Raw genomic sequence first — 50783 nt, 5'->3', positions numbered from 1 at the left:
CATAGAATATGCCGAAAAACTGCATAAAGGCATTGAAGTTTTGGGAGTTATAGAACACAATACATCACAAGAACAAAATCATACCGATAATATAAAACCATTGGTCGAAAAATGGTCCAAAAGTTTCGATTGGGAATATGGAGGTTATGCTCGTGCGCCAAAATTTATGATGCCCAATAATTATTTGTTTTTGCAACGATACGGTTTTCAAACCAAATCCAAAGACTTGCTAGATTTTGTCGATTTGACCTTGACAAAAATGGCACACGGCGGACTTTTCGATACCATCGATGGTGGTTTTTCACGCTATTCTGTCGATATGCGTTGGCACGTGCCACACTTTGAAAAAATGTTGTATGACAATGGACAACTTATTTCATTATATTCCGAAGCATACAAACGAACTAAAAATTTATTGTACAAAGAAGTAATTGAAAAAACCTTAACTTTCGTAGAAAGAGAATTTCTAAATCCTGAAAACGGTTTTTTTTCTGCATTGGATGCCGATAGTTTGAACAAAGAAAGCAAACTCGAAGAAGGTGCTTTTTATGTTTGGACACAAGCAGAATTACAAGAAATTTTAGGAGTAGATTTTGAAGTTTTTAGTCATTTATATAATGTAAATGAATTTGGTTTTTGGGGACACGACAATTATGTTTTAATACAAAGTCAAACTACAGAAAGTGTGGCTTCCCAATTCGGCTTGACCGAAAATGAATTGCAAATTAAAAAGAAAAATTGGGAACAATTGCTTTTCTTAGCTAGGGAAAAACGACCAAAACCAAGGCTAGATGACAAATCGCTTACTTCCTGGAATGCCATTATGCTCAAAGGCTATGTCGACGCTTACAATGCTTTAGGAAATACACAATATTTGGCTTTAGCCGAAAAAAATGCTGCTTTTATTGTCCAACAACAATCGTCGCTAGAAGGATTTTTATATCATTCGTACAAAAACGGGAAAAGCACTATTGAAGGTTTTCTAGAAGATTACGCTTTTACTATTCAAGCATTTATCAGTTTATATCAAGCCACATTAAATGAAAATTATTTGCAACAAGCCAAGCAATGGACAGATTATTGTCTGGATTATTTTTACGATGAAAAGCAACAATTTTTCATGTTCAATTCCAGAAATGCTTCGCCATTAATTGCTACACATTTTGAAACCGAAGACAACGTGATGCCTGCTTCCAACTCAGTTATGGCGAGTAATTTATATGTTTTGAGTATTTTGTTTCACAACAAGTATTACGAAAAAATTGCCTTGAAAATGTTGCATCACATGATTCCCAATATGGATTATGCATCGGCATATTCCAACTGGTTGAACCTATGGATAAATTTATCCGAAGACAATAAAGAATTGGCAGTTTGTGGCAAAAATGCGGTAGAAGAAATTCAAAAAATAAACAAAGAATATTTGCCCAATATTATTGTGGCTGGAAGTATAAAAAGTTCAACGCTACCTTTCTTAAAAGATCGTTTTTTAGAAAACGAAACTTTATTTTATGTATGCCAAAACAAGGCTTGTTTGTTGCCAAAACAAGGCTTTGTTGAAGTTTTGGAAGATTTGAAAATCTAAGTATTTTGTGCCAATTCCAGCTTTCCGCTTTAGCCCTCATTTAAAAAGCTTTTTTTCTATGCTCGCAACAGGAGCTTCCTTTGGTCGCTCTGTTACTCCAAGAAAAAATAGCTTTTAAAATTTCGGGGCTGCCGCTTCAATCTGGGGCATAGTGGTAGTTTTTAACTACCAAACTACCGCAACTTCTCCATCTCGTTTTTTAGGTTTTGGTTTTCTTCTTCGAGTTTCTGTATATATTTTTTCTGATTATCTAAAAAATATTCAGGTATTGAATAAATATGATTATTTCCTTGATAATTTCCTGTTGCATTGTCTTTGCATATAAAGACCATGCTATCTTCTTGCTCATAAATTTCCTCTATTGGAGTTTCTAAAATTTTGGATAATTTTTCCCATTCTGTATTAGAAATTTTTATTTGCCCTTTTTCCCTCCTGTTATAATTGGAAACATCTACACACAAAGCTTCTGCAAGTTGTTGTTGCGTGAAACATCTTTTTATTCTCGCTTGTATTAATTTAGTTTTTTCCATTTTATAATACGATTTTATTTATTGCGAAAATATGCAAAAAATATGCAAACTTAAAATTAGTTTACACAAAAACATAATAAGATATTTGAATTATTAAAATTATTCCTTGTTGTTTTTTTATATCCCAAGTGCACATGGTGATTTAAAATGATTTTGAGGGGGTTTTATATTTATTAACAAATTAAAAATTTAAAAAATGAAAAAACTCAGTTTGAAAGATTTTAAAAAAGTACTTAAAAGAGAAGAAATGCGAGAAATGTCTGGTGGAAGATACGCAACTTATTTTGCATGTCACTCTGCTAGTTACTCGGAGGGTCCAGGATATCAGTGCTACTGGAATGGTGGCGGATGGATTCTTTCACATCCATAAATTAATTTTGGCTAAAACTTTGTTTTGGCCAAAATTTTAAACTTATGCTTTATAAAATTATATTTGTAAAACTAAATTAATATACTTAATGAAAATAAATAAATATAATTGTTTCATTTTTTTTATGATTCTTATCCAAGGTTGCAAAGAAAACCATCGAAGTGATAAAAAGACTGATAAAGATATTGGATTTGCTATTTTAAATACTTATTCTCATGATATAAACTCTTTTACAGAAGGCTTGTTTTTTTATGATAATAAAATATATGAAAGCACAGGTTCTCCTAATGATATGCCAAACGCAAAATCTGTGATTGGAATTTTAGATTTAAGATCTGGACTTTTGAATGTCAAAGTGGAGTTGGATAAAGACTTTTATTTTGGTGAAGGCATTGCAAAATGTAAGGATAAAATATATCAATTAACATACAAAAACAGGAAAGGATTTATATACGATTTTAATACATTTGAGAAAAAAGGCAATTTTACTTTTGAAAGTAAGGAAGGTTGGGGTTTAACATCAATTAATGATACTTTATTAATAATGAGTGATGGCACTAACCAGCTAACTTTTTTAGATCCAAAAAATTTAAAAGTAGAAAAAAAAATAGAAGTTTTTGAAAATGATGTTGCGGTTGTAAATCTCAATGAATTAGAATTTGTTAATGGTTTTATTTATGCTAATATTTATACAACCTGTAGAGTTGTAAAAATTGATGTAAAAAGTGGTTTAGTTGTAGGATCAATAGATTTTAATTCATTATGCTATGAAGCTTTAACTAAATTTTCGGGAGCTCAAGAATTAAATGGTATTGCTTATAATAAAGATAAAGACACATTTTTTATCACAGGAAAAATGTGGCCAAGCATATATGAAGTTAAACTTAATTAATCTACTAACAGGACTTGTAGAATAAGGATATTTGGCAGTAAAGCTTAATAGTTTACACCCATTAAAGTATTTTCACCTCGTTTGTTATGAATAAACTTAATTGTCTTTTTCAATATTTGAAAAAAGAAAAAATAATTATTGATCAAAATGAATTCGATTATCAACTTCAATCACATTCAGACTATCCTTCTTTATTATCCATAAGCGATACTTTAAGTTTTTTTAAAATTAACAATCTTGCAACAAGAATAGAAAACGAAGATTTGGAATATTTGCCTAATAATTTTATGGGGTTGATTAAAGAAGGAAATCAAGATACTTTTTTAGCATTTTTGGAACGCAAAGAAAATGGTTTTCAATATTTTAAAGATGGGAAATCAAATTTAGTTTCAAACAAAATGTTTGAAAAAATGTTTCAAAACATTGTTTTACTTGCTGAGAATGAAGAAAACGAAACGCCAACAAAAAAATCCAATAATTTCGTCATTTATACTTTAATATTTCTAGGAATAATTTATTTGTTTTCAATTTTTGCGAATGGTTTTTCATTGTTAGCATTTATTTTTGTTTGTTTTGCAACAATTGGTTTTTACTTATCGCTTGAAGCTATTTATTATGAATTGGGAATTCAAACAAAATTTTCGGAGGCAGTTTGTACCATAACTACAAATTCTGATTGTGATGCGGTAATTAATGCTAAAAAATCACGATTCTTAGAAAAATTTAGTTTTAGTGGGGCGAGTATTACTTTTTTTACATCTCAAATACTGGCTCTATTGTTATTTTCAATTTCAAAACAGTTGACTGATTTTTATAACATTACAACTATTATATTGTTTTTTTCAATTCCTGTAACTTTTTTTTCTTTTTACCAACAAATTATCGTTGCAAAAAAATGGTGTCCTATTTGTTTGGCAATTATTTGCATAATCTATGCTGAAATAGTAAGTCTTTTAGTTTATAATAACTTCAGTTTTGCAATAAACACCATTTCGATTGCTTACTTTTTATTGGTATTAGTTGGTTCTCATATAGCATCAGTTTTTGTAAAAAGTATAATCAAACAGAATCTTGATTTTAAGTCTACAATAAGTGAGAATAATCGTTTCAAAAGAAAATATTCTTTGTTCAAAATGGTTTTGTTATCTTCTGATAAAGTAAATGAGAAGATAATTATTTCAAGCAATATTTTACTTGGCAATCCAGAAGCCAAACTAAAAATTACAGTAGTGTCTAGTCCTTTTTGTGGTCATTGTAAAGAAATGCACAAAATTATCGATGAAATATTAGAATTACACAAAGATAAAATTTGTTTCGATTTGCATTTTAATTTTGATGGTTCAAAAAGTGATGAAAAATCAAAAAGAGTACATCAAAAATTAGTTCAAATCTATTTTAGTGAAGGTCAAGATGTTTTTATGAAAGGACTTCACGATTGGTTTGAAAATAAAGAAGAAGACAAATTATTATCAAACTCAACTTCTCAAATTAATGATTTAAAAATTAACGAAGTACTTTATGAGCAATATACTTGGAATCAAGAAAATAAAATAACTTATACACCAGCAATAATTATAAATAACTATTCATTTCCAAAGGAATATGATAGAAATGATTTAATCCATTTTATAAATGATTTGGAAGATGATGCAGACTTTAGTTAAATATTTTATGTGTTGAAAACCTTCCCCAATTACATACAAGCAGATTCAAAAGATTGCGGTCCCACGTGCATCAAAATAATTGCGAAACATTGTGGTCAGATTTTAAACATTCAAACTTTAAGAGAGTTTAGTGAGACCACACGAGAAGGTAGCAATTTGTTAACCTTGTCTGATGCTGCTGAAAAAATTGGCTTTAGAACACTTGGCGCAAAACTCAGTTTAAAAAAACTAGAAGAAGTTCCTTTGCCATGTATTTTACATTGGAACAAAGAACACTATGTCATTCTTTATAAAATCAAAAAAAATAGGTACTATATATCTGATCCTGCTTTTGGACTTATAGAATACAACCAACAAGAATTCTTAAAACTCTGGATTGGCAACAACGCCAACGAAACCACAGAAGAAGGCATAGCACTTTTACTAGAACCTACTCCAAAATTTTATCAATCAGTATTTGAAAGCGATGATAAAAAAGCATTCGGTTTTTCACTACTATTCAAATATATATTACCCTATAAGTCTTTTATAATTCAGCTTATTATTGGTTTACTGGCTGGAAGTTTGCTACAACTTATTTTTCCATTTCTTACCCAAAGCATTGTCGATGTTGGTATTCAAAATCAGAATATTAACTTTATCTACTTAATATTATTTGCACAATTATTTTTGTTTGTTGGCAAAACAGTTTTAGAATTGATTCGAAGTTGGATTTTATTACATCTTTCTAGTCGCATAAATATTTCTTTGATTTCTGATTTTTTTATTAAATTAATGAATTTACCTATTTCCTTTTTTGATGTCCGCATGACAGGCGATATTATGCAACGCATAAACGACCACCATAGAATAGAGCGAATATTGACTACATCCTCTCTAAACGTTTTGTTCTCACTCATAAATATGGTTATCATGGGTGGCGTTTTAGCCTATTACAATTTGCAAATATTTGCAGTATTTTTTGCGGGAAGTATATTGTATTTCTTTTGGGTTGTACTGTTTTTAAAGCGTCGTGAAGCATTGGATTACAAACGTTTTGCAGAAATTTCTCAAGAACAAAGCAAAGTTATTGAACTTATAAGCGGTATGCAGGAAATAAAACTCCACAATGCAGAAAAACAGAAACGTTGGGGTTGGGAATATATACAAGCACGTTTATTTAAAGTGTCTATGAAAGGTTTGGTATTAGAACAAACCCAAAATATAGGCTCAAATTTTATTAATGAATTAAAAAATATTATCATTATTTTCTTGTCTGCAAAATTGGTTATCGATGGTCAAATCACATTGGGTATGATGCTCGCAATAAGCAGCATTGTAGGCAGTTTAAACGGACCCATTTTGCAATTAATAAGTTTTATCCGCGAAGCACAAGATGCCAAAATATCACTAGCTCGTTTATCAGAAATTCACGAAAAAGAAGATGAAACACAACAAGAAGTATCTCAAATCCATGAAATTCCTGTTGATAGTGATATTATTATAAAAGATTTGAGCTTTAGATATATTGGTTCTGATACTCCAGTTTTAGAAAATTTAAACTTGACTATTCCTGCAAACAAAGTAACTGCTATTGTGGGAACTAGCGGGAGCGGAAAAACGACTTTAATGAAACTCTTGCTTAAATTTTATGAGCCTAATTCTGGAGAAATTCTAATAGATAAAACGCATTTAAAAACCGTTGCCCAAAAAACCTGGCGTTCACACGTTGGAACAGTGATGCAAGAGGGTTATATTTTCAACGATACAATTGCCAACAATATTGCAATTGGAGTAGATATTATCAATAAAGAACGATTGGTTTATGCAGCTGGTGTGGCTAATATCAAAGAATTTATACAAAACTATCCATTAGGCTATAATACCAAAATTGGAATGGAAGGTGTTGGAATGAGCACAGGACAAAAACAAAGACTACTTATTGCCAGAGCTGTTTATAAAAATCCTGAAATGCTATTTTTTGACGAAGCTACTTCTGCGCTAGATGCGAATAATGAAAAAGAAATTATGCAAAAATTGGATATTTTCTTTAAAAATAAAACTGTTGTTGTTATTGCACACAGATTGAGTACAGTCATGAATGCTGATCAAATTGTAGTTTTAGAAAAAGGTAAAATTGTTGAAATTGGAAATCATAATGACTTAGTCAAATTAAAAGGCAGTTATTATGAATTGGTGCGTAATCAATTGCAATTGGGAAGTTAAGATTTTTGATTTATTATTTAAAAAAAGACAAAATGCCAGAGAATACAGAAATAGAATTAAGAAGTGAAGAAGTACAAGAAATCTTAACACGAGTACCACATTGGATGATTCGTTGGGGTTCGGTTGTAGTTTTATTAATTTTATTGTCACTTTTTTTTGTATCGTGGCTGGTTAAATATCCAGACGTAATAACTACACAAATTATTATTACAACCAATATTCCTCCTGAAAAATTAGTTGCTAAAGTCTCAGGTAAAATCGAAGTTCTTTTGGTGACCGATAAAGCAACTATTCCAAAAAATACTCCACTTGCCGTTATTGAGAATTCAGCAAATTATAAAGACGTTTTTTTACTAAAAACAATTGTAGATAGTATCAATATCGATAAATGTAAGTTTCCATTTGAGAAATTAAAATCCGCGCAATTGGGTGAAATAGAAAGTGCCTTTGCAGTGTTTCAAAAAGAAAGTATTGCAGACGATTTAAATGCAAAATTAACGCCTTACCAGATCGAAGGCTCAGCCCAAAGTTACGAAGCCATTCAACTTAAAGAACGCTTGAATTTATTGGAAGCACAAAAAGACATTAATCAAAATGAATTGATTTTACAAAAAAGTGAATTGGATCGTTACGAAACTTTGTACAAAAAAGGAATAATAGCAACACAAGAAATAGAAAAACAACGATTGCTATATTTGCAATCTCAAAAAAATTACAAAAGTTTTCTAAGTACTATTTCTACATTAAAATCATCATTGAATGAACTTAATAAAAATAGTAAAACAACACAAATAAACGAAAGTAAAGAAAATGTAAATTTAGAACGCAATGTAATCCAATCTTTCTATCAGCTTAAAAAAGCCATTAAAGATTGGGAATTAAATTATGTTTTACGATCATCAATTGATGGCAAAGTAAGTTTTTTGCAACTCTGGGCAGATAATCAAACCGTAAATGCTGGCGACAATGTATTTGCTATAATTCCAACAAATGAAAGTGGCTATATAGGAAAAGTAAAAGCCCCTTCGCAAAATTCAGGCAAAATAAAAGTAGGGCAAACTGTTAATATTCGACTGGCAAATTATCCTGACCGTGAATTTGGTGTAATAAAAGGGATTATAAAAGCAATTTCTTTAACGACAGACAAAGAAGGCAATTTATTGATAAATGTATCTTTACCGAAAGGTCTAGAAACTTCATATAAAAAACAAATCGTTTTCCAACAAGAAATGTCTGGTACTGCAGATGTAGTAACCGAAGATTTACGATTAATTGAAAGACTTCTTTATCAGTTTAGAGATATTTTCAAAAGATAAATTTTTCCTTTATCCTAGTTCATATTTTTATTATAGTGCTCACGGCGAATTTTAATTAATAAAGTTTAGTTAGAAACTTTATTCTGAAATTGTAATATTATTAAATGCTTGTAAAAAATTTATCACAATTTTTTTAATAAAAAAATTAATATAAATACAAATCTTAACAATTTTTATTTATTTTTAAAATATTATTAACAAATAAAAAACATATATTATGGCTTCATCATCAGAAGTGGGACACGCAAAAAACATTGCAAACCTCAATTTATTAAACACAAACATTCAAGCATTGGGCGCAATATACGTTCCGAGCAATCCAAAATTATTATTGGCAAATCTTCAAAGTTTTTACACCAAAGGTTTCAGCGAACAAAAAATTGTAAATGATTCATTAGCCCCATATTCTGTAGCAGTAGACGAAAGAGAAGTCATTTTTAAACCCTTAAATCGCGACCTAACAAAACTTAGAAGAGCATACAAAGCAACAGAAGGAGTTACACAAGTACAATTGGAAGATTTTATGACCATAGTTCGTAAATTAAAAGGTGAAAGAAAAACTCCAATAAAAGAATCTACAAATCTAGATGAAGCAGCAGTAAATTATTCAACATCTCAATTGAGCTACGACCAACGTACCAATAACATGGATTTATTAATTTCATTATTGCAAAACACACCTAACTTTAATCCAAACGAAACAGAATATAAGGTAGCAACCTATCAAAACAAAAAGGAACAAATGCTGTCAAAAACACAAGCGGTAGCAACAACCTATGTTCCACTAAACAATGCACGCAGTACTAGGAATACCACATTTTATAATGGTTCAGATAATTTGGTAGACGTTGCTAATGCCGCAAAAGACTACCTTTTTACAATTCTTGATACAAGTTCAGCACAGTATAAAGCAATCTCAAGAATAAAATTCAAACGACAATAAGTTATAAACTTTCCAAATATTCAAGGCTTGTTGCAAACCCAACAAGCCTTTCACTAAATCCAACAAGCTTTCCGCCAAACCCAACACGACTTCCGCCAAATCCAACAAGCCTTCCACCAAACTCAACAAGCCTTCCGCCAAACTCAACAAGCCTTCCGCCAAACTCAACAAGCCTTCCGCCAAACCCAACAAGACTTATGCAAAACCCAACAAGACTTCCGCCAAACCCAATAAGGCTTCTGTCAAACCCAACAAGGCTTACTCAGAACACAAAACCCGCAAATCATACCTTAGATTTGCGGGTTTTATAATATTACTTTCAATACTTTTTTTAATTATAATGAACAATTTTTTTCACTCATTATACCATTCTATTACTTTATATTCACCTCAAATGGCAACAAAGCCTGTGTCCCTTTTTGAACACTCAACCTTCGAATTTGTTCAATGACTTTATAGTTGGCTTCCCCAATTTCTGCTTTAATTAAACTTTCGCGCGATTTCATAAATGGCAAACCACCACCACCAAACAAATCTGCCAAGTCTTTTTCATATTTTGGATAATCAACAGTGGAATAGTCAGTGATTTTTACCAATTTTGAAGCATAAGCCAAGGCATCGTCTAGTCCGCCAAGTTGATCCACCAATCCTAATTTCAAAGCGTCTGAACCTGCCCAAACACGACCTTGAGCAATAGCATCTACTTGTGCAAAAGTCATTTTACGACCTGTTGCCACTCTTGTAACAAAGGTTTTGTAAATAGTTTCTACACCTTCTTGTGTGAAAGCTCTGAAATTATCGTCCAGCGGTTTAAACAAACTGTAGCCTGAAGCATTTTCATGGGTTTCTACCAACTCTGTATTGATACCATATTTTTTAGTCACTTGGGTTAAATTGGGCAATACACCAAAAACACCTATAGATCCAGTGATTGTGCTAGCCTCAGCAAAAATTTTATTGGCATTGCAAGCGATATAATAACCTCCTGAAGCCGCTAGATTTCCCATCGAAACCACTACAGGTTTCTCTTTTTTGGTAATTTCTATTTCTCTCCAAATTAATTCCGATGTCAATGCGCTTCCGCCTGGACTATCAATTCTTAAAACAATAGCTTTTACATTTTTATCTTTTCTAGCTTCTTGCAATGATCTTCGCATAGAACCTTCACCCACAACATTCAAATCGCCTTCCCCTGAACCAATTTCACCTTGAGCATAAATAACCGCAATTTTATCTTTTACATCAAAGTCAGATGATGAGGTGGCATAATCTTGTGTATAATCCACAATATTGACAAAATTATAATCTTCGTCCTTGTTTAATTTCAATTTGGTTCTAATGTCCTCATGGTAAACATCTTCGTAAGCAATTTTATCAATTAGTTTATTTTGCAAAGCCAATTGTGGGGTTCTTGCCAACAAACCTGATGCAATATTATTCAATTGAGCTACAGGAATATTTCTTGATTTTGAAATATCAACAACCATAGAATCCCATATCGAATTTAAAAAGGTAGAAATTTGAGTTCTATTTTCAGGACTCATTTCACTTAATAAAAAAGGTTCAACGGCACTTTTAAATTTTCCATGGCGAATAACTTCCATTTTAATACCAGTTTGGTCTTGAAAATCTTTAAAATACATGACTTCGGTAGAAAGTCCTTTAAAATCGACCTCTCCAATTGGATTCAAGTATATTTCGTCTGCAATTGAATTTAAATAATAATCTTTTTGAGAATATACATTTGCGTAGGATAATACAAATTTTTTCGATTTTTTAAAGTCTTCAAGTCCATCGCGTAAAGCTTTGGTTTGTGCAATTCCTAAATTTAAAGTGTTGTTTAATATAGAAATCCCTTTTATTTTTTCATCAGTTTTTGCTGCTTTAATAGCATTCAAAACATCGGTTAAACCATCATGTTTTGCATCATAATAGCCAATTTCTTCGTAATTAAATTTTCCACCATAATCATTGGATATATTTTCTAAATTTAATTCTAAAACCGAATTATCTTCTACATAAGTTGATTTTGAACCACTACCAAAAATAGCACCTATAATAACTATTCCAAAAAAGCATAACATTATAAAAACAAATAAACCAACAATGGTTGCCAATACATTTCCTAAAAATCTCATAATAATAAATTTATACCTAATTAGTAGTTCTTTATGGTATTTTGTTACAATAGGATTTAAAAATTTCAATAAATTTAACGAACACTTGCATAAATATTACATATTCTGAAATTCTTTTAGTTAATTTGCTTTACATATGAAAACGCCAATAAAAGTCATTTTATCATTAGGTAGCAACCAAGGAAATCGTCAAGAAAACATTGAAAAATGTATCGAATTGATCAACCAAGAAATTGGATTGGTTTTATGCATTTCAAAAATATATGAAACACCTTCGTGGGGTTTTGATAGTGATTATTTTTTTAATTGTGCTTTGGTTTTGAACACCTCTTTTTCTCCAGATAAAATGGTGCAAAAAATAATGGGAATAGAGAAAAAGCTAGGCAGAACTCCAAAAAATGCATCGCAATATGAAGCTAGAATAATCGATATTGATATTATTGCTATCGAAAATGAAGTTATAAAAACTGAATTTCTAAATGTTCCTCATATTGAAATGCAAAACAGACTTTTTGTGCTACAACCTATGTTGGACTTAAATTTAGATTGGAAGCATCCAGTTTTGCAAAAAACGGTTAAAGAATTATTGACTATTTGTCCTGATAAAAGTGATTGTAAAGTAATTTCTGAAATAGAATTTATTCCAATAAAACATCCTATCTCCAATTTAAATTATATTGCTATTGAAGGAAATATTGGCGCAGGAAAAACAACTCTGGCTTCAAAAATTGCTTCCGATTTCAATGCCAAAATTATTCTGGAACGATTTGCAGACAATCCCTTTTTGCCTAAATTTTATAAAGATCAAAACAGGTATGCTTTTCCGCTCGAGATGTCCTTTTTGGCGGATAGATACCAGCAATTGTCGGACGATTTGTCTCAGTTTGATTTGTTTAAAGATTTTGTAGTAGCTGATTATCATATTTTTAAATCTTTAATTTTTGCCAAAGTTACTTTGCAAGAAGACGAATTCAGGTTGTACAAAACATTGTTTGATATTATTTATAAAGAAATGCCAAAGCCAGATTTGTATGTTTATCTATATCAAAACACAGATAGATTGCTTGAAAACATTAAAAAAAGAGGCAGAAACTACGAACAAGATATTAAAGCATCTTATTTGGATAAAATAAACAAAGGTTATTTGGATTTTATTAAATCGCAAACCAACCTAAACAGTTTAATTATAGATGTTTCTGAATTTGATTTTGTAAAAAAACAAGAAGATTATTTGAAAGTTTTGCAAGCAATTAAGGAGAAAATTGATGATTCGATAGTTCGATAGTTCGATTTTTAGACGAATCAAAGTTAATTTTACAACCATCAAATAATCGCACCATCAAAATATAAAATCATGGAACAATCAAACAAGTAAACATCAAAAATCGTATCATCGAAAAATCGAATTATCTAACTATCGAATTTACAAAACAAATCCCAAACCACAATTCCAGCACTTACCGAAATATTTAGCGAATGTTTGGTTCCCAGTTGTGGAATTTCGATACTTCCATCGCATTTTTTTATAGCTTCTTGATTGACACCAAAAACTTCATTTCCAAAAATCAACGCGTATTTTTTATCTTTTTCAACTTTAAAGTCATTTAAAAAAGTGGCATTTTCTACTTGCTCAATAGCAAAAACCAAAATATTATTTTGTTTTAAAGTATCAATTACATCCAATACATTTTCAGAATATTCCCAATTTACAGTTTCCGTTGCGCCTAAAGCAGTTTTGTGAATTTCTTTGTTTGGTGGTTTTGCAGTTATGCCGCACAAATATATTTTTTCTATTAAAAAAGAATCAGCAGTTCTAAAAACTGAACCAATATTATGCAAACTTCGAATGTCATCCAAAACAATAATGATAGGCGTTTTTTTTGCTACTTTGAAATCATCAATAGATTTTCTTTCTAGTTCGCTGTTTTCTAATTTTCGCATTTAAATAATTTTCAAAAAAAAAGCTTCCAAAAAATTCGGAAGCTTTTATATAAATATAAATTTTATTAGCTTTTTACTGCTGTTGCTGGTGTAACTGTAGCACCTACAGGATTCACGGTACCTTTTATGTTCAAAACTTTTGAAGGCATTCCTTCAGCATTTGAAGTTATAGTAACAGTTTTTGAAATAGCACCTACTCTTGATGTATCATATTTTACACCAATAACTGCTTTTTGACCTGGCATAATAGGCTCTTTCGGATAAGAAGGAACTGTACATCCACATGATCCAGTAGCATTTGTTATAATAAGAGGTTTGTTTCCGTTGTTTACAAATACAAATTCTCTTTTTCCATCAGCATTTTGATTGATAGTTCCATAATCAACAGTTTCAGAAACAAACTTCATTCCAGCACCTTCTACTTCAGCCTTGTATGCTTTTTTAGTAGTTTTGGCTTTTTTAGTAGTTTTTTTTGCTTTAACCTCTGTGTTTGCTTTTCCTAAATCTTGTGCGAAAGAAACTGTAGTTCCCAACATCATAAAAGCAACAATTACTAATATTTTTTTCATTTTTATTTAAATTAATTTTAATATTAAACAAATGTAAATAAAAAATTGAAATTCAAATAAATAATCTCATAAATATTAATTCTTTTTTAACATAATTTCTGAATTTAAAATAATTAAATTCGCTTACTAAAATTTAAAAAATATACTTTGTCAACGAAAGAAAAAGAAATTAAGGAAACCCCTTTAATGAAACAATATAACGAGATAAAAAGGAAATATCCCGATGCTTGTTTGCTATTTCGTGTGGGCGATTTTTACGAAACTTTTGGTGAAGATGCCGTCCGTGCTTCCAAAATTTTGGGTATAACTTTGACAAAGCGTGGCGCTGGATCTCCAACAGAAACGGCTTTGGCTGGTTTTCCACATCATTCCATAAACACTTATTTGCCAAAATTGGTCAAAGCTGGACTTCGAGTAGCTATTTGCGATCAACTTGAAGATCCAAAAATGACCAAAACTATTGTAAAACGTGGTGTTACAGAGTTGGTTACACCAGGCGTTTCTATGAACGATGAGGTTTTGAATTCTAAAACAAACAACTTTTTGGCTTCAATTTATTTTGGAAAAAAAATTATGGGTGTTTCATTTCTGGATATTTCAACTGGCGAATTCTTAACTTCTGAAGGAAATGAAGAATATATTGATAAGTTATTACAGAATTTTAATCCAAGCGAAATATTAGTTGCCAAACAAAATAAAGCTGATTTCAAAGAAAAATTTGGTAATAATTTTCATGCTTTTTATCTGGAAGACTGGGTTTACAAAGAAGATTATGCTACCGAAACTTTAATTAATCATTTTCAAACCAATTCCTTAAAAGGTTTTGGAATTGAAGAATTGTCTAATGGAATTATTGCTTCGGGTGCTATTTTGTTTTATTTATCAGAAACGCAACACAATAAAAACAAACATATTACATCCATACATCGCATTGCTGAAGATGCTTACGTTTGGATGGATCGATTCACTATTAGAAATTTAGAATTGTACCACAGTTACAATCCAAATGCAGTGACATTATTGGATGTAATCGATAAAACGCTTTCGCCAATGGGCGGAAGATTGCTTAAACGTTGGTTGGCATTGCCATTGAAAGACGCCCATAAAATAAAATCGCGCCATGAAGTGGTGGCTTATTTTAAAGAAAATCTGGAAATACTTCAAAAAGTTCAATATCAAATTAAGCAAATTTCCGATTTGGAACGATTAATTTCTAAAGTAGCAGCAGGCAGAATTAGTCCTAGGGAAATTATACATTTAAAAGAATCGCTAGATGCTATCATTCCAATAAAAGAAATGGCACTCAAAAGTTCGCAAGAAGCCGTAAAAGTTATTGGCGATAGTTTGCATGCTTGCGATTTGTTGCGCCAAAAAATAAAAACTACTTTAAATCAAGAAGCTCCAGTAGCCATTAGCAAAGGAAATGCCATTGCTTTAGGAATTAGTGCAGAATTGGACGAATTACGCGGTATTTCATCACTCGGAAAAGAATATTTGGAAGGCATTGAAAAAAGAGAATCTGAACAAACCGGTATTTCATCTTTAAAAATATCTTTCAATAACGTTTTTGGTTATTATATTGAAGTTCGAAATACACACAAAGACAAAGTCCCACCAGAATGGATTCGCAAACAAACACTTGTAAATGCTGAGCGATACATTACAGAAGAACTTAAAGAATATGAAACCAAAATTTTGGGTGCCGAAGAAAAAATTCAACAAATAGAAAATCAATTATTTGAACAATTGGTTGGTTGGATTGCTACTTACATCAAGCCAGTACAATTAAATGCCAACTTAATTGCTCAATTGGATTGTTTGATTTCGTTTGCCCAATTGGCTATCGATAACAAATACAATTGTCCAGAAATAAACGATTCATTTTCATTAGATATAAAAAATGGTCGACATCCTGTTATTGAAAAACAACTCCCAATTGGCATTCCTTATATTGCTAATAATGTTTATTTAGACAGAGAAACCCAGCAATTAATTATGATTACAGGACCAAACATGTCTGGTAAGTCAGCTATTTTACGTCAAACAGCATTAATAGTTTTATTGGCGCAAATGGGAAGTTTTGTCCCAGCCGAAAGTGTACAAATGGGCATAGTTGACAAAATATTTACTAGAGTAGGAGCAAGCGACAATATTTCTATGGGCGAATCGACTTTTATGGTCGAAATGAATGAAACAGCCTCTATTTTGAATAATATTTCGGAAAGAAGTTTGGTTTTATTAGATGAAATTGGAAGAGGAACAAGCACGTATGATGGTGTTTCGATAGCTTGGGCCATTGCAGAATTTTTGCATGAAAATCCAGCACAACCCAAAACCTTATTTGCTACACATTATCATGAGTTGAATGAAATGTCGGATTCTTTAAGTCGAATTCAGAATTATAATGTTTCTGTCAAAGAACTGAAAGACACGGTTTTGTTTATTAGAAAATTAGTTAAAGGCGGAAGTGCACATAGTTTTGGAATTCACGTGGCGAAAATGGCTGGAATGCCACAAATTGTATTGCAAAAAGCAGAAAAAATATTAAAAAAATTAGAAAAAAATCATTCTGCCGATCCATTAAACGGATTAAAATCTAATAAAGATGATATGCAAATGAGTTTTTTCAATTTGGATGATCCACTTTTGGAAGAAATCAAAGATGAAATATTAAGTTTAGATATTAATACTTTGACACCAGTTGAAGCTTTAATGAAATTGAATGAAATAAAAAGAATGTTGTTGAAAAAAGGGTAACCCTAAATTCAGGATTTTCAAGTCATTACAAAAAAGTATAACTTTTTCTTCAAAAACTCTTGCATTATTGAATTAATGTATTAAATTTGCCCTCGCAATACGGTAAACGGATTGTTGTTCTTTTAAATAAAAAAATGCGAAAATAGCTCAGCTGGTAGAGCGCGACCTTGCCAAGGTCGAGGTCGCGGGTTCGAGCCCCGTTTTTCGCTCAAAAGCATATTTTAATTGAAATTTGAATTAGTTATATTTCAAAAATCAAACAAAATGCAAGTATAGTGTTATTTTTAATTAATTTTATAAAAATTAAATATAACACACAAAAGCAAAATGCTCGGATGGTGAAATTGGTAGACACGCTGGACTTAAAATCCAGTGAACAGCAATGTTCGTGCGGGTTCAAGTCCCGCTCTGAGTACTGTAAAATCTCGTAACAATCTTATAATTAAGATTTTACGAGATTTTTTTATGGATTTTGTCCGACTGTTGTCCGACGAAATTAAATTTTGAGATTTTCTATTTCAAATCATAATACTTAATAGTCAATTTTTTATTTCCTTCCAAAACGAAACTATCTTTATTGTGTTGTAATTCCATTGCAACTAATATTTCATTATCACCCTGCTCAAAAAGTTCATCAATTTTAGAATCAAAATATTTGAGCATTTCATCATATGTAGTTTCAATGGTTTTGGTTGAATTAACAAACTCTCTAATGCAATAGTTTTCACAATCAATATATAAGTGATAAAAATCTTCATATGTTGCAAGAGTATCTCTAGCACAACCTATAAAGCAAACACATTCTGCTTCTATTAATCTTTTTCCTAGTTCTAAAGCGGTACTACAACTTGGAGAGTAAAACAATGAGTTTTTAAAATGTAAAACATCATTACTGTCAGCATAAACATCATTTTCGGTAAGTAGTTGGTGTTCATTTCCGTGAGAAAGCCCAATAAAAATATATGGTACATTGAGAGGGATAATAGCTTTAATATTAGTTTGGCTACATTCTAAACCTCTAATTGCTATAGTTGAAGTATTAGTATTAATACTAAGATTGTTATTAAAGTCTTTAAAACTATCATCGAAATAATCTCCTAATTCGGCATCGTTATCATCATAAGCTATTATAATTCTAATCATCTATTCTTAATTTTTGTCGACTAAATAATTCTATTGCTAGTTTTAATAAATTTTTTTCAAATTCAATTCCTACTTCTGTTTGTTGTCTAATACTTTCTAAGATATCATTCATTGAGTACGACCGACCGTCTTTCGTTTTCAATATAATTTGTTCTCTTTTCTCTACAGGATGTCTCATAATCCAATCCTCTATTACCGAATCAACTTTCGTTCCTATGGTTAAAAGAGCCTCGTCTATTAAATTAATTATGGCTTTGTAATCATTTGTATAACTTTCAAGTTTGAAAAGATCCTTATTGATAAGCATTTTTAAAGTATCCCCATCAATTTCAGAAATTTTACTTACAGTGACAAGTATTATATATACAAGAGAAGTTTTTTCTCTAATTTTTTCAAAAACTTTTATACCATCTATTTCTTTTCCATCATAAAAGTTCTTATCCAAAAGTACAATCATTTTATTTCCAAGATTATTTAATACGAAATCTAATCCATCTTGTGAATGTTTAAATAAAATAACATTTTCATTACCATACTTAATGGACATTTCGACCATAATTGGAGAAGTTTCATCTATATTATCATGTATAACAACAATTTTTGTTGGCGAAATTTCTCTCATATTTTATCTATTAAAAGGGATTGTTATTTTAAAAGTTACTCCAATAGGTTTAAATTCACTCTCTACTACTTCAATTGTTCCATTTAAGGCTTTAATTTGTTTTTCAACAATATATAGTCCTACTCCTGCACCACCTTGTTCTGCCGTTCTAGTATTGTATAAACCAAAAATCCAATCTTTGTCATTTTGGTCAACACCAATTCCATTATCTGAAAAGTAAATTACAAAACTATCAGTATTTAAAAAACCTGTACATTTAATCTTTTTATCAGTCGTATTTTTTAGTGCTTTTATAGAATTTGAAACTAAATTTTGAAAAACATCCTGAAAAGCTTTTTTATTTGTATCTATTACAAAATCATCTTTAACATCTATCTCTAGTTTTATATTTTCATTTTTAAATATTGTTTCATACTGATTTTCAAGTAAATCTTTGATTAATTCGGACACATTAAAATCTTCATATGAGTTGTCAACACTTGCGAAACTTAACATAAAATCTGTAACTGAAATTAATGTATTCATTTCGTTATATATAGAAACTGCATATAATTTATAATATTTGTCGTAATCAGGATTAGGGTAGTTAGTCTTAATAAACTCAGCGAAATGTTTTACTTTAGCAATAGATGTTCTTACTGCATGAGCAATCATTGAAGCGTACTCTTGCATAGAAACCATACTATAAAGTATTTTTTCTTTTCTTTCAACTTCTTTTTGAAATTTTTTCTGTTCAGCAATTCCTTTATTTATTATAGTATGTAATTCCTTTGCTTGTAGCTTTAATTGATCAATATTTTCTTTAGCTTTTGGAGAAGTTTTTACTATTTCAATTTCAATTTTTTCAAGCTCTTTTTCAAAAGATTTTACGTCACTACCAGCTTCAATTAATTGATTTTCAACAAAACTTCTTTTTGAAGTTCTTTCATGAATTTTTAATTTTTCAAATGCTGCTAATTGTTCTAATATAAATTCTTTTAAAGAACTATATTCATTATTGGATATAAAATCCTGACGATTAGTGGCATCAATAATTTTAGGATTTTCAAATTTTGTAATATCTACAATGCCAATAACTTCACGTGTTCCAATCGTGTCAAATGTTCCACGCCATCTTCGTTTATCAATGCCTAAAATATCTCTTTGCTTTTCGGTTTTATCTTCATACTCAGCAAAAGGAGTAGTTACAATTCCATCCCTATAAATTTTTATTCCATCAATTCTTGTGTCATCATTTTTATATGCGGAATTATATTTCCTTTTAGCACTTTCATTAAAATAGAATAATTTTATTTTTACGCCACCAAAGATTTTTATATCAGTTTCTTTCTTTTCTACTACTCCATTTAGAATACTGAAAAATAATGTTTCTTGAATGTTTTTTGTGGTATCAAAACCAATTTCGGCGTAATGCGAGTAATACTTTATAGGTTCTGCTTTTACAGATTCATTTTGATATTTCTTGAATTTATCAGTATTTATAAAAATATTAAAAGGAGGCTTTATTGGATAAAATGGAGAAACTAATTTTGATAATTCTTTATATAGCCTTTCAATATCATTTTCAGTCCAAATTTCTGATATTTTTGTAATAGTTATTATGGTTCCTTGATCATTTTTATTTCCTGTCTCGTAAGAATATTTATTTTCAACCTCTGTAAATAATGATAATTGACCAGAATCTTTTGTTTTGTTAGAAATTTCTTCATATTCATCCCAATTAATATTAACATTGAGCCAATTAGATTCGCCTAATTGTTTTGTTTTTATCTGAACTCTTTCTCCTAATTTGTCAACTGCAAATCTTCCAATTCCTTTTTCGCCTACAAATTTTCTATTAAATGGTTGGTCAGAAAATAGCTTCACTCTTTTGCTATTAGTACCTACTACCATCCATTTGTCTCTTATGTCTATAAAAGACATTCCAATTCCATTATCAATAATTGATATTTTACTTTCATTCGAAACCTCAGAGACTTTTTCAAAATCTACAATAACTTTAGTAGAATTTGCGTCATAACAATTTTTTACTAATTCATATACAGCCGTAATTCTGTCAGTAATTAAATCTCTGCCTAATAGACGAAAAGTATTTACATCAAAGCGCCATTTTAATGATTGGTTATCTTCCAATTTTTCTTTAATTTGATTCAAGACTTTCAATATGAATTTTAATGCTTTTTGCTATTGCTTGACCAAGACCAACTGGAACGGCATTGCCTATTTGTCTAGCAATTTTTGGAGTTGACATTGGAACTGTTGGGTCGATAAAGTCATAATCTTGAGGGAAACTTTGTAACATAGCAGCTTCTCTCAAACTTATAGCTCTATCCTGTTCAGGATGTCCAAATCTTCCATTACCTAGACCTGTGCAGTAAGTTGTCATTGTAGGTGCAACATCATTCCATTTCATTCTCCCATAAACACTTCTAAAAGTTTTGCCTGATTCTTTTTTATGACACTCTAGCCATAAGCTTTCATCCCAGTCTCTCCAAAAACCTCCTTCAGTTGTAGCTTGTATTCTCCTCTTGTTTAAATCTGTAAGTTTTCTTGCTCTATGAAGTGGGTCGGAAGGATGTGAAACGCCATCTTGAACAGGCGGTAAATGTCCTATGGCATCTTTAACGGTAGTAAATTCATTATTCTTTACCGTTTTTTCAATTAATTCTATATTCCCATGTAAGGATGCTAGTAATACTAATCTTTTTCTTCTTTGTGGAACTCCATAATCTTGAGAGTTGACAATATAATGGGAAACATGATAGCCTTGTTTTTTTAACCTGTATACAAAATCATTAAAAACTTTTCCATTGTCAAATTTCAATAATTGTGGAACATTCTCCATTGATATAATCTCAGGTTTTACATCTTCAATCAAATTAGAAAAAGAATATAATAATTTCCATTTCTCATCATCACTTTTTGTTTGCGATATGTTAGAGTTTCTATGGTTGTAAATTGAAAAAGGCTGGCAAGGAGCGCATCCAACCAATATTCTTCTTTTATTTTTGGTGTATTTTGAAGCTAAATCTCCACCAGAAATATTCGTAATGTCTTCATGATAAAAAACAGCAGCATTGTTTTTTTCGAAAGCATATTTACATGATTTATCAAAATCTATTCCTGCATCAATAATGAAATTTTCTTTAACGAATCCGTGAGTTAAACCGCCAACCCCACAAAATAAGTCAATTACTGAAAAATCTTTAATGTTAGGTTGTTTGTTTTTCTTTGACATAAAAAAGTATTATAAATTCGCAATTTACAAAAGAAAAATCACAAAGTCAATATTATGGTTAACTATTAAAAGTTTACATTCTTATACTTATCAGCATATTGAAAAGCTTCAACTATTTTTTAAAGTAAAATAATTTAGTAGTTTGGATATGCGTTTTTAAAAGAAATGATTACCGTTAATCTTACGTTACATTAACGCAAAACAGCATTATTTTCAACTAAAATTGCTATATACAGACTTACAGGATAGTTCCTAAATCGAATTAAGTTTTAAAAATTTCTCTAAACTGATACAATACTCTTTCAATTAATCTTAAATCTTCCGTAATAATTTCGGCAGAACCTTTCATTTCTTGTTGAAATGGTATTTGTTTTTTATAGGAGGAAAGAAGTCCGTTTGGTAAAATAATATCTATTAATAAATTGCCTTCTTTGTCTGGCACAAGTGAAATGTTCTTTACTTCTCCATTGAGCAAACCAAATTCTCTGTCTGGAAAATTGGCTAGCCGAATATTTACTTTTTGACCAATTTTGATTTTTCCAGAGTTTAAGGCGGGTGCTTTTAGTTTTCCCACAAAACCGTTTTGGTTAGTTGGGACAATGGTAAAAACATTATCGCCTGAATTTATGGTTTGATTTTCTGTCCAAATTTGAAGAAAAGTAACTTCGCCAGCAATAGACGATTTTAAAACATAATTTAATTCCCAATCTTTAATGGCTTTTTTTAGTTGATAAAAAGATTGTGTGACACTTCTTTCAAGGTTTACAAATTCTTTGGTACTATTGATTTGTGTGTTTTTGGTTGATTTTGTATTGTCTATCAACGATGATTTTAATTGAGAAATAGAGGATAATAAATTTTTATAGTTTTTTTCGGCTTGTAAATAAATTAGGTTTTTATTTTCAAAATCCTGTGTAGAAACTACTCCTTTTGTGTGCAAACTTTCATATCTATTCAACTCGTTCTTTTGAAGAAGCAGTTCATTTTCAGTAATGCCTTTTTGTTGTTGTAAAAGATTTAATCGTTCATTTATTTGTTTGTATTCTGAAATTTGAGCATTGTTTTCTACTTGAAATGGTTTCAAATCGCTATTAAATCGGTTAGCAATATAATCTTTTTGAAAAAGTGCAAAACTACTTTCTATATCTCCCAATTGTAGGTTGTTTAAAGTAGCAAAAGGAAAATTTCTATTTAAATTATTGAAATTGGCTTTTTCGATAATGGTTTTCAGTTTAAATATATCTCGATAGTTTGCCGAATTTTCAATAATAGCCAGTGGTGTATTTTGAGCCACAATTGATTTATTCTTTATGAGAATTGCTTCTATTTTTCCAGAAGTTTTAGCCACTAATTTTTCAGGTGGAATATTGGTTGTAATCACAATTTCTGTGGAAACTACATCTGGATATTTTATAAACCAAGACATAAAAAACAAAATTAAAATAATTCCAAAAATTAAAACCGTGCCCCAACGAATCATCCAATTTGGAACTTTGGTGAGTATGTCCTGAACTTCTTCGCTTCGAAGTTGAAAGTCGGTATTTTCTGGCATTTGTTTTTATTTAAATTTGAAATCAAAATTGTTAATCTAAAATACTTCGTAAGTTCCCTTTAAAGCTCGGGTCCAAAATCTTAATCTTCAATCTAAAATCCTAAGTTCCTAATTGCAATTGATTTCTAACCAATTCATAATAATTACCTTTCTGTTTTACCAATTCTTCATGATTGCCAATTTCTATGATTTTCCCTTTATCTAAAACTACAATTTGGTCTGCATTCATCACAGTACTCAATCGATGTGCAATAACAACTACGGTTTTATTTTTAAAGAATATATCCAATTTTTGCATAATTTCTTTTTCATTGTTGGCATCGAGTGCAGAAGTTGCTTCGTCAAAAAACAACATTTCAGGATTTTTATATACCGCTCTGGCAATTAACAAACGTTGTTTTTGTCCACTACTCATCCCTACACCTTCCGAACCAATTTTTGTATTGTAACCTAAAGGTAAACAAGAAATATAATCTTTAATATTGGCTACATCGGCGGCATAAACCAACCTTTCTTTGTTTACTATATCTACACCAATAGCAATATTATTTGCAATAGTATCATTAAAAATAAATCCTTCTTGCATGACTGCTCCAATATGGGCACGCCAAGTTTTTTGTGCAATATAGGAAAGTTGTGTGTTTCCAATATTAATTTGCCCGATATTTGGTTCATAAAACTTCAATAATAATTTCATTAGAGTAGTTTTTCCGCTTCCGCTTACACCCACTATGGCGGTAATTTTATGGGCAGGAATTGTCAAATTCAAGTTTTCTAAAACTGGAATATCTGATCCCAAATAACGATAGGATAAGTCTTTAATTTCTATGTCTGCATCAGCCGGAAAATCATGCGTTTGGGTTACTTCTTGTTGGATTTCATCTTCTTTATCATGAATTTCAGACAGTCGAGCCAATGAGATTTTAGCATCCTGCCATTCTCTTATAAAACCAATTAGTTGTGCAATTGGTCCATTTAAACTACCAACTATGGCACTTATGGCTAGCATCATCCCCAAAGTAATCGAGCCATCAATGACTAATTTTGCAGATAGAAATATGATAAAAATATTTTTTAACTCATTGATGATTGAGGAACCTGTAGTTTGTGTCTGCTCCAAAATCAAACCTTTTATAGAAACCCGAAACAATCTTGCTTGCAAATATTCCCAACCCCAACGTTTTTGTTTCTCAGCATTGTGAAGTTTTATTTCCTGCATGCCGTTGATAAGTTCAATCACTTTGCTTTGTTCCTGAGACACTTCCGAAAACTTTTTGTAATCAAGTGCTTCTCTCCGTTTTAAAAACAAAGTAATCCAAACGAAATACAAAATACTTCCTGCAAAAAACACCAGAAATATTTGTATGTTGTAGTAAGCCAAAACGCCACCCATGATAAACATATTTACAACTGAGAACAAAACATTAAGCGAGGAAGTGGTCAAAATTCTTTCTACTCTGTGGTGGTCATTGATGCGTTGCATGATATCTCCCGTCATTCGGACATCAAAAAATGAAATTGGCAAATTCATTAATTTGATAAAAAAATCTGAAATTAACGAAATACTTATTCGGGTAGAAAGATGCAACAATATCCAACTGCGAATAAGCTCTAAACCTATTTTCCCTGCAAACAAAAATAATTGTGCAAATAAAATTAGATATATAAAATGTATGTTTTGATTCTGAATTCCTATATCAACAATGCTTTGAGTCAAAAATGGGAATATCAATTGCAACAAACTACTGGCTAATAGCCCAATAGCCAATTGAACCAAAAACGATTTGTACCGCCAAACATATTGCGAGAGCAATCCAAAACCCAAGCCTTTTTTTTCTTCTTTGTCAAATTCAGATTGAAAAAACACTGGTGTTGGCTCGAGCAATAAAGCAATGCCTTCTTCAGTCTCTTGGCTTGCATTGTTGCCAATCCAGAATTTCAAAAAGTCTTGTTGATTGTATTTGATAAGTCCAAAGGCTGGATCGGAAATTAAGTATTTGTTTTCTGTTTTTTTGGAATTCGTAATTCGTAATTTGGAATTCGTAATTTTATATAGCACCACATAGTGATCCTTATTCCAATGCAAAAGACAAGGCAATGGTACTTCTTGCAAAGCGTTTATGTTTAACTTTACGCCAAGACTTCGAAAACCAATTTTTTCAGCGGCATCACTCAAAAACAGTAAATTGCTTCCCTCTCGTGTGGTTTCACTAAACTCCCTTAATCTTTGAATGTTTAAAGTTTTGCCATGGTATCTGGCAATTATTTTGAGACAAGTTGGACCACAATCTTTTGAATCTGCTTGTATGTAATTGGGAAAGGTTTTCAAATTTTGATTTTAATTTTCCAAAAATAAACAAAATAACTACACTTGTTTAAATTCTAAAGTTTTATAATATCTATGCAATTGGTCGTAAATAAGCGTTTCATACATACGTTGCTTAGATGTGAACTGTCTGTTAAGCATCATATGAATATGACTGGTTAAAAAATCTAATAGTGGTATTTGAATATTATTTTGAATAAGTGAAATGACTTTTGTAGATTTTAAAGTTTTTTCTTTTACTAATTTATATAATTTGTTAAAATTTTTGTTTGATTTTAATGTTAGTATAATATTCATTTCTTGATATAGTTCTCTGTAGTTTTTATCGAATTCTTTTTTTAATGTTTTATCTGCATCAAATTCTTTTTTAAAAGACAGTTGCAAATTATTTAAAATATCCAATTTTTCCGTGTTGGTTAATGAGAATGAATTGAAAAAAGAATCAATAGTCAAAAAACTAAAAAACAGTGGTGTGTTTAAATTGGTAAAACTCGATTTTAAAGTCAAATATTTTATAATCATTTCACTATCCAGCCAAAACAAAGTTTCAGATTCTTCTATTGTATTTTCTCCATATCTTTCTAATTCCCTTTGGTAAGTGTCTGGCTGAATTTTCCAAATAATATCCTGTTCCAACAATTCATTAAAAACTGGATATAATTGATTGATTACAATAGCAGAATTTTGGTGTGATTTGCTGAAAAATCTAATTCTAATATGGTCATGAGGATCGTTATAGCGTATAAAAAACCATTTGTCAATTATTTTTTCTGATTTTAGCTTTTCTATAACTGGATATAGCTTTTCTAGTAAAACAATATCAGCAGTTTTTACACCAGTATATATTTTATAATACAACCATTCGCTTCCTATGCAAAAATTTCTTTTCATGCTACCTGTTCTTTGTAAAATGAAAGTATAAATTGGTTGGTGTAGTTGTCACCAAATTCATTTTTCACTACTGATTCTTGAGTAAATAAAAACTCCTCTAATATAACTTTATCCAAATTTTTTACTGAATTTATAAACATATTAACGCTTATTTCTTTTTCTAAATCGAGCAAAAGTGTATTGTCACCATTTGTCCAATTTATATATTGAGGAATTTCGCGTAGGCTTCTCCATAGTTGAAAATTATTAAGTAGTTTCGTTTTTTCTGTATTAAAAAAAGATTCAATCTCACTTTTATTTACAATCCATTTGGCTTTTGAAAGTATGACTTCTTTGTAAACAACTCTTGGGAAAAAGTTATAATGAGATTGCAAAATGCCCCAACTGAAATCGTAAATTGGTTTTAGGTTTTGCATTTGCATATCGCACAAAAAATGATAAATAGGCAAACTATTGCTTGAAAAATTATGTGCGTTTGACAAACAAGGTATTACTTCTTTGTTGTGCCTTTTAGAACGCAATATAATTTTTCCACCTTTCACAGAAACCATTAGATCAGATATATTAATCACAAATTCTTCAGCTACACCAGAATTAGAAAGATAGGCAATTTCATAATCGCGCAACACGGGCCTTCGCAATACATTTCCTGTTCTGGATTCAGGAATATGCACAATTTCTGCTAGCATTTTATCGTTATAAAATAATTTTTCTTTCTCTGTAATTTTATTGGTTAAATGATGAATAGCTGCGTTTCCATTACAAAAACGACCTGACAATTTTGCTGCACTTATACTTCCCGATGAAACTATGGACACAGTTTCTTCCTTGTTGTAGTTTTCAAAAATTTCCACCATTACAGAAAATGTAGCGGGAGTGTCATGCCAAGAGGAATCAAATTCAGGAAAATCTTTTTCAATAAGTGAAATTATCTTTCTATTTTGCGCTACAGCATCTTGAAGTTTTTTTTCAATTATATAGTCGAAGTTTGTCCATGATTCTTCTGTTTTAGGAGTGCTTTTATTTCTAAAAGAAAACACATCTAAAATATCATGAACATCGTTCATGTCGGTATTTTGAATATATCCAATACTAATTTCAGTATCCAAAACTGTTGATAATGGCATTTCGCGGGTTTCATATCTTTCTGTAAATTTTTTTATAAATTCAAACAGGTTATAAAACGGCTTTTTTTTCTGCATTCCGTTCAAAAAAAATAATGCCTGTTGCACTTTTCTGACGGTATTTTGGTTTAAAGTATTTGCTGATGTAGCTAAATTTAAATCGACCTGAAATAAATATTTTTCTTCAAATGGTATTTTCGTTTCTTCAATTAAGCTTTTTAAATTGCTGTAAGTTTCTTGCTTCGGAACTATGGTAATGTCTAAATTTTCGATTTCTTTTTTAATTTTTAGTAATCTTAATTTATCATCCTGCAAATCTGGAATATTTTCAATTATATTTAAAACCTTTGCCCATTCATCATTTCCAGTAACGCCTGCCTCCAAATTACTTACAAGAAACTGAAATTCAATAAGCTGATAAATAAAGACTAATGCTTCTTTTTTTTCAGCCTCATTATCAGCCAAAACTGCTGTCATTTTATTTATTGTAGTTCCGTTTTTAGCTTCATTTAATAAAAGTTCTAAAAGTTCCGATTTTCTAATGGCAGAAACACTATGTTCTCTTTTTGTATTGATATATTTATATTCTACATACCTGTAAAAATCGCCAATACTGTACAGGGAAGTATTTGGATAAAAAATAAGGTAGTTCATTACATCTTTGCGTTTGGCAAAATCCTGAAGGAATGCCACCCAAAAGTGCATGTCAAATTGAGTATGTCGTGAAAATGTATGGTAACGGTTTAATTTAATATCCGTGTTTTCAGCAAATTCTCCAACTGCACAACCTGCAAAAGTGCCAAAAGGAGTACAACGGGAAGATATTCTGGATATGTATTTTAAAAGTGTCGATTCAAGACCCAATTTTTTATCGTTAGATAAGCTATTAGGGTTTTGTTTCCATTTGTCAACCAGTCCAACCAATTCTGGCGAAGCCAACTTAATGGCTTCTCTAAAATATGGGTTTTCAAATTGTAATAATAATGCTTCAACAGAATAATTTTCTAATAAATTCAGATAATTCGAAATTTGAAATGCTGGAGTTCTGAGAATGTATTGGGGCAAGTGATGAATTTGAAACATTACCTTTTCTTTCTACTCACTTCCTCAGCCATTTTCATTGCTTTGTATACATTAAGCACTTTGCCAGATTTGGAAAGTTCGGAGAATTTTACTTTTTTGTCTTTTGTACCTGGGACTATGACTTCAATGTCATATGCAGTGCCTGAGTCTAATATAATTTGTTTGACTTGGCTTGAGGTAAGTTTTGGGTAATATAACCAAATTAAAGCAGCTGTGCCTGAAACCATTGGCGCAGCAAGCGATGTGCCAGAGTCGAAGTCATATTTATTGTTTGGTATGGCGGTGTAAATTTGTTCACCTGGCGCAAATAAATCTACATTTTTTTTACCATAGTTGGAAAATGAGGAAACAAATGTACTATCTAAATTTTTAGTTGTTGACCCTACATTGATAAAATTATTACAAACTTCATTATTGCCATTATAATCATAATCACTAGGATAATATGGACGTTCGTCTACATTTAAACCATCATTTCCTGATGAATGCACAATTAGCACATTATGTAGTTCAGCATATTTATATGCTTCAAAAACCCAGTCTTTGTGTAATGAAAATTCTTTACCAATGGACATATTAATAACTTTAGCGCCATTATCTACAGCATAACGAATTGCCATAGTAATATCTTTATCATGTTCATCGCCTGATGGCGATATGTTTAAAGGCATTATTTTTATATTACTTGAAAAGCCTTTAACTCCAATATTATTTTCACGATTAGCTGCTATTATACTAGAAACTTTGGTGTTGTGGTCTTGAATAGTTCTATGATTTATTATATTTGAGCTAATCTTATTATTGCCATAACCTTTTTCTAATATTTTTGGATTATCACCTATAAAAAGTCTTTCATCAAAATTAATATTAAGATTTTTATATAAAATTGAATCTAATTCTACATTATTATTTTGTAAATCTTTTAAAGATATGTGATTAACTTCTAGGCTCACCATTCTGTAATCAATCAACGCTCCTAAATCCTTATCACCATCATCGCGTCTTTGTCTATAAGATTTATCATTGATTTTATAGATTTTGTACATACTATCTAGTTGCTTATATGTATAATCTTCTTTAGGAAAAAAATATTTTAATGTGTCTTTTATTATTGGATAAAGTAAAATAGCATGTTGAGATGACTTTGACCAATTCTTGTAAAATTTTAGTTTTTTTTCGAACGTTAAACATGCTCTTTTATATTCTTTATAATTTTCAATATCATTAGATAGTATTTGATTTTCTGTTTTATCCTTAAAAACAGACTCCCATTCCCTAATAACTCTTACATATTCAAAGTTAGACCAAACCACGTAACCCCCACTTTTTGTACCTGTGAAGCTCCAACCATTTACGTCATCAATATATCCATTACCATCATCATCCACACGGTTTTCAGGAATCTCTTTTTTATTTACCCAAATTTGCCCATTTAAATCTTCATGTTTTGAGTCTATTTGAGTATCAATGACTGCTACTACTACTTCTGTTACCTTTACTTTTCTTAAAAAATTAATATAAAATTTATTTAATGAAATACCTGGTATATGATTTTCTTGGTAATCTTCATGATGCCAAAATTTAAATTTTTCTTCCGATGCTTTTTTATGCAAAGTGGCACTATCTTCATTTTTAGTTTGTTTTATAGACTTACAACTAATAGGAAAGATTAATGTCAACATAATAATTATATAAATATATTTCACATTTTAATTATTGTAGGTTTTGACCTTTATTAGTTTTAACATATTACAGATTTATATAAGTGAAAAGAATACCAAAAACTTTTATTTATTAAGGTATTTTTAAAATTATAGAAATGGTTGTTTAAATCAATTATTAGCAGGATCACAGTTTCTAGAGGAACCACCGTTAAGTTGTGTAGTGGTTAGAGGATCTGTATTTTGACCACCTTTAATTGTTGTCAAGTTTTTAAATTTAAATACTGTTAGTTTTTCAAAAGCATACTTATTTAATGTAACTTTTTTTGTTGAATTTTTTTGTGTTTTCATTTTTTTGAATATTTTTTACAAATATATAATGAGAATTTAATTTAATCTATAAATATTTTAATTAGATATCGGAATTCGTGAATTTCGTGTTTTCAATTTATTCAATTATTTGATCTTTAGTTTTTTGTAAAATCTAGCGTTTCTAATTCTTTTATAAAATAAGTAGGCTTAATACCAGTTTTTTTGTAAAAAGAAGTAGAAAATGATTCAGCATTATTAAATCCAAATTCAACTGCAAGTGCTTGAATGGTGTATTTTCTTAGTTTATTGTTATTTTGTAAATCTGAAATTGCATAATCTATTCTTAAATCATTCACATATTGAACAAATGTTTTTTGTTTGTATTTGTTTACTACTGTTGATAAATATTTATTATTACTATCAAACTCCTTAGATAATGTTTCAATTTTCAAATTGGGTAGCAAATATTGTTTTTCATCTTCAAAGTTTTTAAGTTTTTTAAGCAAGTCTTTAATTATAACTTCTGAAATGTCATTTGTATTAGTATTATGAACTATAATTTCATCTTCAATGTTTAATGTTTGATTAGTATTCTTTACAATTTGTTCAAATCGAAGCTTATAAGTTTTATTCAAACGTTTTTGATATAGTGCAAAAATTATTAGTAGAGAAGAAATAATAAATAAAATTATAATGAGCCAAGTATATTTGGATTTGTCGGTTTTTAATGATGATATAAGTGTTTCTTTTTCAGAAATTAAATGAGGAATATCATACTGTTTAACCAATAATTTATACATCCCTTTATAATTTTTATTAAACTCTTGATCAATATCCATAAAAACAGAAAGGTACTTTAATTGTTTTTCTTTATCACCTATTTTTTTATAGTAAGAAATTAAGAAGGTATAACCACTCACAAATTCTGGATATATTATTCGATATTTTTGATAAATCGAATCGACTTTAATAAAATTTTGAACTGCTAAATCGTCATTTTTAAGACCTTGATAAGCTTTTCCAAGATAATAGTATCCAGCCATAATATTCGGTTGGTCGTTTAATCTTATAATTTTAGGCAACACTTTATTTACACTATCTATTGCTATTTTGTAATTCTTTTTAACAACTTGATTTGCTCCTTCGTTTAAAATAAAATAATATGACATTTCAATACTTTTAGTGCTCATTGCTTCATGGAAGCCTATTCTGTTGTAATAGGTTGCAGAATCAGTATTAAATAAAGCCTTATATGAGTCTGCTAGTGCAAATAATAAATTTTGATATGTATGCGAGTATTTTTTATCTTTTATCTTTTTATTTTTAAAATATTTAAAACAATCCTTGTACATAGCCATAGCTTCATCAACTTCTCCTAAGTCTTCAGATTTTGTTATGGCTATAAACAATTTTATTTTGTTCAGCTGATCTTTATCATTATTTTTAGTTGCGTACTTTTCTGCCATTAAATAATTATCCATGGCTTCTGTAAATTTAAATTGTGTTTTAAGAATTGTAGCTTTCTCACAATAAGCAGAAACTGGAAAATTTGGATTGTCAGTATCTATGGAGTATTTAATAACGCTATCCAAATACATTATAGCTTTCTCTTTCTTGTGCATCAAAGAAAACAAATAATATCCTCTGGCAATATTACCGCGCACTTTTTCATTTTTAGCTTTATTTAAAAAAGCATCAGCATATTTAATTTGTTTGGATGAATCATTTAAATTATCAAAATATAAATTCCATAAGTCATCATAAGATAATTCATTTGAATAATTTTTTTGAACTTGACCCAATAAAGCAATTGGTAGAAGAAATAAAATTATTTTTATAAAGCCAATCCTTTCTTTCATTATCAATTATTTTTGGCAAAAATAGTATAAAACAACAAAAATCAATACTAAATAATATTTTTGTTAAGTTATAAAAAACATTTGTTTAACAGACACTTATAAAGTTTCAGAATACGGAATTCGCGAATTCCATATCGAAATTCCCGAATTCCGACACACACCATTTGCACAACCCAAAACCACCCTATACATTTGCCTCATTAAAACATCTCAAAACGAGTTTTACAAAAACAAAAACCTGAGGTGTTATTAAAAAATTATTTTTTATTCTGGAACTTGTAGTTCGAAATACAAATTAAAGAATATTGAAATAAACCGCTTGCAAGCAAATAAATAAATGTTAATTTTAAAAACTAAAAAAATGAATTTAGAAAATTTGAATTTAGTTGAGCTTAATGCTAACGAAGTACAAACTACAGAAGGTGGAATTTGGGGCGAAGTAGCAGCAGGACTACTCTTGTATGGAATAATTAGTTCAATAGAAAATCCAGGTAGTTTTATGCAAGGTTTAATGGGAAATTAATTTATAAAAAATAGAAAAAATGGAAAATGAATTTTTATTAGAAAGTTTAAGTAACTCAGAATTAATCGAAGTAAATGGAGGTCAATCTGAAAATGGAGCATATTTATTTGGTTATGCTGTTAGATGGGCAATTGGAGGCCCACTTGTTACAATGTATGATATAGGTCATATGTTTAACTAAAAATATTTCATGAGACCACAATGTAAAGTGGTCTCATGATTTTTATTGAATTTTATTAAAAAAAATTGATGTCAGGATTTAAAATTTATATAGAAGAAAGACTTAGTAATAATTCAAAAACTTTATTTGTAATATTCTTTTTAATTATTTTATACATAATTAATCGTCATTACATTAGACCGTACATTTTTGATAATAATAATAATGAAATTGTTATTTTCATGTTTGGAATATTTCCTAATTTTTTAGGAACTATTATCTTTTGCCTATTTACAAGACATATTTTAAAATTTAAAATTTCACATATTGCAAAATATATAATTATTTATTCCATATTTCATGAGAGTATAAATTACTTTTTAGACAATATTAAATTTGATTATTTTGATATTCTATCAACAATTACAGCAGTTTTAATTTTTTGTTGTAATCGAAAAATTTAAGAAAAATGAAATATAAAATGTATTTAGGTTGTTTTTTTATGGTATTGGTTTTGTCATTTATAAATATCTATTTGCTTATTCCATCTTTAATGAAAATATTTCCTATTGCAGATGTTTCAACCAAAGTATTGATAGGATGGGATAACGCAATTGAAAGATTTATGTTGATGGTTATTTTAGGTCCATTCGTAGAAACGTTAGTTTTTATTTTTGCTCCGATAAAAATACTTGAAGATAAGATGAATGTATATAGTATTGGATTAATTTCCTGTGTTGTATTTTCATTAACACATTTCTATTCTTTACAATATGTTTTTCTATCGTTTTTTACAGGCGTATATCTTTTTGCTTCTTTTTTACTATTTAAGAAAAAATATAGCATTAATATAGCTTTTTTTTCGGTTTCAATGATTCACCTTTTAAACAATTTGTACCATTTTATTTTAAAATAAATTTAAACCATGAACATAAAAAAAATAATTCTCATTACAATTGCAATCATTGCCAGCATCAGCATAATTATTTTGCATAAAGTATATAAAGACAATGAACTATTGGAGTTTTTAGACAAGATGGTGAAATTTGTTTCTTTTTTTGGGTTTTATAAGTTTATTAATAAACACTTGCAAAGAAATTCAAAATCTAGCACAGAGGCAGACATTAATCCAGTTGAATGCAAAATAAATGACAAGTAGGTAAATCCTACACAGAAATAATCCTTAAAATTTATAGAAAATAACTTCTTCGCTTTCAGCGAACAGATTTTCTAATGCCTTTTTTTAAATTAATAAATCATGATAAAAATCTTTTTATTACTAGCGACCCTTTTATTGGTTTGGTTTTTTTCATAACAAACATAAATACACAAATACAAATAATTATAAACTTTAAAATCTTAAAATATGAGTACTCAAAATCAAATTAGTATCGAAATTCCAACAACGGTAATTGACGCCGTAATGCAAAAAATGCAGGAATGCAAAACCCAACTGGCACCTTACTTGCAAGGGCTTACCGCAGAAGATCGCGGATCATTATTTAAGATGGGTGACAAAACGGTAGCTACGGTGCAAAAAACAAAATCGTATATGAACACTAACCCAGAGTTTATACCTGTCTACATGAATCAAGTTGAGTTTTTAAAAGATGAAACATTGGTTAGCCAACTCAATCCGATTGCGAATTTGGCAAGCCAATTATCGTCAGATATTAATGATACAGTCATGCTGGCAGGAAGTGAAGCTTTGCAGGCTTCGATGTTGTATTATGGTCAAATAAAAGAGGCACACCACAAAGGTATTGTTACGGCAAAACCTATTTATGAGGATTTAAGCCAGCGCTTTGCCAAAAGAACTAGAAAACCTAAAAATAATAAAGAAGAGTAAGGAGTACTTAGTAAGTAGTAATTAGGTATTAATTATAGTCTTTTAGATACTAATTATAATTTTAGAAATATTAATTATAGCCTTTTAAATATTAATTATAATCTTTCAGATATTCATTATAATCTTTCAGACATTCATTGTAATGTAAAAGAGTCTAGATATAATGTATGATGATATAATTAAAGTATTACCTAATTACTACCTACTTTTTTCACTGTATATTTAAATCAAAATTAAAATGACCTTCAGACAAGACCCCATAAATAACATCGAAAACCTGATTTCAAAGAACAAAACCAAAAGTATATCTATATATCTGGTATTGGTTTTGGCAGTTATCGCCATACTATTTTTATTGCCGGTTATAAAACTGGATATCAGTAGTCAGAGCCGTGGTATTATTCGTAGTACAACAGACAATGTGCCAGTGGCAGCTATTGTTAGTGGTCGGATAACTTGGATAGCCTTAAAAAATAATGCTGCTGTACAAAAAGGCGATACCATTATTAAAATTGCTAAAGAAGGTTTAATAACTGAGAAGAAAACCCAAGATACCTTATCTAATTCTGCTTCCTTATTTCTTCAAGATGTTTCAAATTTATTAAATGGTAAAACTATAAATATAAAAACATCGACCATAAGAGAGGATTTTTATAAATTTCAATCGCAAAAAAACGAATTGCAAAGCAAGGTTTCGCAAGCAAGAATCAATTTTGAACGCAACAAACTATTATTCGACAAAGGCGTAATTGCCAAAGTTGAATTTGAAAAATACACTTACGAGCTACGTTTTACAAATCAGGCATTACAAAGTTTTGTAAACCAACAAAAGGCAAACTGGGAAAATCAAAAAAGAGATTTGCAGGACCGTATTAAAAACCTAAATGGCACGGTTGCCAAAATAAAAGTAGAAGAAAACAATTATGTGTTACTGGCTCCCATTTCGGGAACCATAGAAAGTTTTTCAGGTTTGCAAGTGGGATCTTTTGTAAATGCCTCGCAGCCTATCGCCAATATTTCTGCCATGGATCATTTAATTGTAGAAACTTCCGTTTCCACAAATGATATTGGACTTATTCACAAAAACCAAAGTGTAAAATTTCAGATAGATGCTTTCAACTATAACCAATGGGGCTTACTGGAAGGCAAAGTTATTGAAATTGACAATAATATTACTTTACAAGAAAACAAGGCTTTTTTTAAAGTGCGTTGTAGTTTAAACTCTAAAATAATGCAACTAAAATCGGGCTATAAAACACAAGTTTCAAAAGGAATGACCCTGACAACCCGCTACATTATTACGCGCAGAAGTTTGTTTGAATTGCTATTTGACAAGATGGACGACTGGCTGAATCCTAAGTTAATTACGAATTAAAAATTACGAATTATGAGAATGTAAGAACTTGTAAATTTTTCAAAACTAATTTTATAACAAACTAATATTTCTCAATTTAAATGTACAGCGTTTGAGAAAAAATTAATTAAATAGCTATAATATCTTCTCTCTCATCTGTTATCTTTTTTCTAAAATATGGCTTCAATTAAAATAAAACAACACGATATTAAAGATTGCGGTGCCGCTTGTTTGGCTTCTATAGGCAATTATCATAAAGTAAACTTACCCATTGCGCGTATCCGCCAATTTGCCAATACAGACAAGCGTGGCACTAATGTTTTAGGTATTATAGAAGCGGCTGAAAAAATGGGTTTTACCGCTAAAGGAGTAAAAGGCGGTATTGATTCCCTTGATAAAATTCCGCTTCCAGCCATTGCTCATATTATAGTTCAAGAACAACTTCATCATTATATTGTAATTTATAAAGTTGAGAAAAACATAATAACCGCAATGGATCCAGCTTCTGGGAAAATGCAAACGTATGCTTTTGAGGAATTTCAAAAAACATGGACGGGTGTTTTAATTTTGTTTGCTCAAAATGATGACTTCAAAGTTTATAACGAAAAAACATCGCCAATAAACCGTTTTTGGCATTTAATACAACCTCACAAAACCATTTTGGTTCAAGCTTTAGTTGGGGCAATTTTATTTACTGTTTTAGGATTGGCAATGTCTATTTATATTCAGAAAATTACCGATTATGTTTTGGTGGAAGGCAATCGGAATCTTTTAAACTTATTGAGTATTGTGATGGTATTTGTCATTTTATTGCAAGCCTATATAGGTTCTAAAAAAAGTGTTTTTGTTATGAAAACTGGGCAATTAATTGATGCCAAATTGATTTTAGGCTATTACAAGCATTTACTGCAATTACCTCAACGGTTTTTCGATACGATGCAAATAGGCGAAATCACTTCACGAATAAATGATGCCGTAAAAATAAGGTCGTTTATTAATGAAGTAGCTATTGAAATGATAGTCAATGTTTTTATTGTCATTTTTTCTTTTACATTAATGTTTACTTATTACTGGAAATTAGCTTTGGTGATATTGTTAGTCATTCCGTTTTATGCTTTTATCTATTTTTTATTGAATAAATTCAATAAAAAAGTAGAACGTAAAATCATGGAAAATGCCGCTGAATTGCAAACTCAATTAGTAGAAAGCATTACACATATTCGAACAGTAAAAGAATTTGGTATTGAAGATTTTTCTAACATAAAAACCGAAAACAGTTTTGTAAAATTGTTATTCACTACATACAAATCAGGACTAAATGGCGTTTTTGCTGGAACTTCAACACAATTTCTGGCTTCTTTTTTTACGATAATTTTAATGTGGATAGGTTCAGGCTATGTGATTGACCGGGAAATAACACCTGGCGAATTGTTTTCATTTTATGCTTTAATTGGCTATTTTACTTCACCAGTAGCGTCCTTAATAGGAATGAATAAAACAGCTCAAAATGCCATGATAGCTGCCGACCGCTTGTTTGAAATTATGGATCTGGAACGCGAAGAAACCGAAAACAAGATCGAATTGCAAAGAGAAAATATTGGCGATATAAAATTTGAGAATGTAACTTTCAGATACGGTTCCAGAACCGAAGTTTTTAAAAATTTTAATGCTGTTTTCAGGAAAAATGAAACCACAGCCATTGTTGGTGAAAGCGGTAGCGGGAAAACCACATTAATTTCATTACTTCAAAATTTATATCCTATCAAAGAAGGTAAAATTTATATTGGAGATTATGATGCGCAATACATTCATTACAAAAGTTTACGCAGTTGTATTGGTGTGATTCCACAACAACTGAATTTGTTTTCAGGGAATATTATCGACAATATTGCTTTGGGTGATTCTTTTCCAAACGTGCAGCTTGTTCTTGATTTATCAAAACAATTGGGTATTACAGAATTTGTCGAGAAATTGCCCAATGGTTTTAATACACAAGTAGGAGAAAATGGCACCATGCTTTCTGGCGGTCAGAAACAACGCATTGCCATTGCAAGAGCATTATACAAAAATCCCGAAGTGTTATTAATGGATGAAGCCACTTCCGCACTAGACACCAAGTCTGAAAAAATAGTCAAAGAAGTTATTGATAATTTTAAAGCCCAAGGTAAAACCATTATTGTCATAGCGCATAGATTAAGCACCATTGCAAATGCTGACACTATAATTGTAATAGAAAACGGAAGCATTGTTGAAACAGGAAACCATCAAGATTTACTAACTCAAAAAGGTAAATATTTTGAATTGTGGAATACGCAGAGTTTGGTGTAGTAAATAGGAATAAAGAAAAACGATATAATTCTAAATCATTTACAATTATATAAAGTTATATTTAATGTTTTTATATGCTGATAAATTTATACAATCAAAAACTAACAATCAAAAATATCATAATGACATTTAAACAAATTAAATTTGCAACATTACTATATTTCCTGGCAACATCTATAATAAGTTGCAAAACACAATTAAACCAAACCAAAAATAACTTGCAAGAGGGCAAGTGGATAACAATTGACACATTCGATTATCCATATATTTCAAAAGGAAAATACAACAGAGGCAAGCCAAAAGGCAGTTGGATATATATCTATAATGACAAATTAGACCGAAAAGAAAAATATAAAAAAACCAAATGTCTAACAACATTTTATCACCCAAACGGAAAAATAATGAGAAAAGGATATACCCAACTTGATGATAATGATAAAGAAACACATTGGTACTATACAGGCAAATGGAATTATTTTAATAAAAACGGATTACCAACACGAACAAATATTTATGAAAAAGGTAAGCTGATGGACTCTATTATTATAAACGATTAGTGCAAATAATGGTATTTAAATTTTTTCACATCATGCTACTTTTTAGGCTATAAAGACGAAATTCATAAACTCTCGTTACAAAACATCAAAAACAATATTCTATTTTCTCATTAATTTATTAACCACTTTTTTATAAACAATACATTGACTTTGAACATCGTAAAAAACATTATAGCCTAATTTTGGCGGAATGTTTTTTACAACATGAAATCTTTTATTTTGACCTACAATATTCATTAAATCTTTTTTTGTAGCAGGTTTATTTTCTTCGCTGGTTAGTAAAGAACTCAACAAATTCACCGCTACTGTTCCTGCAATAGCATTTCCAACTCCTGCCATACTCATGTTTTCAATTTTGAGTGGTTTTAATAATTGATTTTCAGAACTAATTGGTATTGCAATTTTATTTTCTATTTGAGGTTTTGACAATCCTACTTCCTTTTTTTTATAGAAAGAACGAACACGACAACTTGCTTTACAAAAGCGTTGTTTGCCTCGTTTATTTGGTTTGTATTCTTTACCACAATAGTGGCATTTGTATAAATAAGTATCCATTTTGCGTTAAGGTTACGTTAGATTAACGATTAAAGTTGATAAGTTTTAAATAATAAGGCGTAAGGTTTAAAAAACTTACGCCTTAAAATGGTTGCAATTATTTATGAAAATGGACATTATTCAAAATAAAACCAAAAGTTCCTATCGAATTATTATTTGAATTATTTTTCATTTATCTGATATTATTTTGTTGATTAATTGATGATTTAAAAAGATTATAGTTTATCGTAATGGAATTAAACATTGTTCTATTTCAACACGTTTGTAATAAACCCGATTGCCAATGCCATAAGGTTTTAGTTTTCCTTTAGCTGTCCAATTGTGAATGGTAGAAATATCACATTTTAAAAGTTTGGCAACTTCGTGGCGGGTGAGATACTCTTCGGGTTCTTGTGGTTTAAAATCTTTTTTTAAAGTTTCCAATTGTAGTTTTACACCCGCAATTATTGCTTCAAGTAATTGCTCGGGCGTAATTTGAATAAACTGTAATGTACTCATATCGTATTATTAAGGATTTATAATACGGCAAAGTTCAAAATGTTGATGCAGAAATCTGTAAGCAGAATTGTGGATTTCTATCCACAACTTATAAATATGCTATCTGTTTAACTTTAGTAACTCTTTCTTAGAGTTGTAAATTTCCAGCCTTTCTTTTCTTTTACTGATTCGTGTATCGATTTGAGATATGTGAATATTATGTGTATTGCCCAACCAAATAATAAATTCAACATTTGATGTAAATTCATTAATTAATTTGTCTTTTTTCATTTCCAAGAAATAGAAACTAATTTCAATTTGACTGGATCCGTTTTTGTTTGTTTTAATTATGGGAAGCAATGCTTCAAATAATTTATATCCGTAACTATTAAATATTCTTGATGCAGGATTTTCTAACATCGTAGTATTCTGCCTTACATTATTTGTTGAATCTAAATAATTTATGATACCGTTGAATTTGATAAAATTTTCTTCAATATTTACCTCCACTGAAACAAATTTTTCAGCTAATACTTTAATTAAAAAATCGATTTCAATGTTAATTGTTTCTTTAATAGTATGCAAATAATCCCTCCATATAAAAGGAATATAATGATATTGCTTTTTATCCCATTCAAATATAGGTGTCGGATCATTTGTTTCGACTAGTTGGCTTACTTTAATATACAATTCAATTGCATTTTCTAAAAGTCCTTTGTAATAACTCACTACATCGGATAATGGAGACAGATAATATTTTAAAAAGCTTTGAGAATACTCTTCAAAATATGCTTCTTTTAATTTAATATTAGCATTTTCATAATAGCTTAATAGTTTGTTTTCACAAGATTCAAATAAATCCTGATAACATTCGCTTACAATATTGCCTTGCAAAGAACTTAAACCAACTACTTTCGCAAATTCAATACCTGTATTGACCATTGTTTCATACAATTCTTGCGCTTCTTTTTCTTGATAAATTTGGGAAATTATCATTTGGTTTTTTCGTTTTTTCGTTCCATAAATTTATCAAAATAATCCAGCATTGAATGAGCATTGTCATAAGATGTTTTCCCTATATATTTCAAAAACATTTTTTCGGTACTGTGTGCTGTTATTGACATAATAATAGGAGTAGGAATTTCTCCATAAAAATTACTAGCATAGGAGCGTCTGCAAACATGAGAAGATATAAGTTTATATTTTGGATATAATTTTTTTTCCTTTATTTTTGATTCAGCATTTAGTAACGTTCCTTTTGTTGGAGTATCAATTCCTGCTTCTTTACATAATTCTTTTAGATATTCATTGAAGTTTTGAATTGAAATTCTTCTTAAATCTTTATTTCCAATGATTTCTTTTGCTTTTGGAAGTATTGGAATAGCTACTAATTTGCCTGTTTTTTCTTGTCTAATTTCTAATATTTCACGCCCTTTGATATTTTTGATTTTATTCTTGTCGAAGTTTTTTAATAAATCGCTTCCTCTTTGTCCCAAATAGCAACCTAATATTAGCCAATCTCTAACATTATTGAGATAGTTTTTATGAATTAAAGTGTTTTCAATTTTTTCTAATTCATCAAAACTTAAATATATAATTTCTTCGGGTAATTTATTTTCGGAAAATCCTTTTACATTATTTAATTGGGTTGATATTTCTATTCCGTTTTTTTCTGCATCCAAACAAACGGTTTTTAAATTGTCTATATTTTTACCCGCATAGTTTATCGAATATTTTTGACTGAATAACCATTTTTTGAATTTTCAACAAATACTAAATTTACTTCTTTAATTATGATTTTTCTTTTAAGATTTTCTTCGTAACGTTCAATCATTTTTTTAAATGATACATAACCTTTTACACGTCTTTCTGATAGTCCAATTCCGCCCTTTTGATTTGGTCTAGTATTTGCAGTATCAATAATGAATTGTATATGATTAAATAGTAAATCTTTTTCATCTTTTGTTACATTTGAAACATTATTAAAATTGTCAATTTTAGATTGTACCCACTCTGAATTTATAGATATTGAATTAGAATAATCTTCATTATAATTTTGTTCTAAAAAAGTGCTTAATTTATCCAGTTTTATTTTTAATGATTTTAATTTACTATCTTTTAAATTTGGTTGCCCCTTAGAAGCGTTCCAGTCTTTTTGATTTATTACATAGCCTGTTTTTCTTTTAAAATCGGTATTTCGATCAACAACGAATCTTATGTAAATATTTACGGTTTCTGAATTGCCTCTTATTAAATATTTAATGGTCATTTTAATTTAAATTATTTTTATCAAATATATAAAAAAATTATATTTGTCCGACGGTTGTCCGACGAATTTAAGTTTTAATTCAATTTATTTCTATTTAATTATATAATTTAATTGAGTAAATTGCTCTTAGATCCTATATTATATAAGGTTTTATGTTTTTTTACACATTTACAGATTGAAGTAAATGCATAAGGTGTTTGTCCCGCTCTGAGTACAAAAGGGAAGTTTCTGTAAAGATTCTTCCCTTTTTTTTATTTTAAAATCTAAATAAAGTTTTTTAAAAGCAACTATAATATCATTAAATAAGTGTCATACAAAATTTAATATTGTAGAAATAAATATTTTAAATATTCATAATAATTTTGCATATTGTATTTTAAGTTAGATTTAAAATGTGAATGGTTATTAATTCCATTAATCAATTTTATAAAATCACCGAATAAATTTGAAATTTATAATCACTTTTTAAACACAGCTTTGTTTTTTAATTAGGTTTAAATTCCTATTCTTCCTCAGTATTTTTCATTTTCATTAAAAGTGTATAGGCACCTTGGCTTACGATTTTTTTGTTTCTCAAATCAATTACATTTAAAATTTGTAGAAATCCATTTTCTTTTTCGCCAATTTGTACTTCAATCATTTGGTATTTTTGATTGGCAATTTCTATATAAACATAGTCTTTTCCTTCAAAATTTATGATACTTTCTTCGGGTAAAGTATTTGAATTTGAAGAATTTAATTCAACTTCTGCATTCATATACATTCCTGGTAAAAGCGTTTTGTCGTAATCTTCAAAATGACAATGCACTTCTGAGGTTCCGTCTGCAGAAACGTCTTTACTGATTAGAATTATTTCACATTCGTGTTTTTTGTTTGGTTCGGCATTGGTGTAAGCGATAATTTTTTGACCAATTTTGAGTTTGGCAACATCTTTTTCATAAACCTTGATATTCAAATGAATATCGGTTGGATTTATTAATTCGAACATCACTTCCGATGGTGAAATGTATTTACCAATATTGACATTTACTTTGGAAACAAATCCGTTAATTGTTGCCAAAATATTGATTTTTTGAGATATTTTTGATGCTGAAATGGTGTTTGGATTAATGTTTATTAATCGTAATTTTTCTGCTAAACCATTTGTCATTGCTCGTAAACTTAACACTTCGGCTTGTGCCATTTGTGTTACCTTATCGCTACTCGCTTGGCTTTGGTTCAAGTCGTTTTGGCGAGCCGATTCTTTTTCAGCATAAACTAATTTGGCTTTCGAAACCAAATAATCTTGTTGTAACTGAATGTATTGTTGGTCTTCCATTACCGCAATTACTTCACCTTTATTGACGTGCATTCCAGGCAAAAGTTTGGTGCTTCGTAAATAACCACCTAAAGGAACAGAAACTGAAACTAAATTTTGTGGAGGAACATCGATTTTTCCGTTAATTTTTAAAACAGATGAAATACTTTTTTCTGACATTGAAATAGTTTCAATATTGGCATTTTTCATTTGTGCATCTGTTAATGAAACTTCATTTTCTTTTAAAACAATTTCGGTTTTGGATTCTTGAATTTCTTTTTTGCAACTAATTACTATAAAGGAAATTATTATTATAAATATATTTTTCATTTTATTTTAATTTTTAGAATTGAGATAATTTATAGAAATTATACTTTCGTTTAATGATTTAACTGCTTCGATATAAGAATTTTGAATTGCAATGGATTGATTGACAAGCATTACAAAATCGAGATAATTTATATCGCCATTAATGAATTGTTTGTTGGCAACATCGGTAATTATTTTTGAATTTTTGTTACTATTGGTTTCAAAATAATTGACGATTTCAAGATTAGAATTGTATTGCGTGAGCAATTTATTGTATTCTGTTTTTAAGTTTAAAACTTGCGTTTGATATTCAGATTCAGCAATATTTTCTGCCACTTTTGAAGTATTTATTTTTGCTTTTTGACTTCCGCCGAATAATGGAATTCCAAGTCCAACTTGTGCCGAATGAAATCTTTTTGAATCGTCTAAACCAATTCCTTTGAAAGAATTATTGTTATAAGCAATATTAATTTCGGGCAATAATTTAGATTTTTGTAAAGCGGTTTCTGCCGAAACAATCTTTTTTTGTTGTTCAAAAACTTTCAAAATTGGATTTTCTTCAATTTTTGAATTTTCAATTCTCGCTTTTAAGTTAGATGAAACTGGTATATAAACTTCTTCTGAATTCAGAACCAATTGAAATTCTAATTTTAGCATTTCAATTTCTGTTTGCAATTGTTTTAACTGAATGGCAACATTAGTTTTTTGCGTTTCTGCAGTCGATTTTTCTAGAATATTACTTTCTCCTTTTTGCAAACGCAAATTGGCTTTGTCAAAGAATTTAGAAAATAAAGTATCGGCTTTTTGTAACAATTTTTCTTTTTCTTTCAAAGATAAATAGTTGTAAAACAAATGTGTAACTGTTTTTTTTACTTCAAACTCTTTTAAATTTGTTAGTAAAATTTTAGCATTATAATCTTCAGTTAAAACTTGTTTTTGACGTTTGTAAACCGTTGGTAAAGCAAATGATTGTGCAATGCCGAATTTTGTATCGTTTTGATTGTTATTGATTTGACCAAATTCTCCAAAAATATTTGTTTTCGGAATATCGGCATTCGATTTAATCATTGCTTTTGCATAATCGGCTTTTAGTTTTTCGTTTTTAATTGAATTGTTATTTTTTAATGCTGTTTCAATTGCGCTTTCTAAAGTTATTTTAGTTTGAGCGTTTGATAAATTGCAAATCAATATAAATATTAATATTGTTTTTTTTATCCCGCAGATTTCGCTGAAATCGCAGATTGATATTATTTTTTTCATATGTTATTTTTTATTCCGCAGATTTCGCTGAAATCGCAGATTAATATTGTTTTAGAGATTATTTACTTTTCTGTGAATTGAGTTTAGAATACTATCACAGTTAAAATTAACTAGTAATCCCAATTTCAAATTTGTCAATTTCAAATAAGTAAGCATTTGCTTATGATGCACTTTGGATAATTCTTCAACCGATTTTAATTCAATAATGACTTTGTCTTCTACTAAAATATCAATTCTAAAACCAACGTCCAGATTTTGTCCATCATAAATTACTGGAACTGAAACCTGACTTGTCGCTTTTAAACCATCTTTTTTTAGTTGATACATTAATGCTGCTTCATAAACACTTTCGAATAATCCTGCACCAAGTTCGGTGTAAACTTTAAAAATTGATCCTCTTATTTTGTATGAAATTTCGTTTTCTGTCATATTTTTTATTTTTACTTCCGCAGATGACGCAGAATTACGCAGAATTAATCTAATCGTTTTTCGCTTTTATTTAAAAAAAACTGCGTAAATCTGCGTCATCTGCGGGATTGATTTTTTTCAAAAAGTATATATAATATTGGCAATACAAATAAAGTCAAAAATGTTGCTACTAATAATCCGCCAATTACTACTGTTGCTAATGGTCGTTGCACTTCTGCTCCCGAACCATTGCTTAGCGCCATTGGCAAAAACCCTAAAGATGCTACAAGTGCAGTCATCAAAACTGGTCGCAAACGTATTCTTGTTCCTTGAAGAACAATTGCTTTTAAATCGGTTTCGCCTGATTTTTTTATGCGATTGAATTCGGCTATTAAAACCAAACCATTCAAAACCGCAACCCCAAATAAAGCAATAAAACCAACTCCAGCACTTATACTAAAAGGCATTCCACGAAGTGCAAGAAAAAATATTCCTCCAATCATCGATAGTGGTATGGCAGAATAAATTAACAATCCTTGTTTAACTGATTTGAAAGCAAAAAACAATAAAATAAAAATGAGTATTAGGGAAATAGGAACTGCAATTAACAATCGATTTTTTGCGGCGTTCAAGTTCTCAAATGCACCTCCATAAGTTGGATAATAACCACTCGGAAATTTAATTTTAGTATTTACTTTTTCTTGTAATTCTTTTACAATACTTTGCACATCTCGACCACGAACATTAAATCCTACTACAACTCTTCGTTTGGCATCTTCTCTTTGTATTTGATTTGGACCAGCTGTAATTTCTACTTTTGCCAACTGTGACAACGGAATTTGTAAACCGTTTGGCATCGGAATTAATAAATTTTGAACATCTTCTAAATCTTTTCTTTTTTCGCCTGCCAATCGAACCACTAGATCAAATCGTTTTTCATCTTCATAGATTAATCCTGTGCTTTGTCCTGCAAACGCTGTATTTACAATTTTATTAATTTCTTCAATATTCAAATTATATTGCGCAATCATTGGTCTGTTATACACAATTACTATTTGTGGCATTCCGGTGATTGTTTCTACATATAAATCGGAAGTTCCTTTGACGGTATTCACAATTTTGCCTAATTTATTGGCATAAACCGCCAAAGTATCGAGGTTTTCACCAAATATTTTACAAACTACATCTTGTCTAGCGCCTGTCATTAACTCGTTAAATCGCATCTGAACAGGATATTGAAAACCATACGAAACACCAGGAACGGCTTCGAGTTCCTTTGCCATTTTTTCTGATAATTCATCGAAAGTTGATGCCGATGTCCATTCTGATTTGTCTTTCAGAATTACCATCATATCACTGGCATCAATAGGCATTGGATCGGTTGGAACTTCTGAACTTCCTGTTTTTCCGACTACTTTTTCTACTTCAGGGAATTTTTCTAAAAGTATTTTTGCGCCTTGAGAAATGGCAGTCATTGAAGTTTGCAAATTACTTCCTGTGAGCACTCGAGTTTCTACAGCAAAATCGCCTTCTTCTAATGATGGCATAAATTCACCACCCATAAACGAAAGTGTTATTATTGCCAACACAAATAAAGAAAGTATTGTTCCGATAATTATTCGAGGAATGGCTAGTGCTTTTTCTAAAAGTGGTTGGTAAAAATTTTCTAATTTTTCCATTATTCTATCCGAAAAAGTTTTTTTGTGCGATACCGATTTATTTAAAAATAAAGCTGTCATCATTGGAATATAAGTCAATGACAATACAAAAGCACCAAATAGTGCAAAAGCAATTGTTTGCGCCATGGGCAAAAACATTTTTCCTTCGATGCCTCGTAATGTAAAAATTGGAATATAAACGATTAGAATGATTAACTCACCAAAAACGGCAACATTTCTCATCCTAACGGAGGTTTCCAATACTATTCCGTCCATTTGATTTTGAGATATTTCGCCTTCTTTTCGGCTGTGTAGATTAAACAAACAGGCTTCTACAATGATTACTGCTCCATCAACAATTAATCCAAAATCGAGTGCTCCTAAGCTCATTAAATTTCCACTTACACTAAATAAATTCATTAATATTATGGCAAACAACATCGCTAACGGAATTACTGACGCAACTATTAAACCTGCTCTAACATTTCCTAAAAAAAATATTAAAACTAGAAGTACAATTATTGCACCTTCCAATAAGTTTTTACCAACAGTAGAAATAGAACTATTTACCATTTTCGTTCGGTCTAAAAATGGCTCTAAAATTACACCTTCGGGCAATGTTTTTTCTATTTGTGTAATTCGTTCTTTAATATTTTTGATAACAATATTGCTATTGGCACCTTTAAGCATCATTACAACTGCACCAGAAACTTCGCCAGATTGGACGCCTTTTTTATGAAAAGTCATTGCTCCATAACGAATAGCGCTTCCAATACGAACATCGGCAACATCTCTTAGAAATAAAGGAGTTTCACTATTTGGTTTGGCAATAGCGATGTCTTTAATATTTTCAATGTTTTTAATTAAACCTTCGCTCCTGATGTATAAAACGGTTGGTCCTTTTTCAATATACGCACCACCAGTATTTTGATTGTTTTTTTCTAGTGCAGAAAAAACATCAGCAATTGTAATATTGTAGGCATTCAATTTATTAGGTTCGATAGCAATTTCATATTGTTTCAATTTTCCACCAAAACTACTTACTTCGGCAACACCTTCTACGCTAAGCAATTGACGACGAACAATCCAATCTTGAATAGTTCGCAATTCAGTTGCATCATATTTATTTTCATAACCTCTTTTTGCTCGAACTGCATATTGATAAATTTCTCCCAAACCCGTTGTCACTGGTGCCAGAACTGGGTTTCCAATTCCATTTGGAATTTGTTCTTTTACAGCACTTATTCGTTCGGTAACTTGTTGTCGAGCCCAATATACGTCGGTTGCATCGTCAAAAACAATGGTTACAACTGATAATCCAAAACGCGAAAAACTTCGAATTTCTTTTAATCCTGGAATATTACTATTGGCTTGTTCTATTGGAAAAGTGACCAATCGTTCAATATCGGTTGCGCCCAATGATGGAGCTGATGTAATAACTTGAACTTGATTATCTGTAATATCAGGAACTGCATCAATGGGTAATTTGGTGGTTTGGTACATTCCAAAGCCAATTAAAGCAATTGTAAATAGCGCGATGATGAGTTTATTCTTTACAGAAAACTCAATTATTTTGTTAAGCATGATTAATTTGTTATTAGAAAATAATTATCCCGCAGATCTATCAGATTTACGCAGATTCAAAACTGTAACTATTTTTTAACAAATTTTGGGCGGTTGCCAAATAGAAGAATGGAAGTTGGAAATAAATGAAAAAGTGTAACCGAAATTAGGTTTTTTATATTCTTTTAGAAAACATTTGTATTCAAAATTATATGTCTGAATTTGCGGACAAAAGCTAACAATCGAGCAAGAACAACCTGAGTGACTGTGAGATTTAAAAGGCAATTTCATGTCTTTATCATAATCTGCATCCTGAACATCTCCATGAGTATAATGATCACAAAGAAAATCCCATAAACTTAAATTTGGAGTTTCATGTTGATGTTCATAATAATGTTGAACCAAAATTGGAGTTTTCAAATATTCGATTATCTGAAATGCAGAAAACAAATAAATGGATAAAAATAATATGGAAATACATTTTTTCACTTTTGTAAAAGTAACATATTTTTTAATGTTTTTGTGAAAATTATACCAAACATTGCAGACAAAATTAACTAATTTATTAAAATATAATTGAGGTGTTCATTTATTTACTTATTATAATCTCTTGATATAAAACCTTTTGAGTATTCATCATTCTGTTTATTAATAGGTCAAAAATATTTTCCTTATAAATTGACCTGTTAATTCGGTAACTAAACTCATCTAAATACTTTTGAATATGTTCTTTATGAACCCAAGAAAAAGTACTTCTTAACCAAGATTTTACTTGATGAATTATGGTATGTAATTCTTTTGAAGAATTACCTTTATCACTTTTAATCTGATTCAAATCAAACTCTTTTTTTAAAGGATTATAACCCGTCCATTTATCTGTTTTTATTGATGCCGATTTTGAAATATGCTTGTCAAATATTTTACGTATTTCTTTGCACGAATAGTCTTGAAGTTGGTCAAAATACACCCTTTTTATTCCGCCAGTATCATTTGTTTCAACGGCGATTATCAACTTCTTTTTTTTTGAATCATTGCTCCTTCCTTGTTTGAGATCTTCTTTGCCTCCAAAAACAAATTCGTCGACAAAAACCTGACCAATCATTGGATTCGATGCACTACTTGCCATACTAATTCTAACTTTTTTAATAAAATTTGTTGCCGTAGTTCTACTGATTTTTAAACGTTTTGCCATCTGTCTTGTTGAGAGACTTTTTGTGGTTGCACTCATCTCAAAGACGATTGTAAATGCTTTTCTCAAACCAAATCTAACTCGATGAAAAATGGTGCCAACAATTGGACTTTCTATATGATGACAAGCATTACAATCTCTAGCAAAATTCTTCTTACGAATAGTGAATTTTACGTGATTACATCTTACACATTTAAAGCCTTCTTTCCACTTTATTTCTGCTAAATATTCTAAACAATCTAAATCCGTTTTGAACTTATCTGTAAATTCTAAAATACTTTGTCCTGTAAACTTTTCCATACTTTA

Annotated in this window: 43 protein-coding genes, 2 tRNA genes and 1 pseudogene; 19 read left to right on the top strand and 27 right to left on the bottom strand. The window is 29.9% G+C overall.

Annotated elements, in window-relative coordinates; translation table 11 throughout:
• A partial coding sequence (locus tag RMN92_RS05545) for a thioredoxin domain-containing protein (RefSeq protein WP_309608471.1) occupies positions 1 to 1585 on the top strand: 1585 nt, incomplete at its 5' end.
• 173 nt (positions 1586 to 1758) lie between these two features.
• Here RMN92_RS05545 and RMN92_RS05540 read toward each other — a convergent pair.
• Positions 1759 to 2115, bottom strand: coding sequence for a helix-turn-helix transcriptional regulator (locus tag RMN92_RS05540; protein ID WP_309608470.1), 357 nt, complete (start codon positions 2113 to 2115; stop codon positions 1759 to 1761).
• A gap of 196 nt (positions 2116 to 2311) precedes the next feature.
• Here RMN92_RS05540 and RMN92_RS05535 point away from each other — a divergent pair, with 196 nt between their 5' ends.
• From RMN92_RS05535 to RMN92_RS05510, 6 genes are all read left to right on the top strand, one after another.
• Positions 2312 to 2485, top strand: coding sequence for a hypothetical protein (locus RMN92_RS05535; protein WP_309608469.1), 174 nt, complete (start codon positions 2312 to 2314; stop codon positions 2483 to 2485).
• A gap of 124 nt (positions 2486 to 2609) precedes the next feature.
• Positions 2610 to 3377: a glutaminyl-peptide cyclotransferase gene (locus tag RMN92_RS05530; protein WP_309608468.1), complete on the top strand. Its 768-nt coding sequence runs from the start codon at positions 2610 to 2612 to the stop codon at positions 3375 to 3377.
• A 116-nt stretch (positions 3378 to 3493) separates the two neighbouring features.
• Complete coding sequence (locus RMN92_RS05525; RefSeq protein ID WP_309608467.1) at positions 3494 to 5041, top strand: vitamin K epoxide reductase family protein; 1548 nt, start codon at positions 3494 to 3496, stop codon at positions 5039 to 5041.
• A gap of 12 nt (positions 5042 to 5053) precedes the next feature.
• Positions 5054 to 7246, top strand: a complete 2193-nt coding sequence (locus tag RMN92_RS05520; protein WP_309608466.1) for a peptidase domain-containing ABC transporter — start codon at positions 5054 to 5056, stop codon at positions 7244 to 7246.
• Between the two features lie 32 nt (positions 7247 to 7278).
• Positions 7279 to 8562 (top strand): HlyD family efflux transporter periplasmic adaptor subunit, encoded by a 1284-nt coding sequence (locus RMN92_RS05515; protein ID WP_309608465.1) that lies wholly within the window; start codon positions 7279 to 7281, stop codon positions 8560 to 8562.
• A gap of 217 nt (positions 8563 to 8779) precedes the next feature.
• A complete protein-coding gene (locus RMN92_RS05510) occupies positions 8780 to 9505 on the top strand; it encodes a hypothetical protein (RefSeq protein ID WP_309608464.1) in 726 nt (241 codons plus the stop codon).
• Here RMN92_RS05510 and RMN92_RS05505 read toward each other — a convergent pair.
• Together RMN92_RS05505 and sppA are read right to left on the bottom strand one after the other, a co-directional pair.
• Complete coding sequence (locus RMN92_RS05505) at positions 9479 to 9688, bottom strand: hypothetical protein (protein WP_309608463.1); 210 nt, start codon at positions 9686 to 9688, stop codon at positions 9479 to 9481. The genes RMN92_RS05510 and RMN92_RS05505 overlap by 27 nt on opposite strands.
• 191 nt (positions 9689 to 9879) lie before the next feature.
• A complete protein-coding gene (gene sppA, locus RMN92_RS05500) occupies positions 9880 to 11643 on the bottom strand; it encodes a signal peptide peptidase SppA (protein ID WP_309608462.1) in 1764 nt (587 codons plus the stop codon).
• 136 nt (positions 11644 to 11779) lie between these two features.
• Between sppA and folK the strand changes: the two genes are divergently transcribed.
• Positions 11780 to 12928, top strand: a complete 1149-nt coding sequence (gene folK / locus RMN92_RS05495; protein ID WP_309608461.1) for a 2-amino-4-hydroxy-6-hydroxymethyldihydropteridine diphosphokinase — start codon at positions 11780 to 11782, stop codon at positions 12926 to 12928.
• A gap of 125 nt (positions 12929 to 13053) precedes the next feature.
• Here the strand turns inward: folK and RMN92_RS05490 are convergent, their stop codons facing one another.
• Together RMN92_RS05490 and RMN92_RS05485 are read right to left on the bottom strand one after the other, a co-directional pair.
• Entirely contained in the window at positions 13054 to 13584 is a 531-nt protein-coding gene (locus RMN92_RS05490) for an RNA methyltransferase (protein ID WP_309608460.1), read from the bottom strand.
• A 65-nt stretch (positions 13585 to 13649) separates the two neighbouring features.
• Complete coding sequence (locus RMN92_RS05485; RefSeq protein ID WP_309608459.1) at positions 13650 to 14153, bottom strand: DUF1573 domain-containing protein; 504 nt, start codon at positions 14151 to 14153, stop codon at positions 13650 to 13652.
• Between the two features lie 147 nt (positions 14154 to 14300).
• Between RMN92_RS05485 and mutS the strand changes: the two genes are divergently transcribed.
• From mutS to RMN92_RS05470, 3 genes are all read left to right on the top strand, one after another.
• Positions 14301 to 16910 (top strand): DNA mismatch repair protein MutS, encoded by a 2610-nt coding sequence (gene mutS / locus RMN92_RS05480; RefSeq protein ID WP_309608458.1) that lies wholly within the window; start codon positions 14301 to 14303, stop codon positions 16908 to 16910.
• 136 nt (positions 16911 to 17046) lie between these two features.
• A tRNA-Gly gene (locus RMN92_RS05475) sits at positions 17047 to 17119 on the top strand.
• A 120-nt stretch (positions 17120 to 17239) separates the two neighbouring features.
• Positions 17240 to 17325, top strand: a tRNA-Leu gene (locus tag RMN92_RS05470).
• Between the two features lie 98 nt (positions 17326 to 17423).
• Here the strand turns inward: RMN92_RS05470 and RMN92_RS05465 are convergent.
• From RMN92_RS05465 to RMN92_RS05415, 11 genes are all read right to left on the bottom strand, one after another.
• Positions 17424 to 18053, bottom strand: coding sequence for a hypothetical protein (locus RMN92_RS05465; protein ID WP_309608457.1), 630 nt, complete (start codon positions 18051 to 18053; stop codon positions 17424 to 17426).
• Positions 18046 to 18675, bottom strand: coding sequence for a hypothetical protein (locus RMN92_RS05460; RefSeq protein WP_309608456.1), 630 nt, complete (start codon positions 18673 to 18675; stop codon positions 18046 to 18048). The genes RMN92_RS05465 and RMN92_RS05460 overlap by 8 nt, the downstream gene beginning before the upstream one ends.
• A 3-nt stretch (positions 18676 to 18678) precedes the next feature.
• A complete protein-coding gene (locus tag RMN92_RS05455; RefSeq protein ID WP_309608455.1) occupies positions 18679 to 20829 on the bottom strand; it encodes a sensor histidine kinase in 2151 nt (716 codons plus the stop codon).
• Complete coding sequence (locus tag RMN92_RS05450; RefSeq protein WP_309608454.1) at positions 20816 to 21913, bottom strand: DNA cytosine methyltransferase; 1098 nt, start codon at positions 21911 to 21913, stop codon at positions 20816 to 20818. Before RMN92_RS05450 ends, RMN92_RS05455 begins: the two co-directional genes overlap by 14 nt.
• Before the next feature lie 262 nt (positions 21914 to 22175).
• Entirely contained in the window at positions 22176 to 23465 is a 1290-nt protein-coding gene (locus tag RMN92_RS05445) for an HlyD family efflux transporter periplasmic adaptor subunit (protein ID WP_309608453.1), read from the bottom strand.
• 100 nt (positions 23466 to 23565) lie between these two features.
• Entirely contained in the window at positions 23566 to 25794 is a 2229-nt protein-coding gene (locus RMN92_RS05440) for a peptidase domain-containing ABC transporter (protein WP_309608452.1), read from the bottom strand.
• 36 nt (positions 25795 to 25830) lie between these two features.
• Positions 25831 to 26682, bottom strand: coding sequence for a thiopeptide-type bacteriocin biosynthesis protein (locus RMN92_RS05435; protein WP_309608451.1), 852 nt, complete (start codon positions 26680 to 26682; stop codon positions 25831 to 25833).
• Positions 26679 to 28889 carry a lantibiotic dehydratase family protein gene (locus RMN92_RS05430; protein ID WP_309608450.1) on the bottom strand — a complete coding sequence of 737 codons (2211 nt, stop codon included), beginning with the start codon at positions 28887 to 28889 and terminating at the stop codon, positions 26679 to 26681. Before RMN92_RS05430 ends, RMN92_RS05435 begins: the two co-directional genes overlap by 4 nt.
• The gene (locus RMN92_RS05425) at positions 28889 to 30571 is read right to left on the bottom strand and encodes a S8 family peptidase (protein ID WP_309608449.1); all 1683 of its coding nucleotides are present in this window, start codon (positions 30569 to 30571) and stop codon (positions 28889 to 28891) included. The genes RMN92_RS05430 and RMN92_RS05425 overlap by 1 nt, the downstream gene beginning before the upstream one ends.
• 150 nt (positions 30572 to 30721) lie before the next feature.
• A complete protein-coding gene (locus tag RMN92_RS05420; protein WP_309608448.1) occupies positions 30722 to 30901 on the bottom strand; it encodes a hypothetical protein in 180 nt (59 codons plus the stop codon).
• Between the two features lie 116 nt (positions 30902 to 31017).
• Positions 31018 to 32721 carry a helix-turn-helix domain-containing protein gene (locus RMN92_RS05415; RefSeq protein WP_309608447.1) on the bottom strand — a complete coding sequence of 568 codons (1704 nt, stop codon included), beginning with the start codon at positions 32719 to 32721 and terminating at the stop codon, positions 31018 to 31020.
• Positions 32722 to 33082: 361 nt separating this feature from the next.
• On the opposite strand from RMN92_RS05415, the gene RMN92_RS05410 reads away from it, so the two are divergent.
• The 8 genes from RMN92_RS05410 to RMN92_RS05375 all read left to right on the top strand — a co-directional run bounded on the left by RMN92_RS05410 (position 33083) and on the right by RMN92_RS05375 (position 39492).
• Positions 33083 to 33244 carry a bacteriocin gene (locus RMN92_RS05410; RefSeq protein WP_309608446.1) on the top strand — a complete coding sequence of 54 codons (162 nt, stop codon included), beginning with the start codon at positions 33083 to 33085 and terminating at the stop codon, positions 33242 to 33244.
• 19 nt (positions 33245 to 33263) lie between these two features.
• Positions 33264 to 33425 carry a hypothetical protein gene (locus RMN92_RS05405; RefSeq protein ID WP_309608445.1) on the top strand — a complete coding sequence of 54 codons (162 nt, stop codon included), beginning with the start codon at positions 33264 to 33266 and terminating at the stop codon, positions 33423 to 33425.
• 448 nt (positions 33426 to 33873) lie between these two features.
• Positions 33874 to 34320, top strand: a complete 447-nt coding sequence (locus RMN92_RS05400; protein WP_309608444.1) for a type II CAAX prenyl endopeptidase Rce1 family protein — start codon at positions 33874 to 33876, stop codon at positions 34318 to 34320.
• A 9-nt stretch (positions 34321 to 34329) separates the two neighbouring features.
• Positions 34330 to 34563, top strand: a complete 234-nt coding sequence (locus RMN92_RS05395) for a hypothetical protein (RefSeq protein WP_309608443.1) — start codon at positions 34330 to 34332, stop codon at positions 34561 to 34563.
• Between the two features lie 207 nt (positions 34564 to 34770).
• Entirely contained in the window at positions 34771 to 35253 is a 483-nt protein-coding gene (locus RMN92_RS05390; protein WP_309608442.1) for a hypothetical protein, read from the top strand.
• 238 nt (positions 35254 to 35491) lie between these two features.
• Positions 35492 to 36628 carry an HlyD family efflux transporter periplasmic adaptor subunit gene (locus tag RMN92_RS05385; protein WP_309608441.1) on the top strand — a complete coding sequence of 379 codons (1137 nt, stop codon included), beginning with the start codon at positions 35492 to 35494 and terminating at the stop codon, positions 36626 to 36628.
• Between the two features lie 156 nt (positions 36629 to 36784).
• A complete protein-coding gene (locus RMN92_RS05380; RefSeq protein ID WP_309608440.1) occupies positions 36785 to 38935 on the top strand; it encodes a peptidase domain-containing ABC transporter in 2151 nt (716 codons plus the stop codon).
• Between the two features lie 122 nt (positions 38936 to 39057).
• Positions 39058 to 39492: a hypothetical protein gene (locus RMN92_RS05375; RefSeq protein WP_309608439.1), complete on the top strand. Its 435-nt coding sequence runs from the start codon at positions 39058 to 39060 to the stop codon at positions 39490 to 39492.
• 99 nt (positions 39493 to 39591) lie between these two features.
• On the opposite strand, the gene RMN92_RS05370 is transcribed toward RMN92_RS05375, so the two are convergent.
• The 11 genes and pseudogenes from RMN92_RS05370 to RMN92_RS05320 all read right to left on the bottom strand — a co-directional run bounded on the left by RMN92_RS05370 (position 39592) and on the right by RMN92_RS05320 (position 50777).
• Positions 39592 to 40047 carry a hypothetical protein gene (locus RMN92_RS05370; RefSeq protein ID WP_309608438.1) on the bottom strand — a complete coding sequence of 152 codons (456 nt, stop codon included), beginning with the start codon at positions 40045 to 40047 and terminating at the stop codon, positions 39592 to 39594.
• A 222-nt stretch (positions 40048 to 40269) separates the two neighbouring features.
• The gene (locus RMN92_RS05365) at positions 40270 to 40545 is read right to left on the bottom strand and encodes a helix-turn-helix domain-containing protein (protein WP_309608437.1); all 276 of its coding nucleotides are present in this window, start codon (positions 40543 to 40545) and stop codon (positions 40270 to 40272) included.
• Positions 40546 to 40644: 99 nt separating this feature from the next.
• Positions 40645 to 41520 carry a hypothetical protein gene (locus RMN92_RS05360; RefSeq protein ID WP_309608436.1) on the bottom strand — a complete coding sequence of 292 codons (876 nt, stop codon included), beginning with the start codon at positions 41518 to 41520 and terminating at the stop codon, positions 40645 to 40647.
• Positions 41517 to 42206: a hypothetical protein gene (locus RMN92_RS05355; RefSeq protein WP_309608435.1), complete on the bottom strand. Its 690-nt coding sequence runs from the start codon at positions 42204 to 42206 to the stop codon at positions 41517 to 41519. The genes RMN92_RS05360 and RMN92_RS05355 overlap by 4 nt, the downstream gene beginning before the upstream one ends.
• 41 nt (positions 42207 to 42247) lie before the next feature.
• Complete coding sequence (locus RMN92_RS05350) at positions 42248 to 42793, bottom strand: hypothetical protein (protein ID WP_309608434.1); 546 nt, start codon at positions 42791 to 42793, stop codon at positions 42248 to 42250.
• A gap of 502 nt (positions 42794 to 43295) precedes the next feature.
• A complete protein-coding gene (locus RMN92_RS05345; protein WP_309608433.1) occupies positions 43296 to 44420 on the bottom strand; it encodes an efflux RND transporter periplasmic adaptor subunit in 1125 nt (374 codons plus the stop codon).
• A 6-nt stretch (positions 44421 to 44426) separates the two neighbouring features.
• Positions 44427 to 45659: a TolC family protein gene (locus RMN92_RS05340; RefSeq protein ID WP_309608432.1), complete on the bottom strand. Its 1233-nt coding sequence runs from the start codon at positions 45657 to 45659 to the stop codon at positions 44427 to 44429.
• 51 nt (positions 45660 to 45710) lie between these two features.
• A complete protein-coding gene (locus tag RMN92_RS05335) occupies positions 45711 to 46088 on the bottom strand; it encodes a GxxExxY protein (RefSeq protein ID WP_309608431.1) in 378 nt (125 codons plus the stop codon).
• 113 nt (positions 46089 to 46201) lie between these two features.
• Positions 46202 to 49309, bottom strand: a pseudogene (locus tag RMN92_RS05330) (efflux RND transporter permease subunit); the annotation flags it as partial.
• Between the two features lie 75 nt (positions 49310 to 49384).
• Positions 49385 to 49777 carry a hypothetical protein gene (locus tag RMN92_RS05325; protein WP_309608430.1) on the bottom strand — a complete coding sequence of 131 codons (393 nt, stop codon included), beginning with the start codon at positions 49775 to 49777 and terminating at the stop codon, positions 49385 to 49387.
• Positions 49778 to 49877: 100 nt separating this feature from the next.
• Positions 49878 to 50777, bottom strand: a complete 900-nt coding sequence (locus RMN92_RS05320; RefSeq protein ID WP_309608429.1) for an IS1595 family transposase — start codon at positions 50775 to 50777, stop codon at positions 49878 to 49880.
• Positions 50778 to 50783 lie beyond the last annotated feature (6 nt).

Origin of the sequence: Flavobacterium sp., from assembly GCF_031363805.1 — a bacterium.
Classification (GTDB): domain Bacteria; phylum Bacteroidota; class Bacteroidia; order Flavobacteriales; family Flavobacteriaceae; genus Flavobacterium.
The sequence above is the reverse complement of the archived record's forward strand: the minus strand, read 5'-3'. Positions and strand labels throughout refer to the sequence as shown.

Excerpts from the sequence above, each read along its gene's own strand:
- RMN92_RS05405 (WP_309608445.1), top strand. The coding sequence starts at position 33,264 with ATGGAAAATGAATTTTTATTAGAAAGTTTAAGTAACTCAGAATTAATC.
- RMN92_RS05515 (WP_309608465.1), top strand. The coding sequence starts at position 7,279 with ATGCCAGAGAATACAGAAATAGAATTAAGAAGTGAAGAAGTACAAGAA.
- RMN92_RS05450 (WP_309608454.1), bottom strand. The coding sequence starts at position 21,913 with ATGTCAAAGAAAAACAAACAACCTAACATTAAAGATTTTTCAGTAATT.
- RMN92_RS05335 (WP_309608431.1), bottom strand. The coding sequence starts at position 46,088 with ATGACAGAAAACGAAATTTCATACAAAATAAGAGGATCAATTTTTAAA.
- RMN92_RS05490 (WP_309608460.1), bottom strand. The coding sequence starts at position 13,584 with ATGCGAAAATTAGAAAACAGCGAACTAGAAAGAAAATCTATTGATGAT.
- RMN92_RS05510 (WP_309608464.1), top strand. The coding sequence starts at position 8,780 with ATGGCTTCATCATCAGAAGTGGGACACGCAAAAAACATTGCAAACCTC.
- RMN92_RS05380 (WP_309608440.1), top strand. The coding sequence starts at position 36,785 with ATGGCTTCAATTAAAATAAAACAACACGATATTAAAGATTGCGGTGCC.
- RMN92_RS05485 (WP_309608459.1), bottom strand. The coding sequence starts at position 14,153 with ATGAAAAAAATATTAGTAATTGTTGCTTTTATGATGTTGGGAACTACA.
- RMN92_RS05395 (WP_309608443.1), top strand. The coding sequence starts at position 34,330 with ATGAACATAAAAAAAATAATTCTCATTACAATTGCAATCATTGCCAGC.
- RMN92_RS05420 (WP_309608448.1), bottom strand. The coding sequence starts at position 30,901 with ATGAAAACACAAAAAAATTCAACAAAAAAAGTTACATTAAATAAGTAT.
- RMN92_RS05365 (WP_309608437.1), bottom strand. The coding sequence starts at position 40,545 with ATGAGTACATTACAGTTTATTCAAATTACGCCCGAGCAATTACTTGAA.
- RMN92_RS05375 (WP_309608439.1), top strand. The coding sequence starts at position 39,058 with ATGACATTTAAACAAATTAAATTTGCAACATTACTATATTTCCTGGCA.
- RMN92_RS05320 (WP_309608429.1), bottom strand. The coding sequence starts at position 50,777 with ATGGAAAAGTTTACAGGACAAAGTATTTTAGAATTTACAGATAAGTTC.
- RMN92_RS05360 (WP_309608436.1), bottom strand. The coding sequence starts at position 41,520 with ATGATAATTTCCCAAATTTATCAAGAAAAAGAAGCGCAAGAATTGTAT.
- RMN92_RS05340 (WP_309608432.1), bottom strand. The coding sequence starts at position 45,659 with ATGAAAAAAATAATATCAATCTGCGATTTCAGCGAAATCTGCGGGATA.
- RMN92_RS05400 (WP_309608444.1), top strand. The coding sequence starts at position 33,874 with ATGAAATATAAAATGTATTTAGGTTGTTTTTTTATGGTATTGGTTTTG.
- RMN92_RS05465 (WP_309608457.1), bottom strand. The coding sequence starts at position 18,053 with ATGATTAGAATTATAATAGCTTATGATGATAACGATGCCGAATTAGGA.
- folK (WP_309608461.1), top strand. The coding sequence starts at position 11,780 with ATGAAAACGCCAATAAAAGTCATTTTATCATTAGGTAGCAACCAAGGA.
- RMN92_RS05350 (WP_309608434.1), bottom strand. The coding sequence starts at position 42,793 with ATGACCATTAAATATTTAATAAGAGGCAATTCAGAAACCGTAAATATT.
- RMN92_RS05435 (WP_309608451.1), bottom strand. The coding sequence starts at position 26,682 with ATGAAAAGAAATTTTTGCATAGGAAGCGAATGGTTGTATTATAAAATA.
- RMN92_RS05345 (WP_309608433.1), bottom strand. The coding sequence starts at position 44,420 with ATGAAAAATATATTTATAATAATAATTTCCTTTATAGTAATTAGTTGC.
- sppA (WP_309608462.1), bottom strand. The coding sequence starts at position 11,643 with ATGAGATTTTTAGGAAATGTATTGGCAACCATTGTTGGTTTATTTGTT.
- RMN92_RS05370 (WP_309608438.1), bottom strand. The coding sequence starts at position 40,047 with ATGGATACTTATTTATACAAATGCCACTATTGTGGTAAAGAATACAAA.
- RMN92_RS05460 (WP_309608456.1), bottom strand. The coding sequence starts at position 18,675 with ATGAGAGAAATTTCGCCAACAAAAATTGTTGTTATACATGATAATATA.
- RMN92_RS05430 (WP_309608450.1), bottom strand. The coding sequence starts at position 28,889 with ATGTTTCAAATTCATCACTTGCCCCAATACATTCTCAGAACTCCAGCA.
- RMN92_RS05540 (WP_309608470.1), bottom strand. The coding sequence starts at position 2,115 with ATGGAAAAAACTAAATTAATACAAGCGAGAATAAAAAGATGTTTCACG.
- RMN92_RS05535 (WP_309608469.1), top strand. The coding sequence starts at position 2,312 with ATGAAAAAACTCAGTTTGAAAGATTTTAAAAAAGTACTTAAAAGAGAA.
- RMN92_RS05425 (WP_309608449.1), bottom strand. The coding sequence starts at position 30,571 with ATGTTGACATTAATCTTTCCTATTAGTTGTAAGTCTATAAAACAAACT.
- RMN92_RS05385 (WP_309608441.1), top strand. The coding sequence starts at position 35,492 with ATGACCTTCAGACAAGACCCCATAAATAACATCGAAAACCTGATTTCA.
- RMN92_RS05445 (WP_309608453.1), bottom strand. The coding sequence starts at position 23,465 with ATGCCAGAAAATACCGACTTTCAACTTCGAAGCGAAGAAGTTCAGGAC.
- RMN92_RS05530 (WP_309608468.1), top strand. The coding sequence starts at position 2,610 with ATGATTCTTATCCAAGGTTGCAAAGAAAACCATCGAAGTGATAAAAAG.
- RMN92_RS05410 (WP_309608446.1), top strand. The coding sequence starts at position 33,083 with ATGAATTTAGAAAATTTGAATTTAGTTGAGCTTAATGCTAACGAAGTA.
- RMN92_RS05415 (WP_309608447.1), bottom strand. The coding sequence starts at position 32,721 with ATGAAAGAAAGGATTGGCTTTATAAAAATAATTTTATTTCTTCTACCA.
- RMN92_RS05390 (WP_309608442.1), top strand. The coding sequence starts at position 34,771 with ATGAGTACTCAAAATCAAATTAGTATCGAAATTCCAACAACGGTAATT.